General features: G+C 35.3%; 49 protein-coding genes, 2 tRNA genes, 2 riboswitches and 1 other annotated feature (1 of these 54 running past the window's edge). Of the genes, 9 read left to right on the top strand and 42 right to left on the bottom strand.

All coding sequences use genetic code 11. The features are described 5' to 3' along the window. The 8 genes from MUA40_RS00250 to MUA40_RS00215 form a co-directional block, all read right to left on the bottom strand. A protein-coding gene (locus MUA40_RS00250; protein WP_037559526.1) for a 3-hydroxyacyl-CoA dehydrogenase crosses the window boundary here: on the bottom strand, positions 1–231 show its start. Its footprint begins 660 nt before the window's first position; only the first 231 of its 891 coding nucleotides appear in the window; it begins with the start codon at positions 229–231; its stop codon lies off the left edge, out of view. Positions 232–841: 610 nt separating this feature from the next. Continuing rightward, positions 842–2,269, bottom strand: coding sequence for a sucrose-specific PTS transporter subunit IIBC (locus MUA40_RS00245; RefSeq protein WP_167732999.1), 1,428 nt, complete (start codon positions 2,267–2,269; stop codon positions 842–844). 25 nt (positions 2,270–2,294) lie between these two features. Further along, entirely contained in the window at positions 2,295–3,257 is a 963-nt protein-coding gene (locus tag MUA40_RS00240) for a carbohydrate kinase family protein (RefSeq protein ID WP_016425775.1), read from the bottom strand. Then, the gene (locus MUA40_RS00235; protein WP_016425774.1) at positions 3,257–4,735 is read right to left on the bottom strand and encodes a glycoside hydrolase family 32 protein; all 1,479 of its coding nucleotides are present in this window, start codon (positions 4,733–4,735) and stop codon (positions 3,257–3,259) included. Before MUA40_RS00235 ends, MUA40_RS00240 begins: the two co-directional genes overlap by 1 nt. Positions 4,736–4,805: 70 nt before the next feature. Further along, positions 4,806–5,786: a LacI family DNA-binding transcriptional regulator gene (locus MUA40_RS00230; protein ID WP_016425773.1), complete on the bottom strand. Its 981-nt coding sequence runs from the start codon at positions 5,784–5,786 to the stop codon at positions 4,806–4,808. A 276-nt stretch (positions 5,787–6,062) separates the two neighbouring features. Beyond that, positions 6,063–6,725, bottom strand: coding sequence for an ABC transporter ATP-binding protein (locus MUA40_RS00225; RefSeq protein WP_016425772.1), 663 nt, complete (start codon positions 6,723–6,725; stop codon positions 6,063–6,065). Between the two features lie 15 nt (positions 6,726–6,740). Next, complete coding sequence (locus MUA40_RS00220) at positions 6,741–7,790, bottom strand: ABC transporter permease (protein ID WP_016425771.1); 1,050 nt, start codon at positions 7,788–7,790, stop codon at positions 6,741–6,743. A gap of 259 nt (positions 7,791–8,049) precedes the next feature. Next, positions 8,050–8,226 carry a hypothetical protein gene (locus tag MUA40_RS00215; RefSeq protein WP_262569661.1) on the bottom strand — a complete coding sequence of 59 codons (177 nt, stop codon included), beginning with the start codon at positions 8,224–8,226 and terminating at the stop codon, positions 8,050–8,052. Between the two features lie 64 nt (positions 8,227–8,290). Next, positions 8,291–8,393: riboswitch (SAM riboswitch) on the bottom strand. 219 nt (positions 8,394–8,612) lie between these two features. On the opposite strand from MUA40_RS00215, the gene MUA40_RS00210 reads away from it, so the two are divergent. Then, positions 8,613–9,593, top strand: a complete 981-nt coding sequence (locus MUA40_RS00210) for a tRNA dihydrouridine synthase (protein WP_016425769.1) — start codon at positions 8,613–8,615, stop codon at positions 9,591–9,593. A 156-nt stretch (positions 9,594–9,749) separates the two neighbouring features. Here MUA40_RS00210 and MUA40_RS00205 read toward each other — a convergent pair whose 3' ends face one another. Continuing rightward, entirely contained in the window at positions 9,750–9,902 is a 153-nt protein-coding gene (locus tag MUA40_RS00205; protein ID WP_016425768.1) for a beta-class phenol-soluble modulin, read from the bottom strand. Between the two features lie 499 nt (positions 9,903–10,401). Here MUA40_RS00205 and MUA40_RS12085 point away from each other — a divergent pair, with 499 nt between their 5' ends. Together MUA40_RS12085 and MUA40_RS00200 are read left to right on the top strand one after the other, a co-directional pair. Further along, the gene (locus MUA40_RS12085; protein WP_081635183.1) at positions 10,402–10,644 is read left to right on the top strand and encodes a helix-turn-helix transcriptional regulator; all 243 of its coding nucleotides are present in this window, start codon (positions 10,402–10,404) and stop codon (positions 10,642–10,644) included. A 16-nt stretch (positions 10,645–10,660) separates the two neighbouring features. After that, the gene (locus MUA40_RS00200) at positions 10,661–10,903 is read left to right on the top strand and encodes a hypothetical protein (RefSeq protein WP_016425767.1); all 243 of its coding nucleotides are present in this window, start codon (positions 10,661–10,663) and stop codon (positions 10,901–10,903) included. Between the two features lie 461 nt (positions 10,904–11,364). Here MUA40_RS00200 and MUA40_RS00195 read toward each other — a convergent pair whose 3' ends face one another. Beyond that, positions 11,365–11,937 carry a helix-turn-helix domain-containing protein gene (locus MUA40_RS00195; protein ID WP_126496488.1) on the bottom strand — a complete coding sequence of 191 codons (573 nt, stop codon included), beginning with the start codon at positions 11,935–11,937 and terminating at the stop codon, positions 11,365–11,367. Between the two features lie 255 nt (positions 11,938–12,192). Then, entirely contained in the window at positions 12,193–12,753 is a 561-nt protein-coding gene (locus tag MUA40_RS00190) for a TetR/AcrR family transcriptional regulator (protein WP_126496487.1), read from the bottom strand. Positions 12,754–12,893: 140 nt separating this feature from the next. Here MUA40_RS00190 and MUA40_RS00185 point away from each other — a divergent pair, with 140 nt between their 5' ends. Then, the gene (locus tag MUA40_RS00185; protein ID WP_016425764.1) at positions 12,894–13,619 is read left to right on the top strand and encodes an ABC transporter ATP-binding protein; all 726 of its coding nucleotides are present in this window, start codon (positions 12,894–12,896) and stop codon (positions 13,617–13,619) included. After that, positions 13,619–14,704: an ABC transporter permease gene (locus MUA40_RS00180; protein ID WP_126496485.1), complete on the top strand. Its 1,086-nt coding sequence runs from the start codon at positions 13,619–13,621 to the stop codon at positions 14,702–14,704. The genes MUA40_RS00185 and MUA40_RS00180 overlap by 1 nt, the downstream gene beginning before the upstream one ends. 591 nt (positions 14,705–15,295) lie before the next feature. On the opposite strand, the gene MUA40_RS00175 is transcribed toward MUA40_RS00180, so the two are convergent. The 13 genes from MUA40_RS00175 to MUA40_RS00115 form a co-directional block, all read right to left on the bottom strand. Then, positions 15,296–19,537, bottom strand: a complete 4,242-nt coding sequence (locus MUA40_RS00175) for a helicase HerA domain-containing protein (RefSeq protein WP_262569657.1) — start codon at positions 19,535–19,537, stop codon at positions 15,296–15,298. Positions 19,538–19,602: 65 nt separating this feature from the next. After that, positions 19,603–20,922, bottom strand: a complete 1,320-nt coding sequence (locus MUA40_RS00170) for an ISL3 family transposase (protein WP_016425360.1) — start codon at positions 20,920–20,922, stop codon at positions 19,603–19,605. Between the two features lie 188 nt (positions 20,923–21,110). After that, positions 21,111–21,656 (bottom strand): YdhK family protein, encoded by a 546-nt coding sequence (locus tag MUA40_RS00165; protein ID WP_000592150.1) that lies wholly within the window; start codon positions 21,654–21,656, stop codon positions 21,111–21,113. Positions 21,657–21,673: 17 nt separating this feature from the next. Beyond that, a complete protein-coding gene (locus MUA40_RS00160) occupies positions 21,674–23,737 on the bottom strand; it encodes a heavy metal translocating P-type ATPase (protein ID WP_167732804.1) in 2,064 nt (687 codons plus the stop codon). Positions 23,738–24,247: 510 nt separating this feature from the next. Continuing rightward, positions 24,248–24,727: a 23S rRNA (pseudouridine(1915)-N(3))-methyltransferase RlmH gene (gene rlmH, locus MUA40_RS00155; RefSeq protein WP_016425755.1), complete on the bottom strand. Its 480-nt coding sequence runs from the start codon at positions 24,725–24,727 to the stop codon at positions 24,248–24,250. A 532-nt stretch (positions 24,728–25,259) separates the two neighbouring features. Next, complete coding sequence (locus tag MUA40_RS00150; protein ID WP_016425754.1) at positions 25,260–26,042, bottom strand: MBL fold metallo-hydrolase; 783 nt, start codon at positions 26,040–26,042, stop codon at positions 25,260–25,262. A 22-nt stretch (positions 26,043–26,064) separates the two neighbouring features. Next, a complete protein-coding gene (locus tag MUA40_RS00145) occupies positions 26,065–26,844 on the bottom strand; it encodes a two-component system regulatory protein YycI (RefSeq protein ID WP_016425753.1) in 780 nt (259 codons plus the stop codon). Continuing rightward, entirely contained in the window at positions 26,841–28,178 is a 1,338-nt protein-coding gene (locus MUA40_RS00140) for a YycH family regulatory protein (RefSeq protein ID WP_167732803.1), read from the bottom strand. Before MUA40_RS00140 ends, MUA40_RS00145 begins: the two co-directional genes overlap by 4 nt. Beyond that, the gene (walK, locus tag MUA40_RS00135; RefSeq protein ID WP_016425751.1) at positions 28,168–30,000 is read right to left on the bottom strand and encodes a cell wall metabolism sensor histidine kinase WalK; all 1,833 of its coding nucleotides are present in this window, start codon (positions 29,998–30,000) and stop codon (positions 28,168–28,170) included. Before walK ends, MUA40_RS00140 begins: the two co-directional genes overlap by 11 nt. A gap of 12 nt (positions 30,001–30,012) precedes the next feature. After that, positions 30,013–30,714 (bottom strand): response regulator YycF, encoded by a 702-nt coding sequence (gene yycF / locus MUA40_RS00130; RefSeq protein WP_016425750.1) that lies wholly within the window; start codon positions 30,712–30,714, stop codon positions 30,013–30,015. Between the two features lie 223 nt (positions 30,715–30,937). After that, complete coding sequence (locus tag MUA40_RS00125) at positions 30,938–31,177, bottom strand: hypothetical protein (protein WP_016425749.1); 240 nt, start codon at positions 31,175–31,177, stop codon at positions 30,938–30,940. Positions 31,178–31,627: 450 nt separating this feature from the next. Next, positions 31,628–31,701, bottom strand: a tRNA-Asp gene (locus tag MUA40_RS00120). 8 nt (positions 31,702–31,709) lie between these two features. Then, positions 31,710–31,784: transfer RNA gene (locus tag MUA40_RS00115), tRNA-Glu, on the bottom strand. 106 nt (positions 31,785–31,890) lie between these two features. On the opposite strand from MUA40_RS00115, the gene MUA40_RS00110 reads away from it, so the two are divergent. Genes MUA40_RS00110 through MUA40_RS00100 form a run of 3 tightly spaced genes read left to right on the top strand, consistent with a single transcriptional unit; the run spans position 31,891 to position 33,613 of the window. Then, complete coding sequence (locus tag MUA40_RS00110; protein WP_126496346.1) at positions 31,891–32,784, top strand: YitT family protein; 894 nt, start codon at positions 31,891–31,893, stop codon at positions 32,782–32,784. A gap of 24 nt (positions 32,785–32,808) precedes the next feature. Next, positions 32,809–33,075, top strand: coding sequence for a YrhK family protein (locus tag MUA40_RS00105; protein WP_016425747.1), 267 nt, complete (start codon positions 32,809–32,811; stop codon positions 33,073–33,075). A gap of 10 nt (positions 33,076–33,085) precedes the next feature. Continuing rightward, positions 33,086–33,613: an SA1002 family membrane protein gene (locus MUA40_RS00100; protein ID WP_016425746.1), complete on the top strand. Its 528-nt coding sequence runs from the start codon at positions 33,086–33,088 to the stop codon at positions 33,611–33,613. A 133-nt stretch (positions 33,614–33,746) separates the two neighbouring features. Here MUA40_RS00100 and MUA40_RS00095 read toward each other — a convergent pair whose 3' ends face one another. From MUA40_RS00095 to hutH, 11 genes are all read right to left on the bottom strand, one after another. After that, on the bottom strand, positions 33,747–35,030 hold the full coding sequence (locus MUA40_RS00095) for an adenylosuccinate synthase (RefSeq protein WP_016425745.1): 1,284 nt from the start codon (positions 35,028–35,030) through the stop codon (positions 33,747–33,749). Between the two features lie 288 nt (positions 35,031–35,318). Then, complete coding sequence (dnaB, locus tag MUA40_RS00090) at positions 35,319–36,719, bottom strand: replicative DNA helicase (protein ID WP_016425744.1); 1,401 nt, start codon at positions 36,717–36,719, stop codon at positions 35,319–35,321. A gap of 146 nt (positions 36,720–36,865) precedes the next feature. After that, on the bottom strand, positions 36,866–37,312 hold the full coding sequence (rplI, locus tag MUA40_RS00085) for a 50S ribosomal protein L9 (protein WP_016425743.1): 447 nt from the start codon (positions 37,310–37,312) through the stop codon (positions 36,866–36,868). After that, the gene (locus MUA40_RS00080; protein ID WP_016425742.1) at positions 37,309–39,276 is read right to left on the bottom strand and encodes a DHH family phosphoesterase; all 1,968 of its coding nucleotides are present in this window, start codon (positions 39,274–39,276) and stop codon (positions 37,309–37,311) included. The genes rplI and MUA40_RS00080 overlap by 4 nt, the downstream gene beginning before the upstream one ends. An 8-nt stretch (positions 39,277–39,284) precedes the next feature. After that, positions 39,285–40,205, bottom strand: a complete 921-nt coding sequence (locus MUA40_RS00075) for a DUF2232 domain-containing protein (protein ID WP_262570052.1) — start codon at positions 40,203–40,205, stop codon at positions 39,285–39,287. A gap of 202 nt (positions 40,206–40,407) precedes the next feature. After that, the gene (gene metX, locus MUA40_RS00070) at positions 40,408–41,373 is read right to left on the bottom strand and encodes a homoserine O-acetyltransferase MetX (protein WP_016425740.1); all 966 of its coding nucleotides are present in this window, start codon (positions 41,371–41,373) and stop codon (positions 40,408–40,410) included. Between the two features lie 84 nt (positions 41,374–41,457). After that, positions 41,458–41,556, bottom strand: a riboswitch (SAM riboswitch). A gap of 50 nt (positions 41,557–41,606) precedes the next feature. Next, positions 41,607–41,936, bottom strand: a complete 330-nt coding sequence (locus MUA40_RS00065; protein ID WP_126496344.1) for an AzlD domain-containing protein — start codon at positions 41,934–41,936, stop codon at positions 41,607–41,609. Further along, the gene (locus tag MUA40_RS00060; protein ID WP_126496342.1) at positions 41,933–42,628 is read right to left on the bottom strand and encodes an AzlC family ABC transporter permease; all 696 of its coding nucleotides are present in this window, start codon (positions 42,626–42,628) and stop codon (positions 41,933–41,935) included. Before MUA40_RS00060 ends, MUA40_RS00065 begins: the two co-directional genes overlap by 4 nt. 316 nt (positions 42,629–42,944) lie before the next feature. Further along, a complete protein-coding gene (locus tag MUA40_RS00055; RefSeq protein ID WP_126496340.1) occupies positions 42,945–43,472 on the bottom strand; it encodes a YceI family protein in 528 nt (175 codons plus the stop codon). Positions 43,473–43,544: 72 nt separating this feature from the next. Continuing rightward, positions 43,545–44,825, bottom strand: a complete 1,281-nt coding sequence (serS, locus tag MUA40_RS00050) for a serine--tRNA ligase (RefSeq protein ID WP_016425736.1) — start codon at positions 44,823–44,825, stop codon at positions 43,545–43,547. A gap of 78 nt (positions 44,826–44,903) precedes the next feature. Continuing rightward, positions 44,904–45,102, bottom strand: a binding site (T-box leader). 46 nt (positions 45,103–45,148) lie between these two features. Continuing rightward, a complete protein-coding gene (gene hutH, locus MUA40_RS00045) occupies positions 45,149–46,651 on the bottom strand; it encodes a histidine ammonia-lyase (protein ID WP_262570128.1) in 1,503 nt (500 codons plus the stop codon). 427 nt (positions 46,652–47,078) lie between these two features. Here hutH and MUA40_RS00040 point away from each other — a divergent pair, with 427 nt between their 5' ends. Beyond that, positions 47,079–47,921 (top strand): NAD(P)H-hydrate dehydratase, encoded by an 843-nt coding sequence (locus MUA40_RS00040; protein WP_207554581.1) that lies wholly within the window; start codon positions 47,079–47,081, stop codon positions 47,919–47,921. Positions 47,922–48,050: 129 nt separating this feature from the next. Here MUA40_RS00040 and gyrA read toward each other — a convergent pair whose 3' ends face one another. The 7 genes from gyrA to dnaA all read right to left on the bottom strand — a co-directional run bounded on the left by gyrA (position 48,051) and on the right by dnaA (position 57,671). Further along, positions 48,051–50,681 (bottom strand): DNA gyrase subunit A, encoded by a 2,631-nt coding sequence (gyrA, locus tag MUA40_RS00035; protein ID WP_262569645.1) that lies wholly within the window; start codon positions 50,679–50,681, stop codon positions 48,051–48,053. 35 nt (positions 50,682–50,716) lie between these two features. Then, positions 50,717–52,639 carry a DNA topoisomerase (ATP-hydrolyzing) subunit B gene (gyrB, locus tag MUA40_RS00030; RefSeq protein ID WP_016425732.1) on the bottom strand — a complete coding sequence of 641 codons (1,923 nt, stop codon included), beginning with the start codon at positions 52,637–52,639 and terminating at the stop codon, positions 50,717–50,719. A 23-nt stretch (positions 52,640–52,662) separates the two neighbouring features. Further along, the gene (recF, locus tag MUA40_RS00025; protein ID WP_016425731.1) at positions 52,663–53,778 is read right to left on the bottom strand and encodes a DNA replication/repair protein RecF; all 1,116 of its coding nucleotides are present in this window, start codon (positions 53,776–53,778) and stop codon (positions 52,663–52,665) included. After that, positions 53,775–54,014, bottom strand: coding sequence for a S4 domain-containing protein YaaA (gene yaaA, locus MUA40_RS00020; RefSeq protein ID WP_016425730.1), 240 nt, complete (start codon positions 54,012–54,014; stop codon positions 53,775–53,777). The genes recF and yaaA overlap by 4 nt, the downstream gene beginning before the upstream one ends. Positions 54,015–54,123: 109 nt before the next feature. Further along, the gene (locus MUA40_RS00015; RefSeq protein ID WP_194368767.1) at positions 54,124–54,825 is read right to left on the bottom strand and encodes a DsbA family protein; all 702 of its coding nucleotides are present in this window, start codon (positions 54,823–54,825) and stop codon (positions 54,124–54,126) included. Between the two features lie 191 nt (positions 54,826–55,016). Next, positions 55,017–56,153, bottom strand: coding sequence for a DNA polymerase III subunit beta (gene dnaN, locus MUA40_RS00010; protein WP_016425728.1), 1,137 nt, complete (start codon positions 56,151–56,153; stop codon positions 55,017–55,019). Between the two features lie 174 nt (positions 56,154–56,327). Next, complete coding sequence (gene dnaA, locus MUA40_RS00005) at positions 56,328–57,671, bottom strand: chromosomal replication initiator protein DnaA (RefSeq protein ID WP_016425727.1); 1,344 nt, start codon at positions 57,669–57,671, stop codon at positions 56,328–56,330.

Genomic DNA, 57,671 nt, shown 5'->3' with positions numbered 1-57,671 from the left:
TTTAAGATCTGATGTTAATGTTAAGCGATTGATAGATTGCTCAGCTTGTTCAACATTATTGAAGTAATCTCCATAAATGCCTACTAATTTATCGAGCTTAGCTTTCCCTGCAGAAACCGCTTCCTCATTAATATCATATATGACTACATCATAACCATGAAAGGCTGCTTGAAACGCAATTTGACTCCCTAATACGCCAGCACCCATAACTGTTACGTTTTTAATACTCATTAAATCACCCCAAAAATATATTTTGTGTAAAGCTGTTTTAAATTTAGCACCTAACATAAATTTTTAAAAGAAATCAGCTCTAAAAAATGGTCAAAAATTTAATAATCTTCTCATTCAATTAAGCTTGATTTAAGTGAGCCTAAAAAACATTTTCTCAATTACTATTTTTATATAATAATGTAATTATTCAGGGTAAAAAAAGAAAGAGAATATATGAGTTGAGCTAGCTCTATACGCCTTCATTGGGTTCATTAGAGGATTTTTTAACTAAAGCTTATTTATAGCGCTTTGACTATAATTTTTTAAGTGGAGAGAGTTAGAAAGTCATATAAACAGGCGAAAATTAACAACATTATTTTATAAAATTTAATTATCTTTAATTAATTTTTTGAAATAATAATCGTTTAAGCACCTCGTTTTTTAAAATTTTTCCAAAAAATTTGAGGTGTGTTCACCATTTTTTAGATAAACGAGGTGCCTGTGCAGTTAAAAATTAAAAAAGTGAGATAACGACATCTCATTGATGCTTATCCCACTTCCGTCTTTTTAAATGAGCTAAAAACGCATATTGTTAAATAAATATATCCCCTAATCTGTGGAAGGTCTATATTTATGATAGCGTTTTGGCTTCTTTAATTTCTTCTGCCATTTTATCACTGTATCCGAAGAACCAAGTCAGTATGAAGCCAACCGCAAATGAGACGATGAGTACTAAAATATATAAAGGCAATTGTCCAATGTCTTTAATGAACAACAACATACCCGGTAGTACTTTAATTGCCATTCCAGAAGCTTTGAGATGGAATAATGATGCCAAGAATCCGCCAGCAGCACCTCCAACTAATCCACAAACAAACGGTTTAAAATATCTTAAATTTACACCGAATATCGCCGGTTCTGTAATACCTAAGAAAGCTGAAAATGCTGAAGGTAAAGCTAAAGCTTTCAATTTCTTTTGACGTGTTTTAAGCCCCACTGCAACCGTTGCAGCACCTTGTGCAGTCATCGCTGCTGAAATAATCGGATTAAATTCATTATATTTGAATTCTTCTAACAATTGAATTTCCATAAAGTTAAAGATATGATGCACACCCGTTACAACGATAATTTGTTGGAAGAAGCCTATAAGCAATTCGGCAATTCCAAACGGTAAGTCTAGAACCCATTTCGTACCTGCTAAAATAACTGTTTCTAATCCATGGAATATAGGCCCGATAGCAAAAAGACCTAATGTAATCATAACGAGCAATGTTAAGAAAGGCGTCACGATTAAGTCGATAGCATCTGGGATGCGTTTACGTAAAAACTTCTCAAATTTTGCGCCGATAAGACCGACAAAAAAGGCCGGTAGTACAGAGCCTTGATACCCTACGACAGGAATGAGACCCAAAAATTTAAGCGGGGCCGCGGAACCTTCTCCAACTGCATAAGCATTCGGTAACGCTGGGTTTACAAGCATAAGTCCTAATACAATACCAAGTACGGGGCTGCCGCCAAACACTTTAAAAGCACTCCACGCCACCAGTGCTGGTAAAAATGCAAAAGCTGTATCTGTTAAGACTTGGGTAAACAGAATAAAATTCGGCGAGATATCCTTAGGTGTCATCCCCATCCAAGACAAAATTTGCTCTTTGACGAGCACACCACGCAATCCCATAAATAAACCTGTCGCAACTAGTACAGGGATGATTGGAACAAATACATCTCCAAAAGTTCTAATCGCGCGTTGGAACATATTGCCTTGTTGACCGCCCTCTTGCTTCACTTCACTAGCTGAATGACCTTCTATCCCCAAACTTTCAGCCGCATGATAAATTTTATTTACCGTCCCTGTACCAAAGATCACTTGGTATTGTCCTGAGTTATAGAAAGCCCCTTTCACTTTATCGGTTTGCTCAATTTTATCTTGATTGATTTTTTCTTTGTCATGAAGTACGATGCGTAGTCGTGTCGCACAATGTGCAATCGACTTGATATTTTCTTGCCCTCCAACAGCCTCTATGACTTGTCTTGCGATTTGTTTATCTGACATGGCCATGATACAACGCCTCCTAGATTTCTATTTATGATTTCATGAATTCGTTAACTTCTGCGAGCGTAGGTAGACTTCCGATAGCACCTTCCTTTGTCGTTGATAATGAAGCGACAGCATTACTAAATGACAACATAGACTGTGCGTTTTGTTGAATATAGTCAAATGATTGATTACGGGCTTGTCCGGTTAATAACTGATAAATGATTGCGCCAATAAATGCATCTCCTGCACCCGTCGTATCTTGCACTTTTGATTTATATCCTTTATGTTGGGCAATCTTGCCTTGTTGTGTATAAATGGATGCGCCCTTTGCCCCTTCTGTATAAATGATGACTTGCGTATTCCCTTTGAACAATTGTTGAATTGACGCTTCATCCTCACTTCCTGTTAAATAAACCAGTTCTTCGTCTGCGATTTTAACGATATGGGCTTTTGGCATAAAGGCTAAAACTGTCTTTTTCAATTCATCGACAGAAGGCCATAGCGGAAATCTTAAATTCGGGTCAAAAATAATCGTGCCATTGGCTTTTTCCATTTGTTCAATCGCTTCGATATGCGCTTTTTTCATTGGCGAAGGGATAAGATCAACAGAACAAAAATGAAGAATATCATCTGCTTGAAAATTCAAATTAAGTGTTGATGCCTCAAGCAACATATCAGCTGATGGTTTACGATAAAATGCAAAATCACGCTCTCCTGACGCGGTTAAGCTTACAAATGCGAGCCCTGTATTCGCTTCATCTGTCCGACTAATAGAAGTGGTATCTACACCTTGCTTTTGTAGCGTTTCCTCAATTAAATCTCCGAATGCATCTTGACCTAATTGCGTAATCAGTGCTGATTCCCTGCCAAGTCGTGAAACACAACTGGCTACATTTGCAGGTGCCCCGCCCACTTGAGGCTCAAATCCTTTCACATCTTTCAGTTCAACGTCTCGTGTCTGTGGAATAAAATCAATGAGTGCTTCTCCAATTGCATATAATTTTGCCATTATTGCCCTTCTTTCAAATCATATTTTGTAATATCAAGCATCACATGGCCACCTTCAGAATGAATACGTATCCCATCTGATGAGACTTTCGGGAAAATTCTAGATGTCATTACCGCATAGCCATCATTAAGAAAAATTTCTACACTCGATGTATCGACATAAATTTGTAAACGATAAAGTGCATCCGACAACGTAACTGAACGGGTTGTACCCTCAACCTGACCTGGTAATTGCCCACTCCATGTTCGATCAAGCGTAAAACGTTGCATATCGGATTCATACGTCAGCCGCGTATATTCCTCTTCTGATTGTCTAATATCCATATGGAACCCTCTTGATTTATTTTCTAAAACATCGATACTTAGCTCATAGTGCGTTCCAGTGAATTGTTGTAACGTTAAAGATGAATCTGATATATCAAAAGCAGCTTGTACTTTCGATTGTCTTAATTGTTGAAGTGCTTTAATCGGCTGCTGAACGAGATGATGATTTTGCACAGACAAGACTCTTGGAATTGTTAAGCAATGCGCCCAGTCATCTTGGTCTGTCGGATATGTCGTATCGGGTAACCCCATCCAACCGATTAAAATTCTTTCATCATTCGCACCCATCATCGTTTGAGGCGCATAAAAATCAAATCCATGATCTAATTCATTAAAGTCATCATGCATCAATTCAAGTGTGTCAAAATTTAAAGCCCCCATTAAATAACCGGATTGATAAATATTTCGAAAAGAATCGCCTTGTTGTGCTACACCTTGTGGACAAAATAGAACGATGTCGTGCCCGTCTAAATTGAAATAATCTGGACATTCCCACATATAACCGAACGATGGATATTTTGTCTTTAGTTCACCTTTTTGATGCCAATTGTTGAAATCCTGAGAGGCATAAACGACAATCGCACCCGTCATATTTTCACGTTGTGCGCCTATAACAAAGTAATAACTTTTATGCTTTTCGTCATACCACACTTTGGGGTCTCTAAAGTGTTCTGTATACCCTGTTGGCGGTCCTTCTATCATTGCTTGCTTATCAACGGCTTCTTGTCCCTTTAACGTGGACACCACTTGATACGGAACTCTTGTCCATGATTGCGTTCTATGATTGCCTGTATAAACCAGTTTCACTTCATTATCAACAATTATGGCCGATCCGCTGTATGCGCCATGTGAATCATACACGGTATCAGGTTTCACTGCAGGACCAATTTGTGTAAAATGCACTAAATCAGGGGATGTCACATGATACCAGTACTTCATTCCATGAACCGCACCAAAAGGATGCCACTGGTAGAATATATGGTATAGCCCATCATGATAGACAAGCCCATTCGGATCATTTAATAACCCTGAAATAGGTTGAATATGAAAAGCTTGGCGCCACTTCGCATGTTTGACCTTCTCTGTCAGTCGTTCCATCTCTTCAGCTGGCACATCTTCCAATGTTCTATACTTTAATGCTCTCGTCCACTCCATCTCGCACCTCTTTTTTTGGAACCGGTACCAAAATATTTCAAAAAAAGTAAAATGCTTTACACTGCGAATTTTACTTTTTATAACGATAAATGTCAACGCTTTCTTTTTCGTCGATATAGAAATCCATGCGCTGAACTAATGGTACTTTTTCACCTTCTAACAATTTCATCATAGACAATGCTGCAATACGACCTGTCTCTTCGTAAGGAAAAACAATTGTTGTAATCATAGGTGTGACAATCGATGTTGTCTCATAACCACCGAATCCAGAAATTGACAATGACTTAGGCACATCCATTTTTAAATCCAGTGCTACTTTTAACACACCTAATGCGATATTGTCTGTCGCACAAATCACCGCTTCGTATTCATGAATCACTGATTTTGCTAACGCCTGTGCATCGCTCAATTTAAACGATGTCGTATAAATATCAGCCTGTTGATCCGACTCCGCTAGCCCATCTAAGACACCCCGACGTCTATGGATCCCAACCGCTTTATCGGACGCATCCACACCAAAGTAGGCAATGCGTTTAAAATGACCCGATCCAAAGTAACGCCCTATCAACCGGCCTGCTTCATAATCATTTTGGACAATCGAAGGAATCCCCTCATAAGACTGCCCCACTAATATCACCGGCACATTAACCGTATGAATCGCCTTCACATGTGCATCTGTAAGTGTCGTCGCAAATAAAATAATGCCATCCACTTTATTCTTCGCAAGTGTGTATATCGCATTAATCTCAAGCTGTTGATCCAAATCGGTATTGACGATCATGGTTTGATATTTTTTAGTTCTCAAATACGTCTCAATCCCGTACAACGTTTGGTTCGAAGCATAAGAACTCAAACGAGGTACAATCACGCCCATCATCTGTGTACGCTTTGCCTTTAAACTTTGTGCAAATTGATTCGGACTGTAACCCGTCTCCTTCACAACACGCTCAATTTTTTGACGCGTCTTTTCACTAATTGAACCGCCATTTAAATATCGAGACACCGTACTCTTCGACACCTGCGCAAGTCTTGCGATATCACTAATATTCATCACGTTCACCTCAAGGTCTATCATAGCATAAATATAGACATCTCAGCGTACCATTCACAACTTAGAACCTATGTAGTTTTAAACCCTCTAAACCATTAGATACGCGTAATTCATTGGTTAGTGATTGTCTCATCGCTATCACATATTTATCTTATTATATCTCGCTAAATTTCTTATCATTAGATTCAAACCTTCAAACGCAAGATTTTTCATAGCTTTTTTGTTGATTTTTGAATCCATCGTTACCATTATAATCTACTCTGACCCTTCATAGATTTAAGTTGCTGATAAGACGCCATCTTCCATATAGTAAACTTTATCGCAATATGTCGTAAGCCGTTCGTCATGTGTCACGACAATGCATGTTTTATTTTTTTCTTGTGTCTGTTCTTTTAATATTTTCATCACTTCCATAGCGTTTTGTGTATCTAGAGAGGCTGTCGGTTCATCAGCTAATATAATTGAGGGTTTGGTGTACAATGCTTTGGCTATTGCGACACGCTGTTTTTGACCTCCAGATATTTCACTAGGCAATTGATTTTCAATGTCTTCAAGATTTAATTGTGCCATCAATTGTTGATATTCTTGTGTGCTTAACACGTCTTTTTTCTGTTTTTTTAATAATTGAAATTGTTGCTTTACCGTTAAAAATGGCACAAGATTTGTCGCTTGCAAAATGAAGCCAATCTCCTGCATCCGTGTATGCGCCAAGGCTTTTTGAGACATCCCTGAGACTTCCTTACCATTAATGAGAATTTCACCAGAAGATGGCGTTTGGAGTGCGCCTGCCATCGTTAAAAATGTGCTTTTCCCAGAGCCTGAGGGTCCAATAATCGCAATAAGTTCGTTTGATTCAAACTTAAGGGAAGTCGGTTTGACAGCTTCTATTTTTTTATTACCATCTCGAAAGTATTTCGTCACATTTTTGAATTCTAACATTTCTTACACACTCCTTTAGCCAATAGCTTTTAGTGGATCCACTTTTCTAATCGTTAAGATTGAGAATAAACTTCCTAATAGTGATACAACGATAAGCACAACACCGTATATCAGTAATGTGACGATATTAAATTTAATAGGCACAACACTTGGTAGAAATGCACTTGTGATTAAAGTTAAAATAAGCCCTATCACTGTTCCAATCACTGCAATAATCAAGGTTTGTGATAAAACCACTTTGGCTAAGTAACCATTTGTAAATCCTTGTGCTTTTAAAACACCAAACAAATTCGTCTTTTGTAAAGTGATGACATATAAAAATATACCTATCACAGTTGCTGAAATAATAAATAAAAATGAAATCATAAAGTTTAAAGTTAAATTCTGAGCTGTATAGCCGGGTAAGTTTTTAATAAACTTATCAATCCCAATCGCTTCTAAATGCGCATTTAAATCTTTTTGATGCCAATTTTGATCACGTACTACAATTGCATTAACCTTAGATTCATCTAAAGTCGGATTAATCTTCTGTATCGTTTTTTGGTTAGAAAAAAGCACTGGAGAAGCATTATATTTCGCACTTTCACTAAATCCCACTATTTTTAACTTCTCGTCAGATTTTGAAAGTGATAATTGATCGCCTACTTTAAATCCCTTTTCTTTTAAAGTTTGATCCGCAACGACTTCATCATTAGATTTAAACATCTTGCCTTCAATGATTTTGGGTATTAGAAAAGAATTTTCAGCCACACCAAACAACAACGCGTTTTCTTTATGACTACCATTTGAAATAATGACACCTGACTGTTTTAAGGTTGCTTGTTGTTTGTACGATTCTGGAACATCCTTTTTATTAAACACAGATTGTTCCACAGTTTGGTTAGCATCTTTATTTAAAATAATCGCATCTGCATGCCACTTATCGATACCTTCTCTATTCATATTCATTAAGCCACTCGCTAAACCTGACAGTAAAAAAAGCAAATAACTAATCATCATTAACACACCAATAATCAAGCTGAATTTCAGCTTATTTCGTTTAATTTCATTCCATGCAAGAAACATAAGTGCCCCCTTTGGATTCATAACAGCCTATGTATTTTAAGTACATGAAGGAAAAGGCTTAAAATCATTATGTATCAAATTATACCCTTCAACATTCAAAAATATCTAGAATGTATCTTTTTCATTAAAAGAAAACACTATATTAGAAATTTGTATTTTTTTAAATGGATTCTGTTTTGACTATAAAGAAAGCCCTAAGATGATTGTTAAAATCATCATAGAGCTATTATTTTTCCATCTTTAACAATGACTATGGAGACTAATTTGTGATTTTCAGAATGGTATCTTTATTTTTATAGACATCAATCTGGTCACGAATTTGAGACTTAATTTGATTACGCATGGCTTGTTTTAAGATACTGCTCGAAGCGTTATTAGGTTGATACTGGTCCCAATATTCTAATTCTGCATATAGTTCACGACACGTTTTCATCATATAACCACCTTTAAAATGATATACAATAAAATAGCTCTTCAAATTAAGAAGAGCTTTACACATCTTCTCATCTTTCAGTATTAAATACTGTTGGAATTAGCACATCGCATTTTAGCTGTTGCTGGAGTTTCTAAGGGCCAAATCCCTCCACTCACTCTTAATAAGAGAACTATTTTATTAATCTCATTATAACATAAAACTATTTGAACATGGCCATTTAAAAATCTACAAATTTAATATAGATTGAAAAATAAGTAGTAAATCAAAATAATTAGACTTGCACCTAGTTATTTGACACATTCATTTTGTATATATTTACTCTCTGTGGTAATATCATTATGCGTAAAAATGCGAGATACTAATAAAGAAGAAGGTTTAAATATATTATGAAGGAAAATTTTTGGCGTGAATTGCCGCGGCCATTTTTTATTTTGGCACCTATGGAGGATGTGACGGATATCGTCTTTCGTCACGTTGTGAGTGAAGCAGCAAGACCTGATGTGTTTTTTACTGAATTTACGAATACTGCAAGTTTTTGTCACCCAGAGGGCATCCACAGCGTTCGTGGTCGCTTAACTTTTAGCGAAGACGAACAGCCAATGGTGGCACATATTTGGGGCGATCAACCTGAACAATTCCGTGAAATGAGTATCGGCTTAGCTGAAATGGGTTTTAAAGGTATTGATTTAAATATGGGCTGTCCTGTAGCAAACGTCGCCCAAAAAGGTAAGGGCTCTGGACTTATTCTAAGACCTGAAGTTGCTGCTGAAATTATTCAAGCTACTAAAGCAGGTGGGCTACCGGTAAGTGTTAAAACACGTCTAGGCTATTACGAAATAGATGAGTGGAAAGATTGGTTAAAACATGTTTTGGAACAAGATATCGCAAATTTATCCATCCACCTTCGTACACGTAAAGAGATGAGTAAGGTTGATGCACATTGGGAGTTAATTGAAGCCATTAAGAACTTACGTGATGAGATTGCGCCAGATACATTATTAACGATTAACGGCGATATTCCAGATCGACAAACAGGGCTTGAACTTGTCGAAAAATATGGTGTCGATGGCATTATGATTGGTAGAGGCATATTCCATAATCCGTTTGCTTTTGAAAAAGAGCCCCGTGAACACACTAGTAAAGAGCTATTAGATTTATTGAGATTACATTTATCATTATTTCAAAAATATAACAAAGATGAAGACCGTCAATTTAAAAGTTTACGTAGATTCTTCAAAATATATGTGCGTGATATTAAAGGGGCGAGCCAACTTCGCCATCAATTGATGAATACTGAATCTATCGCTGAAGCACGCGAACTACTCGATGCATTCGAAGCACAAATGGAAAATCGTACACTAACTTAAAATAATGAATTAATTTTTCTTTTATGTGCCCAACACGAGGGGTTCAGTTCAAAAATTATACAACCTTTTTTAGTTGTAAAAAGAAGGCTAGGCATTTTAAAAGTACCTAGCCTTCTTTTGTAAATCTTACATAAGAATAACTATGTAAGCTACAACTTAATAACCGAATGCATGTGCAACATCTTGAAGAATGCCACCAGCACTAGCAACGATATTCACGATGCTTTTAGCTAATTCAAAGTGATCACCTGATTGAGCAGCTGATACTGTGTTAGCAATTGCTTCACCTAATTTTGAAATATTTTCCACTTTTAATTCCCCCCTTTAATCAATCTATATATAGTGTATCATCTCTTTTTTAATAAAATTAAAATTCAATATTAAGGTTTTGTAAAATAATGTGGTTTTTAATTATATGTCTATAATAACCATTTGCATATATATTATTTAATATATATCAATTTGTTCGTAATTGTAATCTATCTTTTAACAGCGTCATTTTATGATCATTAGAATAGTAAAAATAGGTCTTATGAATATATTGAAAAATGCTCATAAGAAGTTTTCTAATTGCTTTGAAAAGATAAATTGTTTTATTATTGCTCCGATAATATACCGGATAACAGTATAACAAATATTGAAAACGTGCTTATTGTAATGAATAGCAACATTTATCAAAAACAATATTTTCATTTCTATTACAATATGGATGAGGTGGTAAGGTATAGATGAGGAAAGTATTCATAAAATTATTCAGCTTGTTGAAGAGAATCTACTTGAGAACTATGGTCTAGATGACTATGTACAGATGACGGGTTATTCTAAGTTTCATTTGATGCGAATTTTCAAGAAAAAGACAGGCTACACATTCTACAATTATATTTCAAGTAGACGCATTGCTCATGCATCACATTATCTACTCTATACAGATATGAGTATCATCGATATCGCCTTTATGCTTAATTTTCAGTCTCAAGAGGCGTTCTCTAGAAGCTTTAAAGCAGTTTACGGTTTACCATCGCAAGTTAATGAGGGGTATTTCATAAATTAGTGAGAAGGAAGTAGATATGACAACAGAAGATATTAAAGGATGGATTATTTCTGGAACCGCACCTCAAATGTATGAAGTAAAGCTTGATTCAAGAGAATACCATAGTGGCAAACAATCTGCATCAATTCATGAAGCGTCTTCGTATAATGAGAATACATTCGGGACATTGATGCAAAGTATCTCTTCTCAGGACTATAAAGGTCAGCGCGTGAAATTCTCAGCATTCGTTAAGACAGAAGCTACAAAATTTACCTACTAAGCCAATAAACTTGAACTTTGAAGATGATAGCAGTGCGTTAAACTATTTTGTTAAAGATTGTAAAATTCTTTATCGCTGTCCTATACTTTCTCCTAATAGCCAGATTTATCTATTGGATAGGACATTTTTTCTTTGATTATGACTTGTTATGGTTTAATGTTCCAGATATCCCTTATGGAACAACGATAGTTAACATCATTCTTATAGTAACGGTCGTAACACTAGAAGAGATAGAAGAACATATGGAAAGAAAATAAAAGCAGCAGATGATGTCATCTGTTGCTTTTGGGTATAGCGGTATAATGTTTTAGATTAAAATACTTCATTTATTAACCTCTAGATTTTACTCACCAGTCATATTTTGATATCCCCCATTACACAGGACACATAAAGTGAAAAATTGAGTGGAAGTGTTTTTTGTGATTGGTAAAATATTAAATGAAGATTTATCAGGTGTTCCTTTATAATAAATCAAATAAAAATATACTGATTAATACTAGAATTAAAAAGATTGCTACAAAACTTATAACTGTTACTGTCTTTTCAATAAAGTATTTTGTGTTGTTTCTGTACACTATAGTTCTCTTCTCCCCATTTTCCATATAATCCAAGATTTCTTTATACGTTTGAACATCATATTTTTTCTTCAGTCGCTCAATCTTTAAAGAGAAATAAAACGAAATTATCCATAAAATAGCTGGAACTAGCAACCCAAACCATCCATCACTAAATTTTAAGGCTGCCCCTAGTGCAATAGCACTCAATACTGTAAACAATATCATTAATTTTGCATACTTATCCATATTACTAAGATCTATTGCATTCTTCATTTTTAAAACATCTCCTTTAACAAGTTCATCTAAAGAAACGTTAAACAAGGAAGTAAGCGCAATCAAATTATGGAGGTCAGGATAACTTCTCTCATTCTCCCAATTAGAAATGGTTTGGCTTGATACATAGATCTTTTCTGCTAATTCTACTTGAGATAGTTTATTTTCTTTTCTGTAATATCTAATCTGATTGCCTACATCCACATATAACAGCTCCTTTATAATCAACATAACCTGTTAAAGCGTTTCACACCATCTAATGTCTTTATAATATAGTAAAAAAGAACTATGTATGTACTTATAGCTCTTATTTCCCAGGAAATTTATGCTTATTTAATGATTATATCTCCAATTTTTTTCTTTCCCTTGAAGCAATCTGTATTTTTTAATATTACGTGAATCTATTAATTTACATAACCACCGTAATAGGCTTGTATTTGTGACAAACAACCATCTTCATTAAACAAATACTGTTTTGAAAATCTTATCTATAATAACTGTCAATTCTTTAGGAGATTCTATTCCTCCTCTTTGGACCCAATCTTGTAAAATACCAAAGATTGCATTACTCATAAATATGATAAGAAAATATTTTTCTTTATTTGTTAGTGAAGACGTATCCACTATCGGTACTAAACGAACTTCAATATTTTGTTGTAGATTCTTCTTCATATCTTGGTGAATCATATAAGCACTATGATCCTTCAGGAGTAACAGTAATAATTCTCCATCATGAATCCAAAAATTTAATACATATTCAAAAAATTGCAGTCGCTGATCAAATTGAGCGTCTTTCAACTTTCTTTTAGCCTTTTTCATCACTGATGTTTGATATTGATACAGGAAGTCCTCTTTATCTTGATAATGTTGATAAAAAGTCCCCCTACTAATATTACTTTCACGACAAATATCTTTGACAGTTATCTCCTTATAAGATTTAGTTTTTAATAATAGAATCATACCTTTTTCAATTTTCATTAACGTTTTATACACACGTTTATCAATGATTTCTTCATACATGAGTTAACCTCTCCTAAACATTATTGAACATTTATGAATGATATGTCTGATTATTTCAAATTTACGCGTTCAATCTAAGAAAAATAATTTATATTGAATATACAGTAATTAAACACAGTGTCAAATAAGGAGGTCATAACATGGCTCGGACTATCGCGAAAATAACCAATGCCGTTAAGTTTTATGATAAACATAAAGTTTTAGATGATATTAGTTTGAATATTCAAGAAGGAGAGTTATTAGGACTAATCGGACCAAGCGGATCTGGTAAAACTACCACAATTAAGTGCTTACTGGGGATGGAAAAATTAAATTCAGGGCGCACAGAAGTATTTAATCATAGCATGCCACACCGTCGTGTATTAAGCCATATTGGCTATATGGGACAATCTAACTCACTCTATGAATCATTATCTGCAAAAGAGAATCTAAACTTTTTTGGTCATCTCGCAGGACTTAAAGGTAATCAATTAACAGAAAGTATTTCTAAAAACTTAAGTTTGGTCAACTTAGAAGATGTATTAAATAAAACAGTAAACACCTTTTCAGGAGGTATGAAGCGTCGTTTATCGTTGGCAATTACGTTATTATCTAATCCGAGCCTTATTATATTAGATGAACCTACTGTTGGCATTGATCCTAAACTTAGACAACAAATATGGAGTCAATTGAAGAATTTAACTCAACAAGGCAAAAGCGTCATAATAACAACGCATGTTATGGACGAAGCAGAGCGTTGTGACAAAATAGGACTCATCGTAGAAGGTCGGCTTTTCGCACTAGGCACACCAGAAGAATTAAAACAGAAATTTAAAGTTAAAACGATTGAAGAAGTCTTTATAAAAGCAGAGGAGGTTAAACACTAATGAAGCTTTTAGCAATGATTCAACGTGTCACAATTGAATTACTTAAAGATAAACGTACATTAGCACTTATGTTCTTAGCACCATTATTAGTGCTTACATTAATGTATTTTATCTTTAATTCTGATGAAGACACATCTTTAAAAATTGGAGTGGCCGACTCTGTATCGAACAAAATCACTGATCACATCACAAATGATGACATTAAATTGAAAGATTTTAAGTCTAATTCTAAAATTAAGTCTAAAATTGAACAACATCATCTCGATGCATTTATTTATCAAGAGCATCAGACTTTACATGTCATATATACCAATGAAGATCCAAGTAAATCCAGTTCAATTAAGCAATTACTCCATCAGTCTATTCAAAAAGATAAAATGGATAATGTAAAAAAAGTTTTGAATTCCTTACCACAATCCAGTCAAAATAAAGGTTCTGAAGACATTCAATTAGACAATCGTTATTTGTACGGGGATAAGAATAGCAACTATTTTGATAAAATGTTTCCAATTCTTATGGGATTCTTTGTCTTTTTATTCGTTTTTCTTATTTCAGGTATCGCCTTATTGAGAGAACGCACAACTGGAACTTTAGAACGAGTACTTGCTACACCAATTAGAAGAAGTGAAATTGTTTTTGGTTATTTGCTAGGCTATGGCATCTTCGCTATCATTCAGACTTTAATCATTGTATTTTTCTCAATCTATTTATTAAGTATCAATTTAGCAGGTAGTCTAGTGTATGTCTTACTCGTCAATATTTTATTAGCAATCACCGCTTTAGTAATGGGAATATTTATTTCCACATTTGCTAACTCAGAATTCCAAATGGTTCAATTTATCCCTATTGTTGCTATTCCACAAGTATTCTTTTCGGGTATCTTCCCACTAGAAAATATGCCATCTTGGTTAAGTAATATTGGATATCTATTTCCACTGCGCTATGCTGGTGATGCTTTAACTAACATTATGATTAAGGGCCAAGGATGGTCTAACATTTGGTTCGACATCCTTATACTTTTTGTTTTCATCATTTTATTTATTGCTTTAAATATCATTGGCCTTAAACGATATCGCAAAGTATAATACATCAATAATTATGGTGAATTGAGATTATCACTTTCTAGCAGTTTGAAAATGGTAAATCACTTTTCATATATTTAATACTTGAAATAGAATGTAATTTCTTTTCTATTCATTAGCAAGGAAATCTATAAGCTATAAGAGAAAAATAATTAAAAAATGCGGGAAAAACAGCATTTTTATTCCGTCATTTTCCTACATTTTTTAACCGCCATTTACACAACCAAAATAAACTCTTAAAAGAGTTTATAAGTGCAGTATTAAATTAGCTTTTTTGATGCGATTGAGAAATGCGATTCAGGCAATCCCATTTACGACTTTCTTTTGGTACTTTTAGAGAATTGAATATTTTGTCTTTAAAAAGCTTTTCTGATTGATTTTTTTACTCATAGAAAAAAATCGGACTGATGAAATTGAATCACTAAGTCCATCAGTCCAATCTATTAAATCAGTATAGCATGTCTACTTATACTATAAATTATGGTTTTATGTAGTAAACAGCCTTCAAAACCTTCATATTTGAAGACATTTTCTACAACTCAAAAAAATTCAGCTCGTTTTATAATTAAAATAAAATTATAATCTTATGATAAATTATCTTTTGCTAAAAGGGCTAACTTTAATTTTTTCCACTATTTTTCTTAGCTCACCGTTGATATTTGCATATCCGTTAACTAGACATTCGCCTTTACCTAATTTTGAAAGATCATTTTCTAGTTGCTTTCTTATATTATTATCTGAGGTAATCATTTTACTTATAAAATTAATTTGATCTTCAGGAGGTGCAAAGTGTATTTGAAGAGCAGCATTAAATAAAGAAGAAATATCCCCACTATTTTTTATACTGCTTATTGATTGTGTAGCTAACCATGAAGACCAACCAAACTTTCTTCCTTCTTTTAATATCTTTGTGGTAGGAGAACTTTCTTTATGGTTAAGATTTTGCATCTCATCCAACAATACTGGTATTGGCGTGTCCTTATCGCCATTACTTTCAGTATAATTATATAAATCCCATAAAATGAATTCTGTAATAATTTTTTGAATATCTGCTACATAACCTTTTAATTGAAAAATATGCACTTTTCCTTGGTTGCTAAATATTTGATTCCAAGAAAAGTTATTTTTGTCATATAAAAATGGATCCTTATCGAGCAATTTACTTATTCTACCCACAAGTTTTAATGACGAGTTATCTTCACTTTCAATAAGTCGATTCTTAAGTTTAGTAAACGTAAAACTTTCTCCGTATATATTTAGCCCTTCTATAATAGCTTCCTTCAATAAACTACTTTGTTGTATACCCAAATTAAATACAAAGTCTATATTTTGAACAACTCTATCTGCTACATCATCATTTTCTTCAGGAACTTTAAAACCACCTAAATCAATTTCTTTCTTTTTAAAAGGATTAATTGGTAACTTATCTTTAAAAATATATTTATTTACTAAGTCATCACCTAAAGTTTCCACAAAATCACTCTCTAATTGATGTAATAAAAATCCATCGGTATAATCAATAACTAAGCTATCAATCTTAGCTTTTGCCATCTCATATAATAAGCATTGCATGAAATACGTTTTTCCTTGGCCAGATTTACCACTTATTAATAGATGTCTATTTGATAATTTAGGATTGCCATATTCCCAGTATAAAGTTTGGTTACTCCCCACTATACTACCCAATGGGATACGTATATTTTTCAAATCTCTATTTTCATTTTCTATATCTAATAAATACTCTTCTTTGTTTTTATCTTTCTCATTGCCTAATATTTCTTTCTCAAAATTTAATTCGCTACTTTCGACATTTATTTCTTTTAGTTTGTCATTGATTTCTTTCAATGGTTTGTGTTCATCTTCAACTATTGGATATATATTATTAGAGTTTTTAACTTCATCAACATACTGCGAAAGCAACAGCTTTAAATCTATACCTTTAGTACCACTAGCCACTTCTTTCTTAACTTTGCTTAATGATTTTTCTGCATCTTCGTAGGCATCTAATTGATTATAATGAACTTCGATGACTTTATCTTTTTGATCTATCAATACTTTTCTGTATGGATTTTCTTCTGTAAATAGTACAATCATACCTTTACCATAATTTTCATTAATTGCACTTGAATACTTAATTTGATTATTCATTATCGTTGATTTGTCGTTAAAAATCTTTAGATAGTCTTCGCTATCAATAACTCCATTTTCCAGGAATTTTTTTAAGTTACCAAAATAAAGATTTAAGAAAAACTGTCTATAAAAATTTTGATTTAACTTTTCTTCTGAATCAATTATTATCTCTTCATTTAATAAATTATATAAATGTGAGACTTGAGACTTAGCTTTAGAAACAACATTACTATTGTTTATTCCAACTTTTACTTCTACTGGCATAAAGTGAACAGTTACTTCAGACTTGTCGTATTCCAATCCAATAAATAATAAATCATCCGATATAGATCCTTGATAGTTTAATTCTTTTGCCGAAAAAATGTCTGAACTGGATTCAAGACCTTGTTGTCTACTCACCCTTATTATTTCTTCTAAAGAAATAGGTATCCATTTAATATAATCATTATCTAAAATTGCTAAAACTTGTTTGTATGCAGAAACAATACTTAGTTTCTCTTTTACAGAATTATTAGTAGCATGTCCACGTGATGATTTACTTCCAATAACTTTTAATAACCATTCGCCGTTTAGGATGTTAAAGGAACGTATAATGTTTTCTATATTTTTAGGCTCATAATTAACATTAACTTTGTATAAAAATTCTTTTAAAATATTACTGTATTGCATAGTATTATTTGTTACAGTTATAGACTCATAATTAAAGGAAGAAGTTTGATCATTATAGTGAATAATATATAGATTATAATCTTCATTATTAAAATAGGATAAATCTACAGATGGGTCTATAAAGGTAACCCAGTTGGTGTTATTGAATACTTCTTCTAAATTTTGATTTTCAATACTACTAATATTATTAACAATACCCTCATTAACTTTATAAGGATTTAAATGATGATTTTGATTATTCGAAACAAAGCTATTCCAAAGTTTTGCACTATTAATTAATAAGTAATCATCTGAAATTCCCTTAATACCAAACCCAGAGAGATAAGTATCGCCCAATTGAGTATAACTTACACTAGAAAGTAAGCCTTTGTTAGTAACAGATGATTCTATTTCATTCAAATTGTTAAAACTAAATTTAGGTGGCTGATTAAAATTAAAAAATGTTATATGCGTTAATATCTTGTTATTAGTAGTAAAAATATTAATTTTTCTTTTTAATAATTCAATAACATCTTCTTCTTCAAACTTTCTTTTGACTTTACTTGGTACAGAAATATCAAATAAATCATTCAATTCATTATAAGATAAAATATTGTAAAAATTAAATATCTCATCAATGTTTTCGCTTTTGTCAAAATAAGCATCTATCGAGTTAACTTTATATAAATTAGAAGCACCTTTAAGCTCTTCAAATATATAATCTATTATCCCTTGTATAGCCACCTTTTTATCTTTTATTCCAGAAAATTTAACCTTAAACGAAAAATTTGGATTAACACTGAATAAATAATTAAAATGCACCTTAAAATCAAACATTCTTGTTTTTATAATATATCTCATTTTTTCTGAAGTCATTTTATTAGAAGATTCATATGGCTTATATATTAGCCATCTAAAGTTGGAATCAGATACTTCTGAAAAATAAAAATTACTTTGATTATCTACATAATAAGGCAGTAAACTTGAAGGATTATACTTAACAAAGACTTTTTCGTTTGTAACACCTTGCATAAAAGATTTAGTTTTTTCAATTTCATATCTAACAATTAAAGGGTGTAGCGCTGATAAATAGATATTTTCGTTTTTATAAACAACTCCTAATTCATGGAGGTTTAATACCTTTTTATCAATGATTTTTTCATTATCTTTTAAACCGATTAAAACTTCTTCAACAGCTTTACAATATTTTTCTGCACATTCTATTACTTCTTGATCATAATATAATAAACTTGGTAATGTATTTTTGGATAAAATTAATTCACAAAAATTTGTATAGGCTTCTAAAATTTGATTATCTAGTTCAAGCTGTTTCCCAGTCATTATATCGCTTTCAAATCTAATGGTCATATAATTTTCTTTAATCATTTTATCTTCGATTTTTATAGTTTCTTTAAAATCATTGTATAGGTAAAACTCTTCTGTACCTACTTTAACTAAATTCTCATCAAGACTTCCAGATACTTGTTGATTATATATTAACCTTAATAGACTTATGCTACTCAAAGGAACAGGCTTATTGAGAACTTCTTTCAACTTGAATTTATAGGATACGTTATTAATTTTTAAAACCATATAAATGTTATCATTATCCTTTTTTACTAGGGGTGAAAAATCATAACTGGAATAATCTTGTGGCGAATAATTTTCTCCAACTTCATTTACTACTACTTTATGCTCATTACATTCATTTAATTTCAGCAAGCTATTTACTCCAGCTATACTAAATTCAACCTTTTTATCCTTATTATCATATTTCAAATTATATTTAGTTTTAATGTGTCCAATCAATTTTTCTTCAAAATTTATTAATAGTATTTTAAATTTAAAAGATAGTGAGCTACTATTATTATGTCTATAAGTGAATTCGAAATAATACTCATTTTCAGAGTCTAACTGGCTTAAATCCAAAACTAAGTCGCTTTTATTACGGGTAGAGAATTTAATGTCGACTTTTTTATTATTACTTAAATCTAGTAGTTTAATACCACGAGTAACAATATTGTTTGTATTTATGTCAATTATCCTACTAAAAGGCAAAATAAGTCTGTTTATTGACTCTTTATTGGTTCTTTGTCAACGTCGGTTGGCGAGACGATAACGCATTAAGCAACGTTATTTTGTTGTTTAATGCGTTTTTTATATTCACTTACAAATACCTTGGAAATGATTAAGATTCGATTCCTAAAATTCCAGAAATTTCTATAACCATAAGAAACCCGTTTAATCAGTTTTATTTTATTATTAATGCCCTCAATTGGCCCATTCGTTAAATGTGGATAACGCATCGTATTTGAGATATAGGGCAAATATTTGATGAATGTTTGAATGACGCGCTTGAGTCCTTGTGAAATATCTTTTGTTTTTGAATCCTGTAAGATGAAGCGTAATTGCTGGATATCGTTTACTTTCAGAGCACTTAAAAGACGATGCCCCGTTTCATATGTCTCTTTGAGCCTCTCATCAAGCTCCAATAAATACTGAACTAAACTGTATTGACTCTGCCAAGACTTAAAAAGTCCGTATGACTGATATATCATTCGATCTAAATCTAAGGGCGCTTTTAATAGTAACTTCCAATAACGCTTTAATTTATTATATTGAGGTCTATCTTTTGTCCTAAAACCATTCATAACTTGAACTCGGCATCGATTGATTTCACGATTGATAGCCTGCACGATATGAAAGCGATCCATAATTATCTCCGCATGAGGAAATAAGTCTTGAATGAGTGCGATATAAGGTGGAAACATATCTATAGAGATGGTTTTCACTCTTTCACGTTGCTTTCTAGAGAACTTTAAAAAATAGGCTTCTAATTTATGTTTGCGACGATCAGGTAAAATATCGATGATATCATGGGTTACACTATCACAGTAAATAAAGCTCATCGCACCTTCGACATCTTTCGTTGATTTGAATTCGTCAAAAGCTAAGTGCTCCGGTAAAACATGATGTGCCTGCGTCTTCACCGAATCACTTACCTCTTTTAAATGGCGATGGACAGTTGAAGGTGATACACATAGACTTTCAGCGACATCCTTTTCAGAGATGACTTTAGATAGTTTCCGGGTCATCATGCGTTTGACCTCATTTGAGATGGTACATCGGGGTTGAATATAGGGTGTTTGAGCTGTAAAGGTTTGTTGACAAGCTTTACAGTAAAAGCGCTGTTTCTTCAATTTTAAATAGGCAGGTCTTTCAAAAATTAATCCCATATAAACTTTCGTTTTACGAAAGCCATGTTTAATAATTAAATGGGCATCATTTTTAATTCCACAACACGCACAAGCACTGGGATGATATGTCAATTGGCCTTCGTATAATAATGCCTTTACGTTTTTATGTACATCTAATCCTAGATTTTGAGTGATTTTTAAATTTTTGACTTTAATTCCAAGCATTTCTGATATATCATTACACATAGGCACAATATCTCCTTAATCGTTGGTTTGGTCACTTACAATTATAGAGATATTTGTGCTTTTTTAATATCAAAAATTAAAATAACGGTCAGTGAATATTTCACCAACCGTTAAAAATATACAACCTAAATTATTGATTAAGGAGGATATTTTTATATCTATTTATTTCTCAATTTAGAACTAGATTTTTATCGTGCTTTCAGCTCATTTCCTGTCATCCATTTATGATTTTTAATGATTTTACCATTATCTTTGGATTTGTAATCAACTACGTAAACAGTAGTCTTTTTCACGTTATCTATATTGGCTGTAGCACCTTTCATACCAGACATATGACTTGCTTCTAATTTAACAGTATCGCCCTTACTAAATCCATCTTTAGGTGCATCTTTAATCTCTTCGTTTACGACCCATTTATGATTGTTTACTTTTTCATTTCCATTTGTGGGTTTATAACTTACAACATAGGCATATGTTTTATACGCACCTTTTACAGTAGCTTCTGCACCTTTCATACCTGGCATATGCCCTGCTGTAATCGTTACTTTATCTCCCACTTTAAATTCACCCTCATTAGTCGATTTCATATCTTCTGGAACTTTACTTTCATCATTATGCTTCATATGGCTCTCACTTTTTTGGTCATTAGTGTCTTTATCTTTTTCATCATTATTGGAGCAAGCTGATAATATTAGTAATGATCCTAATATCATAAAAAATAATTTTTTAATCATAATAAAACTCCTATCTTTTATTTTAATTTTAATGTAAAGGCATTAATTGCAACAATAACCGTACTTAGTGACATTAAAATAGCACCTATTGCAGGTGATAAAATCAAGCCGATAAATGCTAAAATACCAGCTGCTAAAGGTACAGCAACAATATTATAACCTGCACCCCACCATAAGTTTTGCACCATTTTTCTCATAGTATTATTTGAAAGGGTCAAGAAATGAATAATATCTGATGGATTACTTTTAACAAGTATGATATCACCTGAATCCACTGCAACATCTGTGCCTGCACCAATTGCTATACCAATATCGGCTCTTATAAGACTCGGCGCATCGTTGATACCGTCTCCGACCATCATGACTTTATTACCGTCACTTTGATAATCTTTTATAATGCTTTCCTTATCTTCTGGCATGAGTTGTGCGTGGACATCACTAATACCTAATTCTTTTGCGACAGCGTGTGCCACTTCATTATTGTCACCTGTAAGCATGACTGGTGTAATATTTCTTGATAGTAAATCAGCTACCATTTGTTTTGAGCTTTCTTTAATTTGATCTCCTTGAGCAATCATGCCAATGACTTGTTGATCCTCAATTAAATAGCTGATTGAATTACCTTGTTGAGCTAATTTAGTAAACAAGTCATCGTCATAATTAAGTTTATGTTTATCAAGATAAGAGACATTTGTTATTTTATATGTTTTATTATCAATTAGACCTTCTAATCCGACACCTGGAATATTATTAACGTCTTGTGGATTAGTAAATGAAACATTTTTACTTTTCGCAAAATCAACAATACTTATAGCTAATGGGTGATTAGATTGACTTTCTAATGAGGCGAAAAGGCTTAATATTGTATCATTACTCAAATCATTTTTAAAGCTCTCATAATGATTCACAGAAAAGTTACCCTCAGTTAAAGTACCAGTTTTATCCATCATTACATAATCGATATGTTGAGCTATTTCTACAGACTCTCTATTTTTAATAATTAAACCATTATGTGCACCAATTGAAGTAGAACGTGCAGTGACTAAAGGTATTGCCAAGCCTAAAGCATGTGGACAAGCAATGACTAACACAGTTACAAGACGTTCTAATGCAAAATCAACATCATTTTGAATGAGCATCCAGACAATAAAAGAAATCACGCCAACACTTACAGCAAAGTAGAATAAATAACCCGCTACTTTATCAGATAACAATTCAGCACTAGATTTATCACTTTGTGCTTGATTAACAAGTCCCATAACTTGAGAAAGATATCCATCTTCTCCCACAGCTGTAACCTTGAGTTGTATTGTTCCAGACCCATTAATAGAACCCCCGATGACGTTGTCATTTTGATTTTTTTGTACTTTTTTAGATTCTCCAGTGACTAGGGATTCATCTATAGATGTTTGTCCTTGAACGATAATACCATCTGTTGGAATGCTTTCTCCGGCTTTTACTTCGACGATATCATCAGTCATGATGTCTGATATTTTAACTTCTTCGCGTTGGCCATTATCCATAACTTTAATACCACTATTAGGTAACAGTTCTGCCATTTTCTTTAAAGCATCTCCAGCATTTCCGACAGCATTCATTTCTATCCAATGTCCTAATAGCATAATTAAAATTAAGGTTGCTAATTCCCAAAAAAAGTCCATTGTATGACCAGTTGCACTACTAAAGTTATTCATATAAAAAGCATACAAGCTATAAATATAAGCTACTGAGATACCTAGGGTAACTAAGGTCATCATGCCTGGTTTTTTTGTAGCAATTTCATCTTTACCACCAGACAAGAACGGTTTACCACCATAAAAGAATAAAATTGTACTTAATATTAACACTACCCATTCAGAACCTGGAAATGTGAATTGAAAAGGTAAGTTAACACCCATCAGTGGCGATAAAAGAATGATAGGTATTGCAAAAATTAATGAAACAAAAAACTTAACTTTAAAATTTCCATGATGATGTGCATGGCCACTATGATGATGATGTGAGGCATGGTTATCATGATGCATTTGATTGGAATGATTCATGTGATTTTGATGATTATGCTCTTCACCATTATTATTCAAATTAACCCCTCCTAATGAAAATGTTATAGTAAAGTTACTTATACTATAACATATACCCACCCAGGGTATAAAGGTTTTCGATTTATCTCCTTTTATAGATTTATATAATTCCGAACCTTATATCTACACGTCCTACATTAGACCTTGTCATCGATATTTAAAACAATGTTTTAATTAAAAGATCTAATCTTAACTATCACATGACAATACACTCTAACCAAGGTTATCATTACCAACACAAGTCATATATTAATATTCTTAAAGAAAATAGCGCATTTCAAAGTATGCCTAGAAACGCAAATTGTCTTGATAATTATTAGAGAAGCCAGTAAATGAGTTTATAGTAAACTCATTTACTGGCCATTTTTCTAGTATTTATGCTCAGTCTCTTCAAACTATATTAATCATTTTTTGATTCTCATATTCTACGCCACAATAGCTGCATTCTATTAAAGTTACTATATATTCAATCAATTTCAAAGTGAGTTATATACAACCTATTTTTTAGTTTTATTTGTGATACGCTTCTCCCCTCATTATTTTAAATGCTCGATATACTTGCTCTAACAAGATGACGCGCATCATTTGATGAGGAAATGTCATTTTACTGAATGACAATGCGTAGTTGCTTCGGTTTAAAACGTCTTGATGTAAGCCATTAGATCCCCCTATCACAAAGGTAAAGTCACTCGCGCCTTGCGTCATACGTTGATTTAATGTTGTGGATAAGGCTTCAGAGCTAACCATCTTACCTTCGATTTCCAATGTGATGACTGTAGATTGTGGTTTGATTTTGCTTAAAATACGTTGGCCTTCTTTTTGTTTCACTTGTTCCACTTCTTTATCACTCATCGTTTCAGGTGCTTTTTCATCTGGAACTTCAATTATTTCTAATTTTGTGTATGCCCCTAGTCTTTTGCTGTACTCTGCAAGGGCTTGCTTCCAATATTTCTCTTTCAGTTTTCCAACTGCGACAACAGTAATTTTCATTTTGACCTCCATTGTGAATAAACGTAAAGTTATCCTCAAGTTATTCAGTTATTCACATGTTTATACCCATTATAACGTTTTTTGCATAAAGTTTGTACACAGTATTTTAGAAATTGCATCCTTCCATTGTGTATAAACCTGTTGATATGTGGATAACTTTGTTAGTAACTACGTTATTAATATGTGAATTGTGTGTAAGTCATATACTTTGTGCACACATTTGGGGATAAGTGCGCCACATTTTGAACTTTTATTCACTTCCGCAGACACTCTTTCGTGTTCCTATTATTTCATCCCTCATTTCATAGCTTTATATGATCTTTACCCTTTAAAACACTTTGTATAAAGATAACATTTTAAATTTTCATCAAAATTTACTAGCCTCAAATAGATGCTTCCCTATCATTTTAGGAAGGAAAATTTTTTCAAATATTGAAGCTTAAAATTTTCAATCTGTAAACAACATAAAAAAACACATGAACCTCAAGACTTTTACTTGAAATTCATGTGCTTCTATCTATCAATTATTTCATTATAATGTATATATCGGTGTGGGTATCGCTTTATCCGTATCACATAACTTCACTTCATTGTGAGTATCAATATCATGTTCTTGCAAGATTTGTCCGACACTCATTCGTGCCAAATCTTTCATATTGTTATCCTGTGATAAATGCGATAAATAAATCCGCTTCGTTTGACCTGTGATGACATCTTTCATTGCGTGAGCTGCGTCTTCATTTGACACATGGCCCATATCGCTTAAGATTCGTTGTTTCGTCTTCCACGGATAACGACACATTCTTAACATATCGACGTCGTGATTACTTTCAAATATAAAGGCATCACTACCACGAATCATACCTTTCATGCGATCAGAGACATAACCTGTATCCGTAATCATCGTTAACTTCTTATAATTATTATGGAAGATATAAAACTGTGGATCAATCGCATCGTGTGAAACGTTGAATGATTCTATATCAAAACCTGCAATAGACTTCGTTTCATATGGATTAAATACAAACTTTTGGTCTAGCGGAATTTTAGAATCTTTTTTATCAATACGTGTCCATGTTTTTTCATTCGCATAAATTGGAACACCAAACTTACGTGCAATGACACCGAGCCCCTTAATATGGTCGCTATGCTCGTGTGTCACGAGAATGCCGCTTAAATCTGAAATTTTTCGGTCGATTTGATCGAAAAGTGCTTCCATCTTTTTCCCTGTTAGTCCGACATCGACCAACAAGCTGCCTTGTTCACTTTCTACATATGTCGCATTGCCGGTACTACCGCTTGCGAGTACACTCATTCGTATCAAGTGACCACCCTTTCTATTGTTCTATAATTTGTGGATTCGAGGATACAGCTTCTACATAATATGTATGCACCCCGTTTTTATCTTTAACTTTAATTTCCCAGTTGGCCTGTAAAACTTGAATATTCGTTTCTTTTACAACAGTGTAATAGCCGAGACGGATACTTTCGACTTCTTCACCATGTTTTAAATACTGATTATAGTAAAGTGCTTCCAATGCTTCTCTTGCACGTATGACTTTTTTAGGCTCATTATTGGTCCCCTTAGACGGAAGGATGTCTTCCATAGTGGACTGTTCATATGATTTTGTACTGTCACCTTTCACCTCAAAAGTCAACTCTGCGCGATTATTATTCATAATCGGAAAGCCTCTATACGTTTGTTCGTATTTAATTTGACCGTCACTGGTTTCATGGTACTGGTACTCATTTCCTTTATAGATTTTATCATCTATATAAGGTTTTAAATGAGAAATCGGATCAACTTTGACGTCTACACGTTCGTCCATTTCTTTAGATAAGGTATGGCCGTGATTACTGACCTTAGCTTTGCTGTTATCTTCTGCTTCTTCTTTGAAGTCTTTAGAACGTGCTGTAACCAACTGCATTTTGACATGACTCACATCAGGCATACTTTTTGGCAGTTTAATATTTTCGCGTTCAAAGTTGACCGCATTATCATGTTCGGCATCGCTAATTTTAGATTTATTCACTTTATCTTGATAAACAAAAATTAAACACACATTGACGAGGAGAAAGACAAGTATGAACAACGTTTTAGTGCGTTTCCAGTTCATGTTTCCACCAACTCCCCATCTTTGTATTCGTACCATTTATGATTGTATTTAATATACCACGTTGGCGTAAACTGGCTGCCTTCTTGAATTTCAATTCGATCTTGAGGTCCACGAATGGCACTCATTTTATAGCCAACCACCATTTGTTCCACTTTCGTCAAATCAATGTTGCCTTTACTTGCTAATGTAGAACGTACATCTTCCGCATCTGGCATCGATTTCGGTTCATCACCATTATCAATAGTCACATTTGTTTTTAAGAGACCTCGACTATATTCGTATAATCCACGCTCACCCCAAAGTACACGAATTTCATTCAATTGGTTTGGATAAAATATCGGTCGTCCGTTGAGAAACATTTGATACATAATTTCCCCTTGCTTGCTATTCGCACTAAACAAGCGGAAATCATCTGTAAAGCCCCCATGCTTATTAATAAAGTCAAATGCACGTGGTAAGCTAATATTCATATCGCGTGTACTATGCTCATCTTCGGACAGGTTCGTATAGTCATACGTTTCTTTCTCCGCATTGTAATTCACAACCCCTGTATTGTTATTGTACGTTGTGTTACCACTATTCGTAGTACGTACAATCGGCGTGTCATCAAAGAGAATCGAGTTCAAATCTTCTACATTAATATGATTAAAAATCGTGCGATAAGATTTCAAATCTTTCGGTGCTTTTAAAGCGTATAAATACGTTGCTTTATTGACTGTACTTCGATTTGTTACGATATCCGAATAAGGTTCTAATTCATCATGCATATGATCTATTCTCTGTTGAATCAATTTCGTATCGAGATTCGTTTCTAATTTAATAGCACGCTGATGGTTCGGTTGCATCGCATATAAAACGACATGCTGATGATCATCAATATCCAATATCAAACGATTAAATTTAAAATTCGCCGGTACTTTTGCTGGCATCTCAATGACTTCGTTGAGATACATGGATAGCGGTATGTCTGTCGGGAAGTCTAACACGACAAAATGATGGCTCAAATCTTTCAATAACACGACTTGATCATTTTGGATATCTTCAACTTCAATAATGCGATGTTTTTGAAATAGAGACATCATCTCATTAACTTCTTTATTTGCAGGCATTCCTTTCAAATGATCATGATCCACATGTACGAGCTGTAAAGGCGTGATGACCTGATTAAACTGCTTGTCATATCGCGTACCGATCGCTTTCGGTGTATCTTTTGTTTGCGGGTTGTCAATGTTCGTTAAATCTGGCGAAAAATTCCAAATCATAACTGTAAGCACTACACTGGAAAGAACGAGTGACACTAATATGATAGATTTAATCAGTTCTCTAGTTCGCATCCCAATCACCATCTTCTATTGTTTCACATGGAAGTGTGATAAAAATCGATGTACCTTGTCCTTCAACACTATTGGCCCATATACGACCTTGATGCGCTTCGACAATCTCTTTAGAAATCGCTAATCCGAGACCTGTACCCCCCATTTTTCGTGTCCTTGCTTTATCTACGCGGAAGAAACGATCAAAGATTTTATCGACTTTATTAATTGGAATCCCGATACCATTGTCTTTGATCCGAATTGTTAAACGGTTATGCACTGTGTTTTGTTTCACGTGGAACTCTACGCGTTTTTCACCGCGAGAATACTTCATCGCATTCGTAATCACGTTATCAAACACTTGTGTCATCTTATCTGGATCAATTTCCGTAAAAATGGTTTCTCTAGGAATATCACGGACAAAAGTCGTATCTTTCGCAGCCATTTCATGTCGATTAATAATTTTATTGATAAACATATTAAAATCGACAATCTCTTTCGTAATAGGTTCTGTTTCGTTATCCATTTTAGAAAGATGGAGTAAATCGTTGACTAATCGAATCATCCGCTCCGTTTCTTCACGTGTGACTGATAAAAATTGAGGTGCAATCGATTCATCTCGCCATGCGCCTTCTTCTAGGGCCTCGATGTAACTATTCATTGAAGTCAACGGTGTACGTAACTCGTGCGATACATTGGCCACAAATTCGCGTCGTTCACGCTCAATTTGTTGTTGTTCTGTAACGTCATGTAACACAGCGATATAACCTGTCACAAAGCCAGTTGCTTGAACAATAGTACTAAAATTAACGCGAACAATGATACCTTCTTCTTCATTAATATCTAATAAGAAACTATCATTGTTTTCATTTAATTCTTCGAGCGTAAATTCTTCACTTAAATCAATGACATCAAAAATAAAGTGTCCTGAGACTTCCTCTTTAGACTTACCTAACATTTTAAGTGCCATGTCATTAATGATACGCACACGCCCACGTCTATCTGTGGCGATGACACCATCACTCATGTGTGTGATAACAGAATCTAAGCGTCGTTTCTCACTCTCTGTATTCGCTTGTGCCTCTTGCACACGTTTCGATAAGTTGTTAAAAGCAAGTGCAAGTTCACCAATTTCGTCATTACCATAGATTTTCACACGCTGCGTATAGTTCCCTTTTGACATTTCGACCGTTTGATTACGCATATCTGTAATAGGTTTAGTAATCGTACGCGCAATAAAGAAACCTAAAATGACTGTAATAATTAAAGAAATCCCTGTACCTACAATGAAAATTTGGTTGATATCATTTAATTGGTCATAAACTTGGTTAATGTTAGATTCAATATAAATATCACCAATTAAACCGTCATTCGTACTTACAGGCATATTTTTAATCCATACCCGTTGCTTACCTTCACCATAATCTTTTAAAACGGTATCGGAGTTCTCTTGACCTAATGATAAGGCCTTTTGAATCGAACTCTCATTTGCTTTTTGGTTAATAATTGTACGATTTGACTGTTTCGATGTCGCAATAATAATTTGGTCTTTATCAATGAAACGAATTTCTATCATTTCATTGCGATTTGCATATTCGTTTAATAAATTTTGAATATCTTTTTGAATATTTCCGGATTCATTATCATCCGCATATATTTTTTCAATACCGAGCTCAATTTGTTTTGCATTTTGAGATATATTCGTTTTAAATGACTCTGTCATTTCTTTTTCGAGACTATTTGTAAAATATAGCCCAATAATTTGCATACCAATAATAATCAATAGGACATAGACAATAACAAGTTTCGTGTGAAGGGATTGAAATTGTTTTAACCACTTCATATTGCGCGTCCTCTAATCATGTTGTTGCAAGAAATATCCTACTCCACGACGTGTCACGATATAGTCTGGATGAGAAGGATCATCTTCAATTTTTTCACGTAATCGACGAATGGTAACGTCAACCGTGCGCACATCACCAAAATAGTCATAACCCCAAACCGTTTGAAGTAAATGTTCACGTGTCATGACTTGTCCCATATGTTTAGATAAATAATGGAAAAGCTCAAATTCACGGTGTGTTAAATCAATGTCCTCACCGCGTTTTTTAATAGAATATGCATCTGGATAAATCACAATATCTTTAATTGTAATTTCATTTGTTTGCATATGATTTTCTTGGCTCGGTTGGGCATAATGACGACGTAAATTGGCTTTTACACGTGCAATCAATTCGCGTGTACTAAATGGTTTAGTCACATAATCGTCTGCACCCAATTCAAGGCCAAGCACTTTGTCGATTTCTGAATCTTTCGCAGTCAACATGATGATGGGCATATCAAATTTTTTGCGAACTTCACGGCACACTTCCATACCGTCTTGTCCTGGTAACATAATATCCAATAAAACAATGTCCGGCTCTTTTTCATAAATCAAATCCACCGCATCGTTACCATCATAAGCAACAAAAACGTCATATCCCTCTTTTTTGAGGTTGAATTCTAATATATCTGCAATTGGCTTCTCATCATCGACTACGACCACTTTTCTTGCCATAAAACATGACCCCATTTCTTAAAATTGCAATGATTATTCGTTACAAACTGGCATAATCCTATACCTTATAATGTATCACTAAAGTCTTGTGAATTCTATCTATTTAACTATTTGCTTCTATAAAACGAATGCGGATGACAATGACCTGCATTTAAATGCACAAAAAAGCAGTGCCTCAGCCTCTTTTAAGACTGCTTCACTGCCTGAGTAGGATAACTTCTATTTAAATAAAATGAATTAAGATTAATAAAACAATGACGATGCCACAAAAGATACCGAGTTTTTTCTGTATACGCACGACAGAGAGTGTCATCAATAATAAGCCAACGATATTCAATAAGAATATCACATGATTTTTGTATTGCACGACATCCAATAATGCTAATATACCAATGATAAGCACAATAGCTAAACCACTAATAAATAATATCTTCTCAGTGGGTTGAACTTCTTTTTTAAACACAGCGATCATCCTCATTTCTATACACTTTTATTGAAAAAAACACGTCACTCACCTTAACAAAGTAGGTTCTTCATTTTTAGACTGTATAAAAGACCAAAGAAAAAAGCAATGCCACTTTTCAATAGTGAAATTGCTTAAATAGATTGCGTACCGAGTCGAGACTCCCGAGGCATAGAGCCGAAACCGAAAATCCATTTTGGCTTCTTATGAGCTACAATAAAAGCCAAAATTAGTTGAGGTAAGGCGCCTGGGAAAGCGAGACTCGAAGAAGCAATCGGAAGTTTGCGACTTAATTATTATAGACACATAACCACCATATAAAGTGTACAGCCACAAAGTATCTCAATTTTGATACACATTTATATTTATGAAAAAAAGCCATTGCGGTTCACTTACATGAACTTCAATGACTTTCGTTTGCGCTAAAACCACTGTTTTAGCCTGATTTAGCGGTCCCGACGGGAATCGAACCCGCGATCTCCTGCGTGACAGGCAGGCGTGTTAAACCGCTCCACTACGGGACCATTTTTCATGGTGACTCCTACGGGACTCGAACCCGTGTTACCGCCGTGAAAGGGCGGTGTCTTAACCGCTTGACCAAGGAGCCTTTCTTAAACACAAGATTGATTATAGCATCAGGAAATCAAGTTGACAAGATTTTTTTGAATTTTTTTTGTATAATTTTTCATATAATGTTTAAAAGGGGGCAACATATGGAAAAACAAGTAGAATCAGCCGTTCCATACACGAAAGAAAAGCCAAAAAAGCAACTTCAATTTTTTAAAAAGTTTTTCTTTATGACATTGGGTGCAGTATTGATGGGTGTCGCACTTGAACTTTTTCTCGTTCCAAATCATTTGCTTGATGGGGGCATTGTAGGGATTTCAATTATCCTTTCTCATTTATTAGGGCTCAAGTTAGGGATATTCATTTTTATACTGAATTTACCTTTCTTCTTTTTAGGTTATAAACAAATAGGGAAAACTTTTGCGATTTCAACTTTATATGCGATTTCTGTTTTATCTATTGTCACTATCGTTTTGCATCCAATTGATCCTGTCATACATGATAAATTTTTAGTAACAATTTTTGGTGGGGCTGTCTTAGGTGTCGGTGTCGGTATTGTCTTAAGGTATGGGGGATCCCTCGACGGTACAGAAATCTTATCGATTTTAGTTCATTCGAAAATACCATTTTCAGTTGGAGAAATCGTGATGTTTATTAATTTCTTCATATTTGGTATTGCCGGATTTGTTTTTACGTGGGAGAGTGCTTTATTCAGTGTTGTAGCTTATTTTATCGCTTCTAAAATGATTGACACCGTCTTACTTGGTTTTGATGAATCGAAATCAATATGGATTATTAGTGATGCTTATAAAGAAATAGGAGAAGCTATTAACTCACGTCTCGGTCGTGGCGTCACATATTTAAAAGGAGAAGGCGCTTATACAGGAGAAGATAAGCGTGTCATCTTCTGTGTCATTACACGATTAGAAGAAGCAAAATTAAAAGAGATTGTCATGGCCATTGATGAAACCGCATTCTTATCTATAGGTAATGTTTCTGAAGTTCGTGGCGGTAATCATCGTAAACGTGATATTCATTAATGTTAATGATAAAGGAGGTTAACGATGAAGAAAAAGAAATCACAAATCCCTTTTGGATTACAAGCACATCAAAATAGCCGTTCGCTCATTTATAAAGCATTGTACCAACTCAATGATGTCGTACTAGGCGTTATCTTTTTAATAGGAAGTTTTCTCTTCTTTTCTGATTCAACTGTCTTTGACGGTACCGTTTTATTTGTAATTGGGAGTATTCAAATGATTATCCGTCCTTTGATTGCGATGGTTCACGATTTACATATGGCGATCATCGAGAAACGAGAAGGAGATTAGTCGAATCGCAATGATTATCATCAATGTCATCATTATTTTAGGTTTATTTCTATTAATTGGTTATATGTCTGGGACATACAAAGATGACTGGCTCTTTGTGAAGGCATGTGGTGTCAGTCTTGTCCTTATGGTTACAGCTTTATTATCACTTGCGATAGCGGGCGGTCTTGTTTATATCTTATTCGCTTTTCTATTACATGAAAAAGGGAGTATATTTAATATATTAGTTATTTCTATTTTGGCTGGTGGTTTTTTACAGTTTTTCTTTGTTCGTTATATGATGCGATTGAATGCCTATAACGAAACGTTAATTGAAATTTTAGAGTATTTTATTCAATGGACCACCATACTCTTTACACTTTATCAATTTATTGTTACATCAAAAGGGACGATGGCTTTTATTAGTACCTTAAAAATCAACACACATTCTCTGAATATCGCATTATTGAATATCGTTATCCTACCTGTCCTTCTCATCAGTTGGATCGGGATTGCGATGACGAAAGTTTATATTAAAGATCACTATAAAGATGAATAAACAAAAATGCGACAAGCAGTGGCCCCTCAAAAGACCCTCGCTTGTCGCTTTTATAATTGATTTTTATAGACTAATTTATAAGGGGGGTAGTCTTACCGAAGTGTTGCCGATAGACTTACCGAAGTCTAAATACTTACCATAATTTTTCAACGATATTCGTTTGATTGCGGTCAGGACCTACAGAGAAGATAGAAATATGGACGTTACATAATTCTGAAATACGCTCTAAGTAACGGCGTGCATTTTGTGGTAGTTCGTCTAAACTACGTACACCTGTAATATCTTCAGTCCAACCTGGTAATGTTTCAAAGATAGGTTTACAACGTTTTAAGTCGTTTAAGTTTGCTGGGTATTCCGTAATCTCTTTTCCATCTAATTCATAAGCTGTACAGATTTTAACCTCTTCTAAGCCAGTTAAGACGTCGATAGAGTTGATTGATAAATCTGTAATCCCACTTACACGACGAGAGTGACGTAATACAACGGAGTCAAACCAACCTACACGGCGTGGACGACCTGTTGTTGTGCCATATTCACGTCCGATTTCACGAATATGGTGCCCTTGTTCATCAAATAATTCTGTTGGGAATGGCCCATCACCTACACGTGAAGTGTATGCTTTACATACGCCAACTACTTTTGATACATTTGTTGGCCCTACACCAGCACCAACTGTCACGTTACCCGCTACAGGGTTACTTGATGTTACAAAAGGATATGTTCCGTGATCGATGTCTAACATCACCCCTTGCGCACCTTCAAAAAGAACGCGCTCATCAGCTACAAATGCATCGTCTAACACTTTTGCAGTGTCTGTCACATAAGGTGCAAGACGTTGCCCTGCTTGATAGTATGTCTCAAAGATTTCATCAAATGATGGTGCAGATTGATGAAACATGCCTTGGAAATAATCATTTTTATATTCTAAATTTTCTTTTAAACGTTGTTCGAAAACTTCTCTATCTAATAAATCTGCAACACGAATTCCAATTCTTTGTGCTTTATCTACGTATGCTGGGCCAATACCTTTCTTAGTCGTACCGATTTTATTATCACCACGACGCGCTTCTTCAAGCTCATCTTGCTTAATGTGATAAGGTAGGATGACGTGTGCGCGGTTTGAGATGCGTAAATTATCTGTTGAAATACCTCTTTCATTTAAACCGTCTAATTCTTTTAATAACGCAACAGGATCAACAACTACACCGTTACCAATCACTGCAAGTTTATCTTTATAAAAAATACCAGATGGTACTAAATGTAATTTGTATGTTTCACCATCAAATTTAATGGTATGTCCTGCATTGTTACCACCTGAAAAACGTGTAATAACATCTGCTTGTTCCGCTAAAAAGTCTGTAATTTTACCTTTTCCTTCGTCTCCCCACTGTGTCCCAACAACTACGATTGATGACATAAGAGCACCTCCAAGTTTTCTCAATTAACCAAAGAGTATTCTACCAGTATCACAGTATGATTGCAAATCAAAAAACGAACATTATTGTATCACCTAGATGATGACATCTAGCATATGATATAAAGTAATGCGAAACCTAGAACCATGCGTAATAGAAGCATTGAATGCCATTTCATACAATTTCTAAAATCCTAACTTACGATAAATATAAGCAAAGAAACCAAACTGAAAACCGTACTTTAAAAACAAAAAATTGTTTTTCGTACGGTTTTTAAGCTAATTATTTTTTTATCCCATCTCTGCGTGAGCGTAATCAATATCCGTAAATTTATTGTATTGTTTCATGAAATGCAATTTGACCGTTCCAGTTGGACCGTTACGTTGCTTTGCAATGATAATTTCGATTTCTCCATTCTCATCATTCGTTTGCGGTTCAAAACCACCATCGTCGTCATCATCATCTCCGTCGCCACGATTATAATAATCATCACGATATAAGAATGCGACAATGTCCGCATCTTGCTCGATTGACCCTGATTCACGTATATCACTCATCATTGGTCGCTTATCTTGACGTTGTTCTACGCCCCGTGAAAGCTGACTCAACGCAATCACAGGACATTCTAACTCACGCGCAATCGCTTTAAGCATTCGAGAAATCTCAGAAACTTCTTGTTGACGGTTATCTGATGAACGAGAACCGCTGCCTTGTATTAATTGTAAATAGTCGATTACAATCATGTCCAAACCGTGCTCTTGTTTAAGACGGCGGCATTTCGAACGAATATCCGTAATACGAATCCCTGGCGTATCATCAATAAAAATCTTAGTTCGTGACAATTTCCCCACTGCCACAGTAAATCGATTCCAGTCTTCTTCAGTCATGGTCCCTGTACGCAAACGATTGGAATCGACATTACCAGAACTACAAATCATACGTGTCGCAAGTTGGTCTGCACCCATTTCAAGCGAGAAAATGCCCACTGTATATTGGTCTTCATGTGTCGCAACTTTTTGCGCAATATTTAAAGCGAAGGCAGTCTTACCTACAGAAGGTCGGGCTGCGAGAATAATTAAGTCATTTCGGTTGAATCCTGCCGTCATTTGGTCTAAATCGCGATACCCTGTAGGAATCCCTGGTGTTTGCCCACTATTCTGGTCGAGCTGTTCCGCATTGTCATAAACTTGTCCTAATACGTCACGAATGTCTTTGAAACCATCACTTTCACGTGTAGAAGAGAGTTCTAGAATACGACGTTCAGCATCGTTTAAGACTGTATCCAAATCTAATTCATCGTTATAGCCATCATTCGCAATGCTATCTGCTGTATGAATCAACTTACGTTTAATCGCATTTTTAAAAACGACATCCGTATAATATTGAATATTACGCGTTGTCGGTACATTCGTTGTAATTTCAGCGAGATATTGTGGTCCACCTGCTTCATTCACAACACCTTCTTGTGTTAGTCGATCAAGGACAGTCACAATATCTATATCTTGTCCATCTTCGTTTAAATCCATCATGGCACGGAAAATGTGTTGATGTGCGCCACGGTAAAAAGACTCTGGCAACAACACTTCTTGTGTCGATGACATCAATTCTGGATCTAAAAAGATTGCACCTAAGACAGACTGCTCTGCCTCATGACTGTGTGGCATTCGATTGTGTTCAAACATTTCATCCATGCCGAGGACCTCCTCATATTTGTTACATATCTTAACATATTCTATTATAAACCATACATTCCGGCAATGGTTGTCCGTTAGATGCCGTGATAAAGGGATATGATATAAAAAAGCTGGTGACTCTGTCGTCCCAGCTTTTTCTATGCTTATTGCTCTACAGTGTGTACACGAATTGTACCTTCCACTTCTTTATGAAGTTTAACTGGCACATTTGTATAACCTAGCGCGTGAATACCTTGAGGTAAGTCCATTTTTCGTTTATCTAATTTAATGTTATGTTGCGCTTTAAGTGCTTCAGCAATTTGTTTCGTACTAATAGAACCGAATAATTTGCCGCCTTCACCTGATTTCGCTTTAACTTCGACTTCAAGTTCACTTAATTTTTCTTTTAACGCTTTCGCATCTTCAAGTTCTTGTTGCTTGTCTTTTTCGATACGTTTGTTCTTTTGATCTAATTGTTTAAGGTTTCCAGGTGTTGCTTCAACTGCATAGCCATTTTTAATTAAGAAGTTGTTCGCGTAACCAACTGGTACCTCTTTAACTTCTCCTTGCTTACCTTTACCTTTAACATCTTGTGTGAAAATTACTTTCATGATTCGTCACTCCTATCCATTTGTTCGTTGATCACATGTTGTAATTTTTCAATGGCTTCCTCCACAGTCACACCTTCAAGTTGTGTTGCTGCATTGGTTAAATGACCACCGCCACCGAGTGCTTCCATCGTCAATTGAACATTGAATTCACCAAGTGAGCGCGCTGACATACCAATTAAGTTTTCCTCGCGTCTTGCTACAACATAGGATGCTTCTACTCCATCTAAACTTAACAGTTCATCCGCTGCCTGTGCAACTGTAACTGGATGATAAATTTTTTGATCCGAGCCATGTGCAATCGCAATGCCATTTTCTTGTAGTTTCACAGTACGAATCAACTCTGAACGATTGATATACGTTTCTATGTCATCTTTTAAGAAATGTTGCGTTAATATCGTATCTGCACCGTGTGCACGTAAATAGCTCGCAGCATCGAAAGTACGTGACCCTGTACGCAATGTAAAGTTACGTGTATCGACAATAATACCTGCATACATCACTGTTGATTCGAGTCGCGTCAAACGCTGTTCTGTCGGTTGATACTCGAGTAACTCTGTAACAAGTTCTGCCGTCGAACTTGCATAAGGTTCCATATAAATAAGTAAAGGATTGGAAATAAAGCTTTCACCACGACGATGGTGGTCAATTACGACTTTACGATTGGCTTTATTTAAAATATTTTCATCAATCACCATCTCTGGTTTATGCGTATCTACGATGACTAAAGTCGTTCTAGACGTCATCATATTCCATGCATCATCCGATGTGATGAAACGTTCTTTTAATTCTGGTTTTTCATCAATTTCATCCATCACACGGCGAAGTGTTGGATCGATATCGGAATCATTTAACACAATATAGGCATCAAGATTATTCATCATTGCAAAGCGTGTCACACCGATTGCTGCACCGATAGCATCTAAGTCTGGGCGCTTATGACCCATTACAATCACTTTGTCGCCTTCTAATAATATATCTTTTAATGCGTGAGAAATGACGCGTGCTCTTACACGTGTCCGTTTTTCCATCGGGTCAGTCTTACCGCCATAGAAACGAACATTCCCGTTCATATTTTTAATCGCAACTTGGTCTCCACCACGACCTAATGCCAAGTCTAGACCAGATTGTGACAGTTCTCCAAGGTCAATTAAATTTTCAGAGCCTTCCCCAATACCAATACTGAGTGTCAATTGTGCGCGATAACCCACACTTTTTTCACGAAGCTGGCTCAAAATATCAAATTTCGTATCTTCAATGTCTCGTAAAATACGACGATTCATATAGGCAATAAATTGATCGGAACTGTACCTTTTGAAAAAGACATCGTGTTCCTGTGCCCATCGACTAATCACACGAGTGACCATAGAGTTGATTTCTGAACGTTGTGTATCATTCATATTTTGCGTTAACTCATCATAGTTATCCAAGAACAACGTTGCAATAATTGGCTGTTGATCATCGTAAGCTTGTTGTATTTCAGCTTCTTCAGTTGAATCTAAGAAATACAAAATTCCTTCATCTTCTGAATACTTCACGCGATAATGGTATGCACCATCTTGCATCTCTATCTCTCTTGCTTTTTCAAGCTGCTTTAAAATATTAGGATAGATTTCATTAATAGGATCCGAAATCACATTGCGATCAAAACGTTCGGTCATAAAAGGGTTGACCCATTCTATCCGATCATTTTCATCCAATACGATTAAGCCCATAGGCATCGTTTTGGCAGCTCTATCACTTGCGAGCGACACCTTTCCGCTCAAATCATCTAAATAACGATCAAAGCGGCGATACAGCCGTCTAAAAATGAACAAACTGACGATGAGCATCACAAAAACAATGATAGCAGCTATAAAAGCCAAAAAGCGATTAAAGAAAAAGGACACACCTACAATAATCAATGCTGTCATCGTAATTACAAGGAATGGAACGATCAGTGCTTTCTTCATTGAATGACGGTTCATCTTGTTTGTCACCTCTTATCGTTTTTAATCATACTTTTTAAATTTAACCCAAGATCTAATAAACCAATCAAACGTGTCATTGGATAAAAAATAATACCTAACACAATAAAGATGACAGACACAGCAACTGGCATTCGTTTTATTGTAGTAAAGTAATGTATAAAACTTAAACCTTGAATGACTAATAAGAAACCTAATACAATTTGAAAATTAATACCGATACTATTGATTGTTGTGGCAGGTTCTGTTGTCACACTGAACAACAACGCAATGGCGTAAATAATAAATAGAGAACGTTTCATTTGCCATAAATATAATGGACGAAAAACAGGCGTTGCAATTTTGAATTTACGTAAGATTGGAAAGATAATCATCAACGTGATGATTAAATAAATTGCAATCGTCACAACAATCATAGCTGGCAATTGAACTGCCAACTGATGCACAGAGTTATTTAAAACCTCTCTTGCCTGTTGATCTAAATTTTGCATCTCAATCATTTGATTAACGATTTTTTGATAAGGCTCTAATAACACTTGTGCATATGGTAATTGTTTTAAACCTTGCAAAATCATGATAGCACCGATTGTAATGATGCTCGTCACAAGTGTTGCGACATACAAAATATGTTCTTTTGAGGCACGTTGCTTAAGCAATTGTGCAATCACTGCACTCAATGCTAATAAAATGATCATAAAGGTCATTACAAACAAGTCGCCCGTTAATGTTGAGAGTAATATCGTAATTAAAGTAGCCAATCCAAAAGAATGAATGGAACGGTACCATAATATGATTCCTGGTAAGGTTGCAAAACATGCGATAATCATTACTGACCAAGGCATAAAATGCAGTACTAAAGCTACCGCTAATAGAACAATTGTACCTACTAGGGTTTCTTTAGGCTTGATTTTAGAAAACAAAGACGCCACTTCCAAACTAATTTATTCTATAACTTCTATTTTACAAGCTTTGTAATATGAATACAATTTGTGTTGATTAGATGACATATCTTTACATCTCCTCAAACACAAAGAAAAGCTATATTTTAGCTATTATCCCTAAAATACAGCTTATTGTCTAGTATTTCTAGTTTACGCAATTATAACAAATAGATAACATTATCGTCTAAAATTAGCGTCGAAATCGCGAAACTTTTAAGAAATGATATAAATAGGGCGCCCAGTCATTAAAATTAAGCAAAAAGCCATCATGCCCAACATTATCAGGCACAAAAAAATGACGATGGTATTTGAAGTGCTTACCAAGTGCAGCAACTTGATCATCGGGGTACAACAAATCATCGGTAAAACCAAGTGTCAGCACTTTTGTATTCAATGATTGATACACCTTGTCCACATTTTCTCTTCCTCTATAAATATCATGGCTATCCAAGACGTCTAGCAATGTTAAATAGCACTGTAAGTCAAATTGTTCTTTAAATTTATCACCTTGATATTTTTGATATGTGACGACTTCATCAGGTGTAAAACGGGCTTCATAGCTTTTAGATGATCGATACGTCAGGAAACCGAGTTGACGCGCAATACTTAAACCTTCTTTACCTGCTATGTGAATGGCTTGTCTCGCAATTTCATTAAATGCACGGCTATACGAAGATGTCTTTGCGGTCGCTGCAAGAATCACTGCTTTTTCTACTTCAAATTTATGCCGATAAAGGAGCTCAAGTGCTTGCATACCGCCTAAAGAACCGCCTATGAGTACATCAATTTTACGGAAGCCTAAAGCTTCAATTCCTTTTTCAAGCGCATGGGCAATATCGCGCATTGTAAGGTGCTGAGGAAAATTTTGATCTGTTACACGTGAGCTAGAACCGAATGGACTACCGATAACATTAAAAGTAAGAAACTGATAATCATGAAGCGGCATGTAACCCCCATCAATAATCTCACGCCACCACCCTGGATTTTCCTCTGTTCCATATGTTAAATGGTTGCCTGTCAACGCATGACAAACAAGCACTAAAGGTTGACCTGGGTAACCTACATGTTCATATTGAAGCTTTAAATTTTCAATTTTCTCTCCAGATTCAGTTGTAAAAGCGCCTAACTCTAATGTGTCAACTCGATAATTCATCATTTTAGTATGCCCTCCCTCTAAAATTCAAAAAAGGTTGTATTTCCGAAATAACGGTAATACAACCTTTGTAAGCACATCTATGTTAACTTATCATCCGCAATGGTTGGTTGTAGCACCGTACTTATCAATAAGTGGTTGCTGAAGCGTCACAGGGCCAAATCCCTCAACTTCTCTTAATAAGTATATTTTTGTTTTTTATCATACCTCATTCATTATCGACATGCAAACGATTATTAGAATAATCCGGCTATTCTCAATAATGCGACACTAATCATACCTACAATAACTGTTATTGTTAAACTTCTAAGCCAAAAAGCACTAATAACAGTGGGTATTAGCGCTAAGGCAAAGTTCCAGTTTAATGTATAACCCATCACACCTTTTTGTTGCTGGATTAAACCATCCACGACTAAAGCTGTGAAAAGGGTGATTGGAATAAAAGTGAGCCATTTTAAAACTTTATCAGAAAGCTGTACACGAGAAATCATCACAAGCGGTGTAATACGTAAAAGTAAAGTGACAATTCCCGAACCTATAATTGCCAATAAGATATAAAGTGTCATCGATCAATCACCATCCCTATTGCTGCAGTGATAGTAGACGCGAATAAAATTGCTAAATAGGAAGACATGACCATACTTAGCGATAACATCATAACAATGACAATCAGCATCAATAACAAATAAGTACGCATCTTTGACTTGGTGATTCCTTCAAATTGTGCAATCGTTAAAAATACAAACATCGCTATAATGGCATAATCTAAACCAAATGCATCTGGATTTTTAAAAAAGTTGCCAAGTAACGCCCCCAAAATAGAGACAAAAATCCAAAATAAGTAGGCTGTTAAATTTAGTCCATACATCCAATTACGTGTTATGGGGAGACCTTTTGAATGAGGCGTTATGGCCACAGCAAAAGTCTCATCAGTGAGTAACGCGCCTACCCCAACTCTATGAAGTAAACTTTCCTGCTTAAAATTATTTGCTAGTGTCATACTCAATAGGAACATGCGACTATTTACGATTAACGTTGTCAGTACAATAATCCAAACTGGTGTATGAACAACCATTAAAGCGACAATAATAAACTGAGCAGCTCCGGCATAAACAAGCATCGATAACATCACGATTTCAAGTAAGCCAAAACCAGAAGCAACACCGACAACGCCAAAGGAAAATCCTATCCCTGCATAGCCTAACAAAGTTGGAATACATTCTTGTACGCCTTGCTTAAAAGTTGTATGCGACACCATGACACATCCCTTCTAAAAAAATTAATCTTATTATAATACAAGATTATCAAATTCTCTATCAGGTTAGTCTAACGTCATAGTGTCCGAAGTCTAACGATTGTATTAAAAAGGCTTAACAAAGGGGTTTAAAAAAAATTTTCAGATTTTTTAACTGTTGTAAAAGCTGTTATAATATCATTTTATCTATTTACATGCTCAAAAATAGAGCGAGACAGAAACCATTTTGATTTCGTTGTCTCGCTCTAACAAATATCAAGACGTATATTTCTTAAACGCCAATTCAAATTTTATATCATTAATAAAACGATAATCTTAATTATCCTTCTACAACTGTTTCAAGGTTAAGTTCGATTTTAACTTTTTTACCTATAAAGACACCGCCTGTTTCTAAAGGTGCATTATAAGTAAGACCGTAGTCTTCGCGGTTAAGTTCACCTTTTAAGGTGAACCCTGCATTTGTATCGCCACTTAGAGGGTTTTTACCTGAACCATTGACATAAAGCTCGAATTCCTCATCTTGAGTATGTCCTTTAAATGTCACTTCAACTTGTGCTTTGTAGTGATCTCCCGCTGGCTCAATCGCTTTCGTTGTAAATTTAATTTCTGGGTATTGTTTTGCATCAAAAAAGTCTTCACTTTGTAAATGGTCATCTCGATCTCTCACATACGTATCGATAGAGTTCACTTGAATTGTACCTTTAGCTTGTAAAGATGTCGGCTGATCTAAATCGCCTTCAATCTCAAATTGGTAGTCATGAAATTGACCTTTCAATGTATTCACCATCATATGTTGAATCGCAAAACCGACATGACTATGTGCTGGATCAACTTTAAAATGTGCCATTAAAATACCTCCTTAAAAAATACGCATTTCTAGAGTATTTACCCTAAAGATGCGTATTCAATCATCTCACAATTATTTTGGTTCAATCACAGTTTGACCGCCCATAAATGGCACTAACGCTTCTGGTACAGTAATCGTACCGTCTTCATTTTGATAGTTTTCAACAATAGCCGCAAATGTACGACCTACCGCTAAACCAGAACCATTCAATGTATGAACATATTCAGGTTTCGCATCTTTATCACGTTTAAAACGGATGTTAGCACGACGCGCTTGGAAGTCTGTACAGTTTGAACAAGAGCTAATTTCTTTATAGTCATTGTAACTTGGTAACCAAACTTCTAAATCATATGTTTTACTTGCACCAAATCCGATATCTCCCGTACACAAGATGACACGGCGATAAGGTAATTGAAGTGCTTCTAGAATCGCTTCAGCATTAGTCGTCATTTCTTCTAAAGCATTCCATGAGTCTTCTGGCTTCTCAATTCTAACCATCTCTACTTTATTAAATTGATGTAAACGAATGAGTCCACGTGTATCACGGCCGGCAGAACCCGCTTCACTTCTAAAACATGCAGATTGACCTGTGAATTTTTCAGGTAAGACACCTGGCTGGATAATTTCATCTCTATAATAATTTGTCAATGGCACTTCTGCTGTTGGAATTGTATAGAGAGCTTCTTTTTCTACTTTAAATAAATCTTCTTCAAATTTTGGTAATTGTCCTGTGCCATACATTGCTTTAGCATTTACAAGTTGAGGTACCATCATTTCTGAATAACCATGTTGTGTCGTATGCATCGTAATCATAAAGTTCATTAAAGCACGTTCTAATTTCGCGCCATCATTTGTTAAGTATACAAAGCGTGCTCCTGATACGCGTGCTGCACGGTCAAAGTCAGCCATTTTTAAAGTTTCTACAAGATCCCAATGGGGTTTCGCTTCAAAATTAAATTCGCGTGGTGTGCCCCATTTTTTCAACTCAACATTTTCACTGTCATCTTTACCTTCAGGGACATCATCGTGAATAAGGTTAGGGATACGAGAAAGTTTGTCTTTTAATGTATCGTCAACTTCTTTAAGTTGTGCATCGATCGCTTTAATTTTCTCCCCTACTTCACGTTGTGCTTTGATCGCATCATCTGCATTTTCTTTGTTTCGTTTTTTTTCTGCGATTTGTTGTGATGCTTTATTACGCTCTGCTTTTAAATCTTCTGTTTGTTGAATCAAGTCACGACGTTGTTGATCTAAAGTCAAAACTTCTTCCACAACAGCAGGATCCATACCTCTTAAAGCAATTTTCTCTTTAACTTTTTCCTTCTCACTTCTAAATAATTTAATGTCTAACATATGCCAACTTCCTTTCACAAGTTTTTTAAAATTTAAGATGAGGAAACATCACGAAAATAAAAAACCACATCCCTCAACACAAGGGACGTGGTTTTGACGCGTTGCCACCCTATTTAACAGACATCTTCATATGTCTGCACTCTTACAAAAGTTAACGGTTTGACCCGAATTGTTTCTATACGTGGATAGATTTCATATAGTGCCGTACATTTGTTTTCACCAACCACAAACTCTCTAATTCCATTCCTATATTACTTATTCCACAAACAATGTACTCTATTAATTTACATTTAATATATCAAAGAAAAATTTGAATAGCAAGCTTATTTCTGATATGCCACATTTTGTAAATAATTTGCTACATTTTCAATATCTCGATGGAATTGACGATCTTCTTTGATTGAAGGGACGATTTTACGTAAATCCGTAAACTTTTCATAGGTTTTAGGCGATAATTGAGATACATTTTTCAACTCTACGGCTTGAAGCGCAATAATTGCCTCAATTGCGATAACACGACGTACATTTTCTAGAATTTGATAACCATGGCGTGAGGCGATCGTTCCCATTGATACATGGTCTTCTTGGTTAGCTGACGATGGGATAGAATCGACACTCGCTGGATGCGCTAATGTTTTATTCTCTGATACTAGGCTGGCTGCAGCATATTGCATAATCATTGCACCACTTTGTAGACCTGGTTCAGGACTTAAGAAAGGAGGTAGCCCACCATTCAATTGTGGATTAACTAATCGTTCAAGACGTCTTTCAGACACATTACCGAGTTCACTTGTTCCAATTTTTAAAAAGTCGAGTGCAAATGCGACAGGTTGACCGTGAAAGTTACCACCAGAAATTACGAGGGTTTCATCATTTTCATCAAAGATAAGCGGATTATCATTTGCCGCATTCATTTCAAATTCTAATTTTTCACGTACATAATTGAAGACTTGAAAGCTGGCCCCATGAATTTGAGGAATACAACGTAATGTGTAAGGATCTTGGACACGAATTTCCCCTTGGCGTGTAGTCAATTGGGAACCTTCCAGCCAGTCTAACATCCGTCCTGCTACCGCGACTTGTTCCTCGAAATTACGCACTCTATGCACCGCTTCATGATATGCATCTGTTATACCATTCAAAGCTTGATGTGTTAAAGCAGCTACCCATTCTGCTTGATATGCAAGACTCTCTGTCTCAATAAATGTAATCACACCTTGTGCAGTCATGGCTTGTGTTCCATTTATCAATGCTAAGCCTTCTTTAGCTTGAAGTGCCAAAGGAGCACGGTCAAGGCGTTTTAAGACATTCGAGCTGTCTAAAATCTCACCTTGATATTCAACTTTGCCTTCCCCGATTAAAGATAAAGCGAGATGAGACAATGGTGCTAAATCACCCGATGCACCTAAAGAACCTTGTTGCGGAATCACTGGAATAATCCGATTATTAATAAAAAAGACAAGCTGATCAACAAGGTCGGTTGTGACACCAGAATGACCTTTCAATAAAGTATTAAGACGCAAGACCATCATTACTAAAGCGACGCGTTGTGCAAAAGGTTGACCGACCCCACAAGCATGTGAACGAATCAGGTTGACTTGTAATTCATTATACTTTTGTTGATCAATTAATACGTCACTGAATAACCCAAAGCCTGTCGTAATCCCATATACTGTTTCCTTATTTGCAATAATGCGCTCCACAATCGCACGACTTCTTTTGACACGCGCATGTGCCTCTTCACTAATTTCAATTTGATCTCCAGTAGCTAGAAATTGGCGAATCGCTTCAATTGTGAGTTGATCCCCATTTAGACGTAAAGTCATCATTATCCACCCCTATCATATATTAGCTTTTGATGCGCATCGGACATCTTTTAGCTCGTCTACTCAATTTTGATGCTGTCCCATCCCCATCACACTTAATAATCAGTATAGGATTCTTAAATCGCTTAAACAATAGTTTTCATAATATTCGTAACATGGTATTAAATTAATCTTTTAACGTGTTAAACAAATGAGAAGAAGCTTAATCATCCATTTTAGTACAAGGATGAACTGGAGACGAGATTCATTTGAGGATAGCGATATATCAATTCTATTCCGCATTTTGAGCTCAAAATGATAAAAATATCTAAAGGCTAACCGCATGACATCAGCCTTTCCTATTATCGGTAAGCATGACCGCATTCTAGAAGCTTTGAATTGGTATTGACGAAAGTACAAACCAGGTATAATATATCTTGTTGTAATAATGGAAATTCCAGATAGGAGGGTCACAAACGTGAAAACATTGTCAGCTGTCAGCATACCTAAACGTAAGCGTGATACGCATAAAGGAGATTACGGTCGTATACTTTTAATTGGTGGCAATGCCAATCTTGGTGGTGCGATTATGATTGCAGCACGTGCGTGTGTTTACAGTGGTGGTGGATTAATTACAGTCGCAACACATCCAACAAATCATGTTGCACTTCATTCTCGCTGTCCAGAGGCTATGGTCATTGATATTAATGATACGAAAAAACTGACAAAGATGATTGAAGTTTCAGATTGTATTTTAATTGGTCCAGGTTTGGGTCTTGATTTTAAAGGCAATAATGCTATGACATTTCTTTTACAAAATATTCAACCCCACCATACGCTCATTGTGGATGGCGATGCGATATCAATTGTAAGTAAATTAAAACCTGAAATTCCAGCTTGCAATGTCATCTACACACCACATCAGAAAGAGTGGGAGCGTTTGAGTGGCATTCCAATAGAAGAACAAACTTATGAACGAAACCGAGAAGCCGTCGATCGTCTTGGGGGCACAGTTGTCCTAAAGAAACATGGAACAGAAATTTTCTTTAAAGACGAAGAATATCAATTACAAATTGGCAACCCTGCGATGGCGACAGGCGGAATGGGGGATACCCTTGCTGGAATGATAACAAGCTTTGTAGGTCAATTTGACAATCTTGTTGATGCAATTACCAGTGCCACATACACACATAGTTATATAGGAGAAAAACTTTCTCAGGAGATGTATGTTGTACCCCCTTCAAGAATGATTGACGAAATTCCATACGCAATGAAACAATTGGAAGATTAAAATATCATTCTTCGTTAATGCATGAAGTGGTCGAAATCCTTTGATGCTGTTTTCATGACTCTGTTCAATTAAAAAAGAAGCGGCGGTGATTCCCAATAGAATCATCGTCGCTTCTTAATTTATCTGATTTTATTCATCTTCATTTTCAATATCTTCATTAACGCGATCCATAAAATCTTGTCTTAACGTTTCTCGTTCTTCTGTGTCGTTGTAGCTCACTTCAGGCGCTTCTGTATGAATTGTAGCACCAGGTACATCGTCTTCAATAACAGTCTCTGTCTCTGATTCTAGTTCATCATTTTCCGCTTCAAGATTTTCTGGTTCTTTTTTCACTTTAGCCACTGTAGATACAAACTGTTCATCATCTAGGCGAATTAAACGTACACCTTGAGCCATACGTCCATTCACTGAAATATCGCTCACTTCCATACGAATAATCACACCTTGGTTTGTAACAACCATTAAATCTTCATCACCTTCAACAGTTGCAATACATACGAGTTGACCGTTTCGCTCTGTCAATTTGGCAGTTTTAACACCCATACCACCACGGTTAGACAAACGGTACTCTTCAATAGAGGTACGCTTACCGTAACCTTTTTCAGTGACTACTAAAATCTCATCATTACTTTCTTCATTCGTAACGCCTAAGCCAATAACCTCGTCACCATCGCGAAGCTTAATCCCTTTGACACCCGCTGCGATACGACTCATGGAACGAACATCTGTCTCTTTAAAACGGATAAGAGAGGCATCTGCTGTACCAATCAGAATATGTTTTTCGCCATCAGTTAAACGTACAGCTACTAACTCATCATCATCTCTAAATTTAATCGCAATCTTACCATTACGATTGATACGGTTAAAGTTACTCAATGCAGAACGTTTAATTAAACCTTTTTTCGTTACAAATACAAGGAAGTCTTCTTCAGACTCTAAATCTTTAACAGCAATCATTGTGCTGATATTTTCGTCACTTTCAAGTTCTATCGCGTTAACAATAGGAATACCTTTAGACTGACGTGAGAGTTCTGGCACTTCATAACCTTTGAGTTTGTAGACCCGACCTTTATTCGTAAAGAACAAGATATGGTCGTGTGTACTCGTTGTAACCAACTGACTCACAAAATCATCTTCTAACGTATTCATACCTTGTACACCACGACCGCCACGATTTTGTGAGCGATATGTTGATGCTGGTAAACGTTTAATATAGTTATTATGACTCAGTGTAATAACGATTTGTTCTTCTGGAATAAGATCTTCATCTTCAAGTTGATCTATACCGCCAAGTTGAATTTCAGTACGTCTATCATCGCCATATTTTTCTTTGATTTCTGTAAGCTCTTCACGAACAAGTGCTAATAACTTCTCTTCATCTGCTAAGATTGCTTCTAATTCTTCAATATAGGCAAGAAGTTCGTTATATTCGTTTTCAATTTTATCTCGTTCTAAGCCTGTCAGACGTCTTAAACGCATATCAAGAATTGCTTGTGCCTGACGTTCAGAAAGTTCAAAACGTGATTGTAAGCTTTCCATTGCCACTTTATCTGTTTCAGATTCTCGAATAATTGTAATAATCTCATCGATATGGTCTAGTGCAATTCTTAAACCTTCTAGTATATGAGCACGGTCTTTTGCTTTACGTAAGTTATAAGCTGTGCGACGACGAACTACTTCTTTTTGGTGCTCTAAATAGTGATATAACGCTTGTTTCAAGTTAATTAATTTCGGTCTACCGTTAACGAGCGCAATCATATTAACACCAAATGAAGTTTGAAGGGGCGTTTGTTTATACAAGTTGTTCAATATTACACTTGCATTCGCATCTTTACGAATATCAATAACGATACGAACCCCTGTACGTAAACTCGTTTCATCACGTAAATCTGTGATGCCTTCAATTTTTTTATCGCGTACTAATTCAGCAATTTTTTCAATCATGCGTGCTTTATTGACTTGGAATGGAATTTCCGTCACAACAATACGTTCACGGCCTCCACCACGTGATTCAATTTCAGCTTTTGCTCTCATAATAATAGAGCCACGGCCTGTTTCATATGCACGTCGAATACCACTTTTACCTAGAATTAAGCCTGCCGTTGGAAAGTCTGGGCCTTGAATATTTTCCATTAATTCATTAATGGTAATTTCTGGATTATGACTTAAACTTAGGACACCATCAATGACTTCGCGCATATTATGTGGTGGGATATTCGTTGCCATACCTACCGCAATCCCTGAAGCTCCGTTAACCAATAAATTTGGGAAACGTGAAGGTAATACACTTGGTTCCCGTTCATTTCCATCATAGTTATCAATAAAATCAATCGTATCTTTATTAATATCACGCAACAGTTCTAAGGCAAGTTTTGTCATACGCGCTTCAGTGTAACGCATTGCTGCTGCGCCGTCACCATCCATAGAACCAAAGTTACCTTGTCCATCTACAAGTGGATAACGATAGCTGAAATCCTGTGCCATACGGACCATTGCTTCATAAATAGAAGAGTCCCCATGTGGATGATATTTACCCATTACATCCCCTACGATACGGGCAGATTTTTTATACGGTTTGTCTGGCGTCATACCTTGCTCATTGAGGCCGTATAAAATACGACGATGTACAGGTTTTAAACCATCTCTGACATCTGGCAAAGCACGAGACACAATAACACTCATGGCATAATCCAAAAACGATTCTCGCATCTCTTTGCTGATATTACGTTCATTAATTCTTGATTCAGGTGTTTCAGCCATCAAGATATCCTCCTTCTCATTTTCCAATTCTCATTCTAGAAATCTAGGTTGGCATATACGGCATTATCTTCAATGAACTGACGACGATTTTCGACGACATCGCCCATCAACATTTCAAATGTCTGATCCGCTTCGATTGCATCATCTAAAGTCACTTGAAGCATTGCACGGTTTTCAGGATTCATTGTTGTTTCCCATAATTGGTCTGCGTTCATTTCCCCTAAACCTTTATAACGTGCAATTGACCATTTTGGCGTTGGATTAAGTCTTTCTTTTAATTTATCCAATTCGCGGTCATTAAAGACATAATATTTTTGTTTCCCTTGTGTTAACTTGTACAATGGCGGTTGTGCGATATAAACATAACCAGCTTCAATAAGTGGGCGCATAAAACGATAAAAGAACGTCAATAAAAGCGTCCGAATATGCGCACCATCGACATCCGCATCAGTCATAATGACAATCTTGTGGTAACGGGCTTTTGAGATATCGAACTCTCCGCCGATACCTGTTCCAAATGCAGTGACCATTTGACGAATTTCGTTGTTATTCAAAATCTTATCTAAACGTGCTTTTTCAACGTTTAAAATTTTCCCTCTTAAAGGCAATATTGCTTGCGTACGTGAGTCTCGACCTGATTTTGTAGACCCCCCGGCAGAGTCACCCTCTACTAAGAAAATCTCACTTTCAGATGGATCTTTACTTGAGCAGTCTGCTAACTTACCTGGTAAGCTTGAAATATCAAGTGCAGACTTACGACGTGTGACTTCACGCGCTTTTTTCGCAGCGATACGTGCGCGAGAAGCCATAATACCTTTTTCGATAATAATTCGTCCAATTTGTGGATGCTCATATAAGAAACGTTCAAAAAGCTCCGAGAATACGCGGTCAACAATTTGACGAACCTCAGAGTTGCCTAATTTTGTTTTTGTTTGTCCTTCAAACTGAGGATCTCCATGCTTGATGGAAACGATAGCAGTTAAACCTTCTCTCGTATCTTCACCTGACAAGCGTTCTTTCTCATCTTTGATTAACTTATTTTGAGATCCATAATTATTTAATACTCTCGTTAACGCACGTTTAAAGCCATCTTCATGCGTCCCACCTTCATATGTGTGGATATTATTCGCGTAAGTCAGTAAATTTGTCGCAAAACCACTGTTATATTGAATAGCGATTTCGACTTCAATGTCATCGCGTGTCTCATGAACATAAATAGGTTCTTCATGTAATGGCTCTTTATTCTCGTTTATAAGCTCGACATACGACTTTATTCCACCTTCATAGTGGTAACTATCCTCACGAATTTCTTCTTCGTCACGCTCGTCTCTGAGCGTAATACGGATACCTTTATTTAAAAAGGCTAATTCACGAATACGTTTTTGCAAAGTTTCATAGTTATACACTGTCGTTTCTTGGAATATCGTGCCATCTGCCTTAAAACGAATCACTGTCCCTGTTTGGTCTGTATCACCAATTTGTTTCAAATCAAATGCAGGTACACCCATGTGGTAGGCTTGATGATGAATACGTCCATTTCTATGAACGTAAACTTCTAACGTCTCACTCAATGCATTTACAACAGATGAACCTACACCGTGTAAACCACCTGAAACTTTATAGCCACCGCCGCCAAATTTCCCACCAGCGTGTAATACAGTTAAAATAACTTCTACAGCAGGACGTCCCATTTTTTCTTGAATATCGACAGGAATACCGCGTCCATTATCTGTAACTTTAATCCAATTGTCTTTTTCGATGATCACTTCAATATCATCTGCATATCCTGCAAGTGCTTCATCAATACTGTTATCGACAATTTCCCAAACAAGATGATGTAGACCACGTTCTGAAGTAGAACCAATATACATACCTGGTCGCTTACGTACCGCTTCAAGTCCTTCTAAAACTTGAATCTGACTCGCACCATAATTTTCCGAGTTGTTCACATCAGCCAATGCTTCCCACCTTCACTTTCTTCCTACTGCTTAATATTTCCTTGTGCAATTTGATATATCTTCGCGTTTTTCATTATTTCATGATCAATACCATCTACCGAAGTGGTTGTCACAAATGTTTGAACTTTATGCTGAATTGTACTTAAAAGATGCGTTTGACGTGCATCATCTAGTTCACTTAAAACGTCATCAAGTAATAAAATGGGGTATTCCCCCACTTCTTGATTCATTAATTCAATTTCTGCTAACTTAATCGAAAGCGCTGTTGTCCGTTGCTGACCTTGAGAGCCATAAACTTGTGCGTCCATGCCATTCACTTGAAAAGCTAAATCGTCACGGTGTGGTCCATTTAAACTCACACCGCGCTCGATTTCACGATTCTGGTGACTTTGAAGGTCTTCGAGTACTTTTTGAATTAAGACTGCCTCTGCTTGCGAGGTGTCTTCAATTTTGATACTAGGTAAATATTTTAATGTCAAAGCTTCGCGACCATTCGTAATACCTGAATGAATGGGCTCTGCTAAAGTTTCTAGTTCTGCAATAAATTGTGCTCTGCGTTGTGTCACTTTCACTGCATATTCAGCAAATTGCTGATTCAGTACTTCTAACATCGTTGTATCTTTTGTCTGTTTCAATTGCAGCTGCTTTAAATAGTGATTGCGTTGTTTCAAAATACGTTGATATTGCGATAAATCATTTAAATATAAATTTGAAATTTGCCCAAGTTCCATATCGATAAAACGTCTTCTCACTTGTGGTGCGCCTTTGACAATATTTAAGTCTTCAGGCGCAAAAAGGACCACATTCAAATGGCCTATATACTGCGTCAAACGACTTTGCTCTAAATGATTTACTTTTACCTTTTTACCTTTTTTCGTGATAAACATTGTGAGCGGCATCGTACCATGGCGAAAACTGAGCTCACCCTCTATTTTAGCATACTCAGTATTAAAACGAATTAATTCCCTATCATTCGTCGTACGATGACTCTTCGCTAAGGCTAAGGTGTAAATAGATTCCAATAGATTGGTTTTTCCTTGTGCATTTTCACCAATTAAAATATTGACTTCAGGATGACATTGAAGCAATATCTCTTCGTAATTTCGATAGTTTTCTAATTGGAGTGTTTTAAGTTTCATTGCTCACCGAATTTGATGATATATGAACCTACTTCAGGAATTTCTATACGGTCCCCGTCATGTAACTTTTTGCCACGACGCGATTCATGCTCGCCATTCAAGAAAACATCATATTCACTTAAAAACCACTTCGCTTGTCCTCCTGATTCAATGATGCCTTCATAGTTTAAAAATTGTCCTAAAGTGAGTTCACCATCAACAATTACTTCCTCAGCCAATTTAATCACTCCATTCATATTTGCTCACCTATATATTATACCGTTTTATCGCAAAAATTTCATGTACAGAAGGCAATTTTCGAGTAAAAGTTTCATGTGGAACAAATGATGAATGACCCATCATGTGTTAGGACTTTTGATCCTTAATCACTTGATCAATTTTAGATTTAATCGTGTCAAAATCCGTAGTATCTTCTATCGGTTCACCGTTGATATATAACGATGGCACTTGTGGCACTTTATACTTTTTAGCTAAGTTATTATCGTTTTGCGCTTTTTTAGCGATTTCTCCATTTTTGTCTCGATAAGCCGAAGTAATCTTTTCTAATTGTTTAGGTGACAAGTCTAATTTTTTTAGCTGTTGTTGAATAAAATTATCTGTTAACCAATGTTTTGTAGTCACGTCATCTTTATTCGATGGTTGACCTTGATATAAAAGTTTGTGAAACGCCCAATATTGGTTCGGCGCAATCTGATTTACTGCTAATGCAGCTTTTGCACTTAATTCAGACTCTTCTCCATGTATTAAAACGTTAACGTAGCGAAATTGTACTTTTTGCGTATCAATAAATTCTTTTTGTAGTTGTGGCTTAATGTTACGTTCAAATGCACCACAATAAGGGCATTTAAAATCACCATATTCCACAATTACAATTTTATTCTCTTTTGCGCCTTGATGTGGTTTTGATTGGGTATCTGTCACCATTTCTTTTTCATTTTGACGCGCTGCATTAGGGTCTGAATTATGTGTACTCATTCTAATAATGATTGCTATTACAATTGCGAGTACCACTATAATTGTTAAAATTAAAGGCCATTTACTTTTCATATTCCAATCCTCCATCACATTATCTTTTAATTATACTAAAATCAGGCTGCTTTGAATATTACACGCGCGAACGATTCAAATGACTTTATTTTTTTACTAACTTTACGTATGGAAACTGAGCTATTAAGTCACACAAAAAACGCAGTTGGTTAAGTCCAACTGCGTTTTGTATCATAGGCTTTTTAAATTATTTAGTAAGTACGTATCGGTAAAATTAATTGTGTAACGGTGTCATCATCTTTTGGTTTTAAAATAAATGGTTTCATCGTACCGAAAAATTCGACTTCAACTTCGTCATTATCGATCGCTTTTAAAGCATCCATCATGTATTTAGAGTTAAAAGATATTTTTAAGTTGCCACCTTCAACCTCGTTTGCAGTAACTTCTTCCTTCACTGTCCCAATTTCAGGTGATGTAGATGAAAGTTCCACTTGCTCATCGCCTGCACTTAATTTAATGACATTGTTACCACCTTCTCTTGCTAAAAGAGAAGCACGATCAATGGCATGATAAAAATCAGAATTATCTAATGCTAATTTGATCTCATAGTTTTCTGGGAATAAGCGTGATGTATCAGGATAGTGTCCCTCTAGTAAGCGTGAAATAAAGTTTACATTACCAACACGGAATAATACTTGGTTTGATGCAAAGAAAATATCAATATGCTCTTCGCTTTCTGTCATAATTTTATTTAATTCTGCTAAAGCTTTACCTGGAATAATGACATTTTTATCACCAATTTCTTCGTCTTCAAGTTTCAACTTTCTTACAGCCAAGCGGTGTGAATCAGTCGCTGTGCATATTAATTCATTTTCTTGTATAAGCCAGTTTACACCTGTAAGAACTGGACGTGTTTCTGAGGTGGACACTGCGAAATTAGTTTGTGCAATCACGTTTTTCAATACTTTGACTGGTAATTGCAATGCATCTTCACTAGATACTTGTGGTAACAATGGATATTGATCAGGGTCTAAACCACTTAAATTGAACTCAGAATGACCTGATGTAATCAATGTTTGAAATTGTTCGTTTGTAGAAAGCTTAACTTCTCGACCTGGTAATTTCTTAATAATGTCAACGAAGAAACGCCCTGGCAATACGACAGAACCTGGCTCTGTCACATTAACAATTTCTTCTCCATCAACTTGATTCGGGATTGTAATTTCAATTGATATCTCTGAATCTGATCCAGTTAAGACAATGCCTTCGTTTTTGGCATCAATTTTAATACCTGTCAATATTGGTAATGTCGTTCTTGGTGAAATGGCTTTTAATGTATCGTTTAATTGAGTGATAAAATAATCTCTTTGGATAGAAAACTCCATCATTCTATAAACTCCTTTCAGTCGTTTATAATAGTTATAGTTATTATTTAAAGTCGTAATCATAGTCATAGGGGCTGTGGATTAGTGGATAACTCATAAAATTGATTGATATCAAAGGTTATTCACATGTGGATAAGTTGTGTATGATGTGTACAACTTTTGCCCACTATCCACAAATCAACTTCTGATCTCTTTTTCAATACCTTCTATTTCTTGTCGTAATGTAGGGTCATTTTCGATATCTTTTTTTATTTTATCATGCGCATGAATGACTGTCGTATGATCGCGTCCTCCAAATTCCTCTCCAATTTTTGGTAGAGAAAAAACAGTTAGCTCTCGCGATAAGTACATCGCGATTTGTCTTGGATAGGCAATCGATTTTGTACGTTTCTTTGCTGCAAAGTCTTCAATACGTACGCCGTAATACTCACCAACAACTTTTTGAATATCTTGAATCGTAATTTTTTTAGATTTTGTAACTTGAATAATATCCTTTAAAGCATCAGAGGTTAATTCGGTCGTAATCGGTTTACCTTGTAATTTTGAATATGCGAGTACACGCGTTAAAGCACCTTCAAGTTCACGAATATTCGTTTGAATTTGATTTGCGATATAAGTTAAAGATTCGATAGGAATATCTAGATTTTCTTCTTCTGTTTTCTTTTGTAAAATGGCCATCCGTGTCTCAAAATCTGGTGGTGTGATATCAACGATTAACCCCCATTGGAAGCGGGATTTTAGACGTTCCTCTAAAGTAGAAATTTCTTTCGGTGGACGATCACTGGAGATGACAATTTGCTTTTTGTTTTGATGCAAGTCATTAAAAGTATGGAAAAATTCTTCCTGTGTCTGTTCTTTCTTTTGAATAAATTGAATATCATCAATTAATAAAACATCGATATTGCGGTACTTTTCACGAAATGACTCTGTATCGTTGTTACGAATGGATTGAATAAACTCATTTGTAAATTTTTCGCTTGATGTGTAAAGTACCTTCGCATCAGGATTATTTTCCAGGACATAATGACCAATCGCATGCATCAGATGCGTTTTTCCTAAACCTACACCACCATAAATGAAAAGCGGATTATAGGCATTTGCCGGTGATTCCGCAACAGCAAGGCTCGCAGCATGCGGGAAGCGGTTGCCGGGACCGATGACAAATGTTTCAAATGTATTGTTCGTGTTAAATTGCTCACCTGACACGACAGGTTCAACATGCGAATGATGCTCTGAATTTTTAGAGGATGACGCGACATTGAGCTCTGCTAAATCTTCTTCAGTAATGAAGTTGATGTTCTCAATATCGTGTCCCGTTACAGCTTCTAAAAATTGTTTGACGAGATCTGTATAATTGGTCGTTAGCCAATTTGCAATAAATGGCTGTGCAGCAATAACGACAGCTTCTTTATTAGATAGAGCATGTAATGTTGTGTCTTTGAGCCAAGTGTCATATGAAACATTAGTAACATTTTCTTTGCATAAGTTGAGAACATTATCCCAAATTTCTTGTTCTGACAT

This window comes from Staphylococcus schleiferi, from assembly GCF_025558325.1.
Taxonomy (GTDB): Bacteria; Bacillota; Bacilli; order Staphylococcales; family Staphylococcaceae; genus Staphylococcus; species Staphylococcus schleiferi.
This window is presented reverse-complemented; position numbering and strand designations above follow the sequence as displayed.

Bases quoted from the DNA above. Each gene is read 5' to 3' on its own strand.
- MUA40_RS00245 (WP_167732999.1), bottom strand. From the start codon at position 2,269: ATGGCCATGTCAGATAAACAAATCGCAAGACAAGTCATAGAGGCTGTT.
- MUA40_RS00240 (WP_016425775.1), bottom strand. From the start codon at position 3,257: ATGGCAAAATTATATGCAATTGGAGAAGCACTCATTGATTTTATTCCA.
- MUA40_RS00235 (WP_016425774.1), bottom strand. From the start codon at position 4,735: ATGGAGTGGACGAGAGCATTAAAGTATAGAACATTGGAAGATGTGCCA.
- MUA40_RS00230 (WP_016425773.1), bottom strand. From the start codon at position 5,786: ATGAATATTAGTGATATCGCAAGACTTGCGCAGGTGTCGAAGAGTACG.
- MUA40_RS00225 (WP_016425772.1), bottom strand. From the start codon at position 6,725: ATGTTAGAATTCAAAAATGTGACGAAATACTTTCGAGATGGTAATAAA.
- MUA40_RS00220 (WP_016425771.1), bottom strand. From the start codon at position 7,790: ATGTTTCTTGCATGGAATGAAATTAAACGAAATAAGCTGAAATTCAGC.
- MUA40_RS00215 (WP_262569661.1), bottom strand. From the start codon at position 8,226: ATGATGAAAACGTGTCGTGAACTATATGCAGAATTAGAATATTGGGAC.
- MUA40_RS00210 (WP_016425769.1), top strand. From the start codon at position 8,613: ATGAAGGAAAATTTTTGGCGTGAATTGCCGCGGCCATTTTTTATTTTG.
- MUA40_RS12085 (WP_081635183.1), top strand. From the start codon at position 10,402: ATGACGGGTTATTCTAAGTTTCATTTGATGCGAATTTTCAAGAAAAAG.
- MUA40_RS00200 (WP_016425767.1), top strand. From the start codon at position 10,661: ATGACAACAGAAGATATTAAAGGATGGATTATTTCTGGAACCGCACCT.
- MUA40_RS00190 (WP_126496487.1), bottom strand. From the start codon at position 12,753: ATGTATGAAGAAATCATTGATAAACGTGTGTATAAAACGTTAATGAAA.
- MUA40_RS00185 (WP_016425764.1), top strand. From the start codon at position 12,894: ATGGCTCGGACTATCGCGAAAATAACCAATGCCGTTAAGTTTTATGAT.
- MUA40_RS00180 (WP_126496485.1), top strand. From the start codon at position 13,619: ATGAAGCTTTTAGCAATGATTCAACGTGTCACAATTGAATTACTTAAA.
- MUA40_RS00170 (WP_016425360.1), bottom strand. From the start codon at position 20,922: ATGTGTAATGATATATCAGAAATGCTTGGAATTAAAGTCAAAAATTTA.
- MUA40_RS00165 (WP_000592150.1), bottom strand. From the start codon at position 21,656: ATGATTAAAAAATTATTTTTTATGATATTAGGATCATTACTAATATTA.
- rlmH (WP_016425755.1), bottom strand. From the start codon at position 24,727: ATGAAAATTACTGTTGTCGCAGTTGGAAAACTGAAAGAGAAATATTGG.
- MUA40_RS00150 (WP_016425754.1), bottom strand. From the start codon at position 26,042: ATGAGTGTACTCGCAAGCGGTAGTACCGGCAATGCGACATATGTAGAA.
- MUA40_RS00145 (WP_016425753.1), bottom strand. From the start codon at position 26,844: ATGAACTGGAAACGCACTAAAACGTTGTTCATACTTGTCTTTCTCCTC.
- MUA40_RS00140 (WP_167732803.1), bottom strand. From the start codon at position 28,178: ATGCGAACTAGAGAACTGATTAAATCTATCATATTAGTGTCACTCGTT.
- walK (WP_016425751.1), bottom strand. From the start codon at position 30,000: ATGAAGTGGTTAAAACAATTTCAATCCCTTCACACGAAACTTGTTATT.
- yycF (WP_016425750.1), bottom strand. From the start codon at position 30,714: ATGGCAAGAAAAGTGGTCGTAGTCGATGATGAGAAGCCAATTGCAGAT.
- MUA40_RS00110 (WP_126496346.1), top strand. From the start codon at position 31,891: ATGGAAAAACAAGTAGAATCAGCCGTTCCATACACGAAAGAAAAGCCA.
- MUA40_RS00105 (WP_016425747.1), top strand. From the start codon at position 32,809: ATGAAGAAAAAGAAATCACAAATCCCTTTTGGATTACAAGCACATCAA.
- MUA40_RS00100 (WP_016425746.1), top strand. From the start codon at position 33,086: ATGATTATCATCAATGTCATCATTATTTTAGGTTTATTTCTATTAATT.
- MUA40_RS00095 (WP_016425745.1), bottom strand. From the start codon at position 35,030: ATGTCATCAATCGTAGTTGTTGGGACACAGTGGGGAGACGAAGGAAAA.
- dnaB (WP_016425744.1), bottom strand. From the start codon at position 36,719: ATGGATGAAATGTTTGAACACAATCGAATGCCACACAGTCATGAGGCA.
- rplI (WP_016425743.1), bottom strand. From the start codon at position 37,312: ATGAAAGTAATTTTCACACAAGATGTTAAAGGTAAAGGTAAGCAAGGA.
- MUA40_RS00080 (WP_016425742.1), bottom strand. From the start codon at position 39,276: ATGAACCGTCATTCAATGAAGAAAGCACTGATCGTTCCATTCCTTGTA.
- metX (WP_016425740.1), bottom strand. From the start codon at position 41,373: ATGATGAATTATCGAGTTGACACATTAGAGTTAGGCGCTTTTACAACT.
- MUA40_RS00065 (WP_126496344.1), bottom strand. From the start codon at position 41,936: ATGACACTTTATATCTTATTGGCAATTATAGGTTCGGGAATTGTCACT.
- MUA40_RS00060 (WP_126496342.1), bottom strand. From the start codon at position 42,628: ATGGTGTCGCATACAACTTTTAAGCAAGGCGTACAAGAATGTATTCCA.
- MUA40_RS00055 (WP_126496340.1), bottom strand. From the start codon at position 43,472: ATGGCACATTTTAAAGTTGATCCAGCACATAGTCATGTCGGTTTTGCG.
- serS (WP_016425736.1), bottom strand. From the start codon at position 44,825: ATGTTAGACATTAAATTATTTAGAAGTGAGAAGGAAAAAGTTAAAGAG.
- hutH (WP_262570128.1), bottom strand. From the start codon at position 46,651: ATGACTTTACGTCTAAATGGGGATCAACTCACAATTGAAGCGATTCGC.
- MUA40_RS00040 (WP_207554581.1), top strand. From the start codon at position 47,079: ATGGAAATTCCAGATAGGAGGGTCACAAACGTGAAAACATTGTCAGCT.
- gyrA (WP_262569645.1), bottom strand. From the start codon at position 50,681: ATGGCTGAAACACCTGAATCAAGAATTAATGAACGTAATATCAGCAAA.
- recF (WP_016425731.1), bottom strand. From the start codon at position 53,778: ATGAAACTTAAAACACTCCAATTAGAAAACTATCGAAATTACGAAGAG.
- yaaA (WP_016425730.1), bottom strand. From the start codon at position 54,014: ATGAATGGAGTGATTAAATTGGCTGAGGAAGTAATTGTTGATGGTGAA.
- MUA40_RS00015 (WP_194368767.1), bottom strand. From the start codon at position 54,825: ATGAAAAGTAAATGGCCTTTAATTTTAACAATTATAGTGGTACTCGCA.
- dnaN (WP_016425728.1), bottom strand. From the start codon at position 56,153: ATGATGGAGTTTTCTATCCAAAGAGATTATTTTATCACTCAATTAAAC.
- dnaA (WP_016425727.1), bottom strand. From the start codon at position 57,671: ATGTCAGAACAAGAAATTTGGGATAATGTTCTCAACTTATGCAAAGAA.